At 68.4% G+C, this 57,671-nt stretch carries 42 protein-coding genes and 1 pseudogene (2 of these 43 cut by a window edge); 19 read left to right on the top strand and 24 right to left on the bottom strand.

All coding sequences use genetic code 11. The features are described from left to right. Positions 1–211 carry the 5' end (the start) of a translation elongation factor Ts gene (gene tsf, locus AB4Z48_RS08515; protein ID WP_441613473.1) on the bottom strand. 668 nt of this gene lie to the left of the window's left edge, so only the first 211 of its 879 coding nucleotides appear in the window; its start codon is at positions 209–211; the stop codon falls past the left edge of the window. 256 nt (positions 212–467) lie between these two features. Further along, positions 468–1,211, bottom strand: a complete 744-nt coding sequence (gene rpsB / locus AB4Z48_RS08510; RefSeq protein ID WP_017228767.1) for a 30S ribosomal protein S2 — start codon at positions 1,209–1,211, stop codon at positions 468–470. Between the two features lie 427 nt (positions 1,212–1,638). Between rpsB and map the strand changes: the two are divergent. From map to AB4Z48_RS08495, 3 genes and pseudogenes are all read left to right on the top strand, one after another. Continuing rightward, positions 1,639–2,460: pseudogene (map, locus tag AB4Z48_RS08505) on the top strand (type I methionyl aminopeptidase); the annotation flags it as partial. A 69-nt stretch (positions 2,461–2,529) separates the two neighbouring features. Further along, entirely contained in the window at positions 2,530–5,115 is a 2,586-nt protein-coding gene (locus AB4Z48_RS08500) for a [protein-PII] uridylyltransferase (protein WP_441613576.1), read from the top strand. Positions 5,116–5,138: 23 nt separating this feature from the next. After that, positions 5,139–6,962: a pseudouridine synthase gene (locus tag AB4Z48_RS08495; RefSeq protein WP_441613472.1), complete on the top strand. Its 1,824-nt coding sequence runs from the start codon at positions 5,139–5,141 to the stop codon at positions 6,960–6,962. A 65-nt stretch (positions 6,963–7,027) separates the two neighbouring features. On the opposite strand, the gene AB4Z48_RS08490 is transcribed toward AB4Z48_RS08495, so the two are convergent. Both AB4Z48_RS08490 and AB4Z48_RS08485 read right to left on the bottom strand, forming a co-directional pair. After that, complete coding sequence (locus tag AB4Z48_RS08490) at positions 7,028–7,996, bottom strand: Bug family tripartite tricarboxylate transporter substrate binding protein (RefSeq protein ID WP_441613575.1); 969 nt, start codon at positions 7,994–7,996, stop codon at positions 7,028–7,030. 197 nt (positions 7,997–8,193) lie between these two features. Beyond that, a complete protein-coding gene (locus AB4Z48_RS08485; protein ID WP_441613471.1) occupies positions 8,194–9,330 on the bottom strand; it encodes a hypothetical protein in 1,137 nt (378 codons plus the stop codon). 152 nt (positions 9,331–9,482) lie between these two features. On the opposite strand from AB4Z48_RS08485, the gene AB4Z48_RS08480 reads away from it, so the two are divergent. Then, positions 9,483–10,427 carry a LysR family transcriptional regulator gene (locus AB4Z48_RS08480; RefSeq protein WP_441613470.1) on the top strand — a complete coding sequence of 315 codons (945 nt, stop codon included), beginning with the start codon at positions 9,483–9,485 and terminating at the stop codon, positions 10,425–10,427. Positions 10,428–10,460: 33 nt separating this feature from the next. Here AB4Z48_RS08480 and AB4Z48_RS08475 read toward each other — a convergent pair whose 3' ends face one another. From AB4Z48_RS08475 to smc, 5 genes are all read right to left on the bottom strand, one after another. Continuing rightward, on the bottom strand, positions 10,461–13,148 hold the full coding sequence (locus AB4Z48_RS08475) for a tannase/feruloyl esterase family alpha/beta hydrolase (protein WP_441613469.1): 2,688 nt from the start codon (positions 13,146–13,148) through the stop codon (positions 10,461–10,463). A gap of 376 nt (positions 13,149–13,524) precedes the next feature. Beyond that, on the bottom strand, positions 13,525–14,058 hold the full coding sequence (gene def / locus AB4Z48_RS08470; protein ID WP_441613468.1) for a peptide deformylase: 534 nt from the start codon (positions 14,056–14,058) through the stop codon (positions 13,525–13,527). Beyond that, on the bottom strand, positions 14,055–16,181 hold the full coding sequence (gene ligA / locus AB4Z48_RS08465; protein WP_441613467.1) for an NAD-dependent DNA ligase LigA: 2,127 nt from the start codon (positions 16,179–16,181) through the stop codon (positions 14,055–14,057). The genes def and ligA overlap by 4 nt, the downstream gene beginning before the upstream one ends. A gap of 53 nt (positions 16,182–16,234) precedes the next feature. After that, entirely contained in the window at positions 16,235–17,653 is a 1,419-nt protein-coding gene (locus AB4Z48_RS08460) for a cell division protein ZipA C-terminal FtsZ-binding domain-containing protein (protein WP_441613466.1), read from the bottom strand. Beyond that, complete coding sequence (smc, locus tag AB4Z48_RS08455; protein ID WP_441613465.1) at positions 17,650–21,165, bottom strand: chromosome segregation protein SMC; 3,516 nt, start codon at positions 21,163–21,165, stop codon at positions 17,650–17,652. The genes AB4Z48_RS08460 and smc overlap by 4 nt, the downstream gene beginning before the upstream one ends. 541 nt (positions 21,166–21,706) lie before the next feature. Here smc and AB4Z48_RS08450 point away from each other — a divergent pair. Further along, positions 21,707–22,510: a ferritin-like domain-containing protein gene (locus AB4Z48_RS08450; RefSeq protein WP_441613464.1), complete on the top strand. Its 804-nt coding sequence runs from the start codon at positions 21,707–21,709 to the stop codon at positions 22,508–22,510. A 30-nt stretch (positions 22,511–22,540) separates the two neighbouring features. On the opposite strand, the gene AB4Z48_RS08445 is transcribed toward AB4Z48_RS08450, so the two are convergent. Next, entirely contained in the window at positions 22,541–23,512 is a 972-nt protein-coding gene (locus AB4Z48_RS08445; protein ID WP_441613463.1) for a DMT family transporter, read from the bottom strand. Positions 23,513–23,718: 206 nt separating this feature from the next. Here AB4Z48_RS08445 and dapC point away from each other — a divergent pair, with 206 nt between their 5' ends. From dapC to prmB, 6 genes are all read left to right on the top strand, one after another. Beyond that, positions 23,719–24,936, top strand: coding sequence for a succinyldiaminopimelate transaminase (dapC, locus tag AB4Z48_RS08440; RefSeq protein WP_441613462.1), 1,218 nt, complete (start codon positions 23,719–23,721; stop codon positions 24,934–24,936). A gap of 62 nt (positions 24,937–24,998) precedes the next feature. Continuing rightward, the gene (gene dapD / locus AB4Z48_RS08435; protein WP_441613461.1) at positions 24,999–25,826 is read left to right on the top strand and encodes a 2,3,4,5-tetrahydropyridine-2,6-dicarboxylate N-succinyltransferase; all 828 of its coding nucleotides are present in this window, start codon (positions 24,999–25,001) and stop codon (positions 25,824–25,826) included. Between the two features lie 83 nt (positions 25,827–25,909). After that, positions 25,910–26,284: a hypothetical protein gene (locus tag AB4Z48_RS08430; protein ID WP_441613460.1), complete on the top strand. Its 375-nt coding sequence runs from the start codon at positions 25,910–25,912 to the stop codon at positions 26,282–26,284. A 38-nt stretch (positions 26,285–26,322) separates the two neighbouring features. After that, positions 26,323–26,670, top strand: coding sequence for an arsenate reductase (locus AB4Z48_RS08425; RefSeq protein ID WP_441613459.1), 348 nt, complete (start codon positions 26,323–26,325; stop codon positions 26,668–26,670). A 135-nt stretch (positions 26,671–26,805) separates the two neighbouring features. Next, complete coding sequence (gene dapE, locus AB4Z48_RS08420; RefSeq protein WP_441613458.1) at positions 26,806–27,957, top strand: succinyl-diaminopimelate desuccinylase; 1,152 nt, start codon at positions 26,806–26,808, stop codon at positions 27,955–27,957. A gap of 41 nt (positions 27,958–27,998) precedes the next feature. Continuing rightward, on the top strand, positions 27,999–28,892 hold the full coding sequence (gene prmB / locus AB4Z48_RS08415) for a 50S ribosomal protein L3 N(5)-glutamine methyltransferase (protein WP_441613457.1): 894 nt from the start codon (positions 27,999–28,001) through the stop codon (positions 28,890–28,892). Positions 28,893–28,983: 91 nt separating this feature from the next. On the opposite strand, the gene AB4Z48_RS08410 is transcribed toward prmB, so the two are convergent. Next, positions 28,984–30,726: a tannase/feruloyl esterase family alpha/beta hydrolase gene (locus AB4Z48_RS08410; protein ID WP_441613456.1), complete on the bottom strand. Its 1,743-nt coding sequence runs from the start codon at positions 30,724–30,726 to the stop codon at positions 28,984–28,986. Positions 30,727–30,855: 129 nt separating this feature from the next. On the opposite strand from AB4Z48_RS08410, the gene AB4Z48_RS08405 reads away from it, so the two are divergent. Beyond that, a complete protein-coding gene (locus AB4Z48_RS08405) occupies positions 30,856–31,734 on the top strand; it encodes a LysR family transcriptional regulator (protein ID WP_441613455.1) in 879 nt (292 codons plus the stop codon). Between the two features lie 95 nt (positions 31,735–31,829). On the opposite strand, the gene AB4Z48_RS08400 is transcribed toward AB4Z48_RS08405, so the two are convergent. From AB4Z48_RS08400 to AB4Z48_RS08390, 3 genes are all read right to left on the bottom strand, one after another. After that, positions 31,830–32,819 carry a tripartite tricarboxylate transporter substrate binding protein gene (locus tag AB4Z48_RS08400; RefSeq protein ID WP_441613454.1) on the bottom strand — a complete coding sequence of 330 codons (990 nt, stop codon included), beginning with the start codon at positions 32,817–32,819 and terminating at the stop codon, positions 31,830–31,832. Positions 32,820–32,889: 70 nt separating this feature from the next. Then, positions 32,890–34,044: a CaiB/BaiF CoA transferase family protein gene (locus AB4Z48_RS08395; protein WP_441613453.1), complete on the bottom strand. Its 1,155-nt coding sequence runs from the start codon at positions 34,042–34,044 to the stop codon at positions 32,890–32,892. 9 nt (positions 34,045–34,053) lie between these two features. Next, positions 34,054–35,013: a hydroxymethylglutaryl-CoA lyase gene (locus AB4Z48_RS08390; RefSeq protein ID WP_441613452.1), complete on the bottom strand. Its 960-nt coding sequence runs from the start codon at positions 35,011–35,013 to the stop codon at positions 34,054–34,056. 235 nt (positions 35,014–35,248) lie between these two features. Here AB4Z48_RS08390 and AB4Z48_RS08385 point away from each other — a divergent pair, with 235 nt between their 5' ends. Beyond that, positions 35,249–36,151, top strand: coding sequence for a LysR family transcriptional regulator (locus tag AB4Z48_RS08385; RefSeq protein WP_441613451.1), 903 nt, complete (start codon positions 35,249–35,251; stop codon positions 36,149–36,151). A 117-nt stretch (positions 36,152–36,268) separates the two neighbouring features. After that, positions 36,269–37,012, top strand: a complete 744-nt coding sequence (locus AB4Z48_RS08380; RefSeq protein WP_441613450.1) for a DUF2076 domain-containing protein — start codon at positions 36,269–36,271, stop codon at positions 37,010–37,012. A gap of 76 nt (positions 37,013–37,088) precedes the next feature. Here the strand turns inward: AB4Z48_RS08380 and AB4Z48_RS08375 are convergent, their stop codons facing one another. The 3 genes from AB4Z48_RS08375 to AB4Z48_RS08365 form a co-directional block, all read right to left on the bottom strand. Continuing rightward, on the bottom strand, positions 37,089–42,632 hold the full coding sequence (locus AB4Z48_RS08375) for an AAA domain-containing protein (RefSeq protein WP_441613449.1): 5,544 nt from the start codon (positions 42,630–42,632) through the stop codon (positions 37,089–37,091). Further along, the gene (locus tag AB4Z48_RS08370) at positions 42,629–43,822 is read right to left on the bottom strand and encodes a M48 family metalloprotease (RefSeq protein ID WP_441613448.1); all 1,194 of its coding nucleotides are present in this window, start codon (positions 43,820–43,822) and stop codon (positions 42,629–42,631) included. The genes AB4Z48_RS08375 and AB4Z48_RS08370 overlap by 4 nt, the downstream gene beginning before the upstream one ends. Before the next feature lie 180 nt (positions 43,823–44,002). Beyond that, positions 44,003–44,893, bottom strand: coding sequence for a LysR family transcriptional regulator (locus tag AB4Z48_RS08365; protein WP_441613447.1), 891 nt, complete (start codon positions 44,891–44,893; stop codon positions 44,003–44,005). Between the two features lie 105 nt (positions 44,894–44,998). Here AB4Z48_RS08365 and AB4Z48_RS08360 point away from each other — a divergent pair, with 105 nt between their 5' ends. The 4 genes from AB4Z48_RS08360 (at position 44,999) to AB4Z48_RS08345 (ending at position 50,006) form a co-directional block, all read left to right on the top strand. Beyond that, positions 44,999–46,552 (top strand): AMP-binding protein, encoded by a 1,554-nt coding sequence (locus tag AB4Z48_RS08360; RefSeq protein ID WP_441613446.1) that lies wholly within the window; start codon positions 44,999–45,001, stop codon positions 46,550–46,552. A gap of 58 nt (positions 46,553–46,610) precedes the next feature. Further along, entirely contained in the window at positions 46,611–47,792 is a 1,182-nt protein-coding gene (locus tag AB4Z48_RS08355) for an acyl-CoA dehydrogenase family protein (protein ID WP_441613445.1), read from the top strand. Between the two features lie 79 nt (positions 47,793–47,871). Next, positions 47,872–48,855 carry a tripartite tricarboxylate transporter substrate binding protein gene (locus AB4Z48_RS08350; protein WP_441613444.1) on the top strand — a complete coding sequence of 328 codons (984 nt, stop codon included), beginning with the start codon at positions 47,872–47,874 and terminating at the stop codon, positions 48,853–48,855. A gap of 23 nt (positions 48,856–48,878) precedes the next feature. Continuing rightward, entirely contained in the window at positions 48,879–50,006 is a 1,128-nt protein-coding gene (locus tag AB4Z48_RS08345; RefSeq protein ID WP_441613443.1) for a CaiB/BaiF CoA transferase family protein, read from the top strand. A 149-nt stretch (positions 50,007–50,155) separates the two neighbouring features. On the opposite strand, the gene AB4Z48_RS08340 is transcribed toward AB4Z48_RS08345, so the two are convergent. Further along, positions 50,156–50,467 carry a putative quinol monooxygenase gene (locus AB4Z48_RS08340; protein ID WP_441613442.1) on the bottom strand — a complete coding sequence of 104 codons (312 nt, stop codon included), beginning with the start codon at positions 50,465–50,467 and terminating at the stop codon, positions 50,156–50,158. 109 nt (positions 50,468–50,576) lie between these two features. On the opposite strand from AB4Z48_RS08340, the gene AB4Z48_RS08335 reads away from it, so the two are divergent. Beyond that, complete coding sequence (locus tag AB4Z48_RS08335) at positions 50,577–51,533, top strand: GlxA family transcriptional regulator (RefSeq protein ID WP_441613440.1); 957 nt, start codon at positions 50,577–50,579, stop codon at positions 51,531–51,533. A gap of 175 nt (positions 51,534–51,708) precedes the next feature. Here AB4Z48_RS08335 and AB4Z48_RS08330 read toward each other — a convergent pair whose 3' ends face one another. The 6 genes from AB4Z48_RS08330 to gsiD form a co-directional block, all read right to left on the bottom strand. Then, positions 51,709–52,794, bottom strand: coding sequence for a phytoene/squalene synthase family protein (locus AB4Z48_RS08330; RefSeq protein ID WP_441613439.1), 1,086 nt, complete (start codon positions 52,792–52,794; stop codon positions 51,709–51,711). Between the two features lie 93 nt (positions 52,795–52,887). Further along, positions 52,888–53,967 (bottom strand): M14 family metallopeptidase, encoded by a 1,080-nt coding sequence (locus AB4Z48_RS08325; protein ID WP_441613438.1) that lies wholly within the window; start codon positions 53,965–53,967, stop codon positions 52,888–52,890. A gap of 127 nt (positions 53,968–54,094) precedes the next feature. Beyond that, positions 54,095–54,901 (bottom strand): hypothetical protein, encoded by an 807-nt coding sequence (locus AB4Z48_RS08320; RefSeq protein WP_441613437.1) that lies wholly within the window; start codon positions 54,899–54,901, stop codon positions 54,095–54,097. A 137-nt stretch (positions 54,902–55,038) separates the two neighbouring features. Next, the gene (locus AB4Z48_RS08315; RefSeq protein WP_441613436.1) at positions 55,039–55,851 is read right to left on the bottom strand and encodes a M55 family metallopeptidase; all 813 of its coding nucleotides are present in this window, start codon (positions 55,849–55,851) and stop codon (positions 55,039–55,041) included. 29 nt (positions 55,852–55,880) lie between these two features. Beyond that, positions 55,881–56,990 (bottom strand): DmpA family aminopeptidase, encoded by a 1,110-nt coding sequence (locus AB4Z48_RS08310; RefSeq protein WP_441613435.1) that lies wholly within the window; start codon positions 56,988–56,990, stop codon positions 55,881–55,883. Positions 56,991–57,005: 15 nt separating this feature from the next. Beyond that, a protein-coding gene (gsiD, locus tag AB4Z48_RS08305; RefSeq protein ID WP_441613434.1) for a glutathione ABC transporter permease GsiD crosses the window boundary here: on the bottom strand, positions 57,006–57,671 show its 3' portion. 246 nt of this gene lie beyond the right edge of the window; 666 of the gene's 912 nt are visible here — the last part of the coding sequence; its start codon lies beyond the right edge, outside the window — the gene reads right to left on this strand; the stop codon is at positions 57,006–57,008.

The following is a 57,671-nucleotide window of genomic DNA, read 5'->3' as shown; positions in this document are numbered from 1 at the left end:
CGGTGGTGCCGTCGATGAAGGACACGACCACGCCTTCGGCGGTCACGCGCGAAGCGGCCTTGCTGGCCTTGTTGCCGAGCTTGACGCGCAGCAGCTCTTCAGCCTTTTCCAGGTCGCCGTCGGCCTCGGTCAGGGCCTTCTTGCATTCCATCATCGGCGCGTCGGTCTTCGCGCGCAGCTCTGCCACCATGCTTGCGGTAATTGCCGCCATTTGTCACTCCTTGGTTGGTTCGCACCGGCCTGCCCCGCGTGGGTCTGGCGGGCCCGGGCCGGAGGTATGCTCAACTTCACCCGCGACAGATCATGCCCGTGGCGGATGACAACAATTCAAAAAAAGGGGGCGTAACATCCGCCCCCTTGTCTGCCGGAAAGCCCCGGCTGCGCGCAACACCGGCTCCGGGCCGGTCGGCTAGCGTCGATGGTCAGCTGCTTGGGTGCGCGTGCGGGGATCCTTTCGGCAACAAGCCTCAGGCTTCTTCGACTTCGACGAAATCGTCGCCGCCGCGAGCGGCTTCCACCACGTCCTGCACCGCGTTGGCGCGGCCTTCCAGGATCGCGTCAGCCACGCCGCGCACGTACAGGGCCACGGCCTTGCTCGAGTCGTCGTTGCCGGGGATCACGTAGTCGATGCCTTCGGGCGAGTGGTTGGTATCGACCACGCCGATCACGGGCACGCCCAGCTTGTTGGCTTCGGTCACGGCGATCTTGTGGTAGCCGACGTCCACCACGAAGATCGCGTCAGGCACGCCGCCCATGTCCTTGATGCCGCCGATGGACTTCTGCAGCTTGTCCATTTCGCGCTCGAACATCAGCGCTTCCTTCTTGCTCATGGTTTCCAGCGCGCCGGCTTCCTTGGCGGCTTCCATGTCCTTGAGGCGCTTGATCGAGATCTTGACGGTCTTGAAGTTGGTCAGCATGCCGCCGAGCCAGCGGGCGTCGACGTAGGGCATGCCGGCACGGCCTGCTTCTTCAGCCAGGATTTCGCGCGATTGGCGCTTGGTGCCCACGAACAGCACGGTGCCGCGGTTTGCTGCCAGCTGACGCACGTACTTCAGCGCGTCCTGGAACATCGGCAACGTCTTTTCGAGGTTGATGATGTGAATCTTGTTGCGATGACCGAAGATGAACGGAGCCATCTTGGGGTTCCAGAAGCGGGTCTGGTGGCCAAAGTGGCAACCGGCTTCCAGCATTTCGCGCATGGTAACGGACATGTAATTCTCCAAAAGGGTTAGGTCTGAAATCCGCCCCGACATTCCTCAAAAGGAACACCCCGGATGGACGGACTCGCGATTTCAAATTTCTGGCTACTTCTAGCTACTTCAGGCTTTACGAAGCGGCGCCGAGGACACAGGTCGCAGAAAGCGCCGTGCCAGGGACATTCGAAAGAAAGCCAGCCCAAGATTGTAGCAACAAAAACCCACTTCGCTCAAGGGGCCCGGCATTGCGATGACAGGAAGGCGCGCCGCCGGGCCCGGCAAGCGATGCTCGCCGCACCCTGCTGCCGGCGCGGGCGGACAATCGCCGCCAGGGGCCCGCGCAGCCCATTTTGGCTGCGGTGGGGGCGCGATGGTGCGATAATCTCACCTTTCAGACCCGAATTGAGGCGCAGCCAGTGGCTTCGCCGCCACATTTGCGAGCAGCATGAGCATCCATATCAAGAACGCCGACGATATCGCCCAGATGCGGGTAGCGTGCCGGCTGGCCTCCGAAGTCCTCGATTACATCACGCCCTTCGTCAAGCCCGGCGTGACCACCGGCGAACTCGACCGGCTGTGCCATGCCTACATGCGCGACGTCCAGGGCACGGTGCCCGCGCCGCTGAACTACGCGCCGCCCGGCTATCCGCCCTTCCCCGGCGCCATCTGCACCTCGGTCAACGACGTGATCTGCCACGGCATCCCGGGCGATCGCGTGCTCAAGTCCGGCGACGCGGTCAACCTGGACATCACCGTCATCACCAAGGAAGGCTACTACGGCGACACCAGCCGCATGTTCATCGCCGGCGAGGGCTCGATCCTGGCCAAGCGCCTGGCCCAGGTCACCTTCGAATGCATGTGGAAGGGCATCATGCAGGTGCGCCCGGGTGCCCGCCTCGGCGACATCGGCCATGTGATCCAGGTCCACGCGGAAGGCGCCGGCTACACCGTGGTGCGCGAATACTGCGGCCACGGCATCGGCAAGAATTTCCACGAAGACCCGCAGATCCTGCACTACGGCCGCCCCGGCACCGGCATGGAAATCCAGGCCGGCATGATCTTCACCATCGAGCCGATGGTCAACGCCGGCAAGCGCGACATCCGCACCATGCCCGACCACTGGACCGTCAAGACGCGCGACCGCAGCCTGTCGGCCCAGTGGGAGCACACCATCCTGGTGACCGAGACCGGCTACGACGTGCTCACCGTCTCGGCGGGCACGCCGGCGCCGCCCGCCTTCGTCACCGATTCTGTCGCAGCCTGACGCTAACTGGGCGCCAAAGTTGGCGCCCTTCTTTTTTCAGCCGTCCCTTCGATGTCCCAAGCCCAACCCATGGACGCCACGCCGGAACTCATCCTCGCCACCCGTGTTCGCGATCAGTTGAAGGCCGACAAGCAGGCCGTGTTCGACGAATTCAACACGCACGGCCACGTCGGCCACCTGCTCACGCGCCTGCGGCGCGCGGTGGACACCGCGCTGGTCGAGGCATGGCGCGGCCTGGGCCTGCCGGCGCAGTGCGCGCTGGTGGCGGTGGGCGGCTACGGGCGCGGCGAACTGTTCCCGCACTCGGATGTGGACGTGCTGCTGTTGCTGCCGTCCGAGCCGGACGCGGACACCACCTGCCGCCTGGAAAAGTTCATCGGGCTGTGCTGGGACCTGGGCCTGGAGATCGGCTCTGCCGTGCGCACGGCGGATGACTGCATCCGCGAGTCGCGCCAGGACGTCACCATCCAGACCTCCCTGCTCGAAGCGCGCCTGCTGACCGGCAGCCGCAAGCTGTTCACCGAGTTGCAGACGCGCTACCAGGCCGACCTGGACCCGCGCGCCTTCTTCCAGGCCAAGCTGCTGGAAATACGCCAGCGGCACGCCAAGTACCAGGACACCCCCTACGCGCTCGAACCCAACAGCAAGGAGAGCCCCGGCGGCCTGCGCGACCTGCAGGTGATCCTGTGGATGACCAAGGCCGCGGGCCTGGGCGACAGCTGGAAGGAACTGTTCGAGCGCGGCCTGCTGAGCGAGCGCGAAGCGCAGGAGCTGCAGCGCAACGAGCGCCTGCTCAAGACCATCCGGGCGCGCCTGCACCTGGTGGCCGGACGCCGCCAGGACGTGCTGGTGTTCGACCTGCAGACCGCGCTGGCCGAAGCGTTCGGCTACCGCCAGAACAACAACAAGCGCGCCAGCGAGCAGCTGATGCGGCGGTACTACTGGGCGGCCAAGGCCGTCACCCAGCTCAATATCGTGCTGCTGCTCAATATCGAGGCCATGCTGTTCCCCAGCGAATCCAAGGTGACGCGCGTCATCAACGAGCGCTTCGTCGAACGCCAGGGCATGCTGGAAATCACCAGCGACGATCTCTACGAGCGCGAGCCGCACGCCATCCTGGAAACCTTCCTGGTGTACGAGCGCACGCCAGGGGTCAAGGGCCTGTCGCCGCGCACCCTGCGCGGCCTGTACAACGCGCGCACGGTGATGGATGCGCGCTGGCGCAACGACCCCGAGAACCGCCGCCTGTTCCTGGCCATCGTGCAGGAGCCGCAAGGCATCACCCACGCGCTGCGCCTGATGAACCAGACCAGCGTGCTGGGTCGCTACCTGATCAATTTCCGCCGCATCGTCGGCCAGATGCAGCACGACCTGTTCCACGTCTACACCGTGGACCAGCACATCCTGATGGTGGTGCGCAATATGCGCCGCTTCGCCATCGTCGAGCACACGCACGAATTCCCGTTCTGCAGCCAGCTTATCGCCACCTTCGACCGCCCCTGGGTGCTGTGGGTGGCGGCGCTGTTCCACGACATCGCCAAGGGCCGCGGCGGCGACCACTCCAAGCTCGGCACCAGCGATGCGCGCCGCTTCTGCAAGCAGCACGGCATCGGCCGCGAGGACACCGACCTGATCGCCTGGCTGGTCGAGCACCACCTGACCATGAGCCATGTGGCGCAGAAGCAGGACCTGACCGATGCCGACGTGATCCATGCCTTCGCCCGCGTGGTCGGCAACGAACGCTACCTGACCGCGCTGTACCTGCTGACGGTGGCCGACATCCGCGGCACCAGCCCCAAGGTATGGAATGCGTGGAAGGGCAAGCTGCTCGAAGACCTCTACCGCATCACGCTGCGCGTGCTCGGCGGCGCCCGCGTCGACCCGCACTCGCTGTGGTCGCAGCGCAAGGAAGACACCATCGCGCAGTTGCGCCTGAAGGCCTTCGACCCCGAACTCGGCAAGCCGCTGTGGGCCCAGCTCGACGTGGCCTTCTTCCTGCGCCACGACGCACGCGACATCGCCTGGCTCACGCGCCACCTCTACAACAAGGTCAGCAGCGACGGCCCGGTGGTCAAGGCGCGCGTATCGCCCGCCGGCGAAGGCATGCAGGTGGCGGTCTACGTCAAGGACCAGCCGGACGTGTTCACGCGCATCTGCGGCTACTTCGAACGCAAGAGCTTCTCCATCCAGGAAGCCAAGATCCACACCACCCGGCACGGCTACGCGCTCGACACCTTCCAGGTCACCGATCCCGGCATCGGCGGCGCGGCCAGCGGCAACTACCGCGACATCATCGCGCTGGTCGAGCACGAACTGGCCGAGCGCCTGCAGGCGCATGCCCCGCTGCCGGAACCCTCGCAAGGCAGGCTGTCGCGCCAGTCGCGCAGCTTTCCGATCAAGCCGCGCGTGGACCTGCGCCCCGACGAGCGCGGCCAGTACTACCTGCTGTCGCTCTCGGCCAATGACCGCACCGGCCTGCTGTACGCCATCTCGCGCGTACTGGCCAAGCACCGCATCTCGGTGCATACCGCCCGCATCAACACGCTCGGCGAGCGCGTTGAAGACGTTTTCCTGGTCGACGGCAGCCGCCTCGCCTCGGACAACAAATTGCAGTTACAGCTTGAACAGGACCTGCTGGCGGCGCTGGCCATCTAGGCCGGACGCCCCGCATTGAAGATATGACCGATGACACTTCGCCCAAGCGCAAGACGCTGGGCATCAAGGCCACACCCGCTGGCAATACCCGCAAGCCCGCCGCTACCCGGCCGGTGCGGGTGTCCGACCTGAACCGCCAGCGCGTGCGGGCCGTGGTCGACGGCATCAAGCAGGCACAGGAACGCGCGGGCGGCAGCGACCGCCCGCGCAAGAAACCCGAAGACGGCGCGCAACGCCCGCCGCGCGGCCCGCGCACGGGAGACGGCCAGGACCATCCGCGCCGTTTCGGCGGCCAAGGCGACGATCGTCCGCGCCGTTTCGCCCCCGGCGAAGGCCAGGACCGTCCGCGTCGTTCTGCTCCCGGCGAAGGCCAGGATCGTCCGCGCCGGTTTGCTCCTGGCGAAGGCCAGGATCGTCCCCGCCGCTTCGGCGGTGAAGGCGATGACCGCCAGCGCCGTTTCACCCCCGGCGAAGGCCAGGACCGTCCGCGTCGGTTTGCTCCTGGCGAAGGCCAGGATCGTCCCCGCCGCTTCGGCGGYGAAGGCGATGACCGCCAGCGCCGTTTCACCCCCGGCGAAGGCCAGGACCGTCCGCGTCGTTTTGCTCCTGGCGAAGGCCAGGATCGCCCTCGCCGCTTCGGTGGCGAAGGCGATGATCGCCAGCGCCGTTTCACTCCCGGCGAAGGCCAGGACCGTCCGCGTCGTTTTGCTCCTGGCGAAGGCCAGGATCGTCCCCGCCGCGTCAGTGGCGAAGGCGACGATCGCCAGCGCCGTTTCGGCCCGCGCGAAGGCGATGACCGTCCGCGCCGCTTCGCTCCCGGCGAAGGCCAGGACCGTCCCCGCCGCGTCAGTGGCGAAGGCGACGATCGCCAGCGCCGTTTCGGCCCGCGCGAAGGCGATGACCGTCCGCGCCGCTTCGCTCCCGGCGAAGGCCAGGACCGCCCCCGCCGCCCGTACGATGGTGGCCAGCGCGATAACCGCGGCAGCCGGCCCGAACGTGCGGAGCGCTCCGAGCGCCCGGCGCGTGCCGAGCGTCCCGCGCCCGCGGCGCAGGCACCGCGCGCCGAAGGCGGCGCCGACGGCCTGGTGCGCCTGTCCAAGCGCATGTCCGAACTGGGCCTGTGCTCGCGCCGCGAAGCCGACGAATGGATTCCGCGCGGCTGGGTACTGGTCGACGGCCAGCCCGTGACCGAACTCGGCTCGCGCGTCAGCCCGGACGCCAATATCGAAATCCACCAGGCCGCGCGCTCGGAGCAAGGCGAGCGCGTGACCGTGCTGCTGCACAAGCCGGTGGGCTATGTGTCGGGCCAGGCCGAGGACGGCTATGAGCCGGCCGCGGTGCTGTTCGCGCCGGAAAACCAGTGGGAGCAGGATCCCACCCACAAGCGCTTCGCGCCGTGGCAGCGCAAGAGCCTCGCCCCCGCCGGCCGCCTCGACATCGATTCCACCGGCCTGCTGGTGCTGACGCAGGACGGCCGCGTCGCGCGCCACCTGATCGGCGAGGACTCGACCGTGGAGAAGGAATACCTGGTGCGCGTGCAGTGGGAGTCGCCCGAAGGCCTGGTCGAGCGCAATATCTCGAACGTCTTCCCCGCCGAACTGATCGAGAAGCTGCGCCACGGCCTGTCGCTCGATGGCGAAGCGCTCAAGCCGGCCAAGGTGAGCTGGCAGAACGAGGAGCAGTTGCGCTTCGTGCTCCGCGAGGGCAAGAAACGCCAGATCCGCCGCATGTGCGAACAGGTCGGCCTCCAGGTGGTCGGCCTCAAGCGCGTGCGCATGGGCCGCATCGTGCTGGGCGACCTGCCGGTTGGCCAGTGGCGCTTCCTCGGCCCCTTCGAAAAGTTCTGAGCCCCGCGCCCTGAACTGAATACCGGCGGCCGTCCTGGCCGCCGGCACATCCCCGCAGACGCTCTTCAGCCAAGCCGCGCGCCGACCAGCGCCACGGCTTGCTGCCACACCTCGCGCTGGCGCCTCAGGTAATCCTGCGCGGCCGCGCCCGTCAACGCCACTGGCTCGGCACCATCCGCCTGCAAGCGCTGGCGCAAGGCCGGCGCCGCCATCACGCGGCCGAGGCGCGCGGCCAGCGCCGCGCGCCTCGGTGCCGCCCAGCTCGCCGGCGCAAGCACGCCGTACCAGGCTTGCTGGTCCATGCCGGCAATACCGGACTCGCCGAACGTCGCCACCTGCGGCGCCAGTGCGCTGCGCCGGCTGCCGGTCACGGCCAGCGCGCGCAGCCTGCCCTGGCGCACCAGCGGCAGCGCCGCCTGCAGCGTACTGACCAGCACGCTGACATGCCCGCCCTGCAGGTCGGTCATGGCGCGGGCGCTACCCGGGTAGGGAATATGCGTCATCTGCACGTCCGCCTGCCGGCATAGCAGCTCGCCGACCAGGTGCGCGCTCGACCCGATGCCGAGCGAGGCATAGCCGAGCTGGCCGGGGTGCCTGCGCGCCTCGTCCAGCAGCTCGGGCAGGCGCATGTCGGCGGTCGCGGTCAGCAGCACGTGCGGCGTGCTGGCGACGATGGCCAGCGGCACCAGGCCCGGGGCGAGCGCCTGCGGCGCCAGCAAGGGAGCGATGCTGACCGAGCCTACGGTGCCCAGCAGCAGCGTGGGGCGGTCCGCGGGCGCGCGAGCCGCCTCCTGCAATGCAATCTGCCCGGCTGCGCCGGGACGGTTCTCCACCACCGTGAGGCAGCCGTCCAGGCTGAGACTGTCCGCCACCAGCCGCGCCACGTGGTCCGCACCGCCGCCGGCGCCATAGCCCACCAGCAGGCGGCAGGCCGGCTCGGCGGCGTGCGCGGGATGCCGGTACAGGCCCAGCACGGCCAGCGCCGACAGGCCGGCCAGCGCGCCGAGCTGCCGGCGCCGCGCGGCGGAAGCCACGGACAAGGAGGGAGAAGACGGGCGCGCTGGCGACGGCGCAGTGCCGCGGCGCGGGCCCCTGGAGACATGCATGACGGCAGGAGAAAGGTGCGGCCGGCATCAGATGCCGGTGCCGGCGGGATGCGTCATGCTAGCACCGCCGCACCGCCCTGCCCGCCCGGGCAAACCCGGCGGCCGGGCGGCAGCCGCGCCGTGCTCTACAACTGCGGCGCGCGGCAGGCCGCGCCATTCGCGTTGGCCGATTCCGCCAGCCCGAACGCCGTCCTGGCCCCGCATTGCGAGCCGAGCATGCGTGCCTGGTCGTGGCCCACGCCCACCACCTCGAAGGCCTGGTGCCGCACCGGCGGCCGCTGGCTGCCAAGCCTGCCGCCCAGGTAGTTCTCGTAGCGCAGGTAGCCACGCGCGCGCTCCAGCCGCGTCGGCCCTTCGGCCTCGGCGCCGCAGGCCTTGTCGAGTACGCGGTGGTTGGGGTCGTTGTCGTTAGACCCGACCAGATAGGTCACCTGCCGCTGCAGGTAGCGGCGGAACAGCGCATCGCCGGTCGCGCCGCGCGCATACGGAACCATATCGAGCATGCCATAGCGGTACTTGTCGTAGTCCGCGCAGACGGACGTGTCATAGAGCGCGAAGCCCTTGCCGCTCGGCCGCTCCGGCGTGAAATAGAGATAGGACGAAGGATTCGCCACCACGTAGCGCAGGTCGGTGCCGCTGGCGCGGATGCGCTCGTCGACATTGTTCAGCACCGCATAGCGGTGCACCAGTTGCGCGCCGCCGGAATGGCCCGCCACGGTCACGCGCGTCACGCCGGGAAAGCGGGACTTGTCCGTGACCATGCCGACGAGGTCGTCCAGGACCTGCAGCGAACTGACCGAGAACGGGGCGTTGACGGCATTCTCGCCACCCATCCAGCCCTGCACGCTCCACACCGGCATGTCATCGAAACCCTTGCCCTTGGCCTGGTCCGGCGTCCCGGGGAAATTGGGCGCAAGCAGCAGCACCTCGTCTGGGTTGCGCCCGGTCTGCCTGAGCAGATCCGCGCCGGCCGCGAAGTAGTCGTCGCCGTTGCGTTGCAGCCCGTGCTGCACGAAGATCACCTCGCGGATGCCGCGCAGGTCGCCGTCGAGCGGATGGCTGGCGTAGACCGGGAAATCGTAGGCTTGCGCGCCGGCGCCCAGCCGTACGCGCTGCCAGTGCACGGCGGCGGTCTTGCCCGCCGCCGGCGCGGCGGAAGGGGCGGCTACCGCCGCACTGCCCTGGCCGGGCGCCGCGCAGCCGAACTGGGCTGCCGCCGCCAGCACGCTCAACGCGCACAGCGCGCGCCGCAATGTCTTCATGTCTTGTCTCCTGATGCCGTGGCGCCCCTGCGCCTGTTTTCGACGGCCATGGCCGATCATGCTAGGCCACCGCGGGCCGGATGTAAAATATATGCAAACATACAATGGCATATCTTATAAATATGCCTCGACACCCGCTCGCAAAGACTCGCATGGAACTGAGACACCTCCGCTATTTCCTCACCGTGGCCGAAACCGGCCATATCACGCGTGCCGCCGAGCAACTCGGCATCCAGCAGCCGCCGCTCTCGCAGCAACTCAAGGCGCTGGAAGCCGAACTTGGCGTGATCCTGTTCGAGCGCCAGCCGCGCGGCGTGGTGCTGACCGCGGCCGGACGCGCGTTGCGCGCCGACGTGCTGGATATCTTCGCGCGCCTGGAACAATCCCGCCAGCGCATGCAGCGCATGGCGCGCGGCGAGGAGGGCTCGCTCTCGGTCGGCTTCACCAGTTCGGCCGCGGCCCACAAGCTCACGCCCGAGGTCCTGCGTGCCTGCCGCCGCCAGCACCCCGGCATCGCGCTCAAGCTGAGCGAGAGCAACGCCGCCGAGGTCACCGAGCAGCTCGCCACCGGCTGCCTGGATGTCGCGCTGTTGCGCGCCCCGGTGGAACGCCCCGCCGGCCTGCGCTTCGACCTGCTGCTGGAAGAGGAAATGGTGATCGCGCTGCCGCTGGACCATCCCCTGCTGCGCAAGCGCGGCGGCCCGGCGCAGGGACCGATCTCCCTGCGCGCGCTGGCCGGCGACGATTTCATCCTGGTGCGGCGGCCCGGCGCGCCGGGCATGTACGGCGACCTGCTCAACGTATGCGAGCAGCTCGGCTTCACGCCCCACGTGGGCGCGGAAGTCGAGCGCATGCTGAGCAACCTCAACCTGGTGGCCGCGGGCGCGGGCGTGAGCGTGGTGCCAGCCTCGATGGCCGGCCTCAACCCGCACGGCGTGGCCTACCGTCCGATGCTCGAAGCCGACCGCCTGCGCGCCCCGCTCACGCTGGCCTACCGCGCGAGCGACGACGATCCTGCCTGCGCCGCGCTCGTCGCGCTGACCCACCGCATCGCGGCGCGCCACCGGCGCCGCGCGAAGCCCGCCGCGGGCAGCTGAAGCACCCGCAGCCATTCCCGGCCCGGACATGGGTCAATACAACAGGCCCAGCTCGAAGCTGCCGCTGCGCGTGCCGGACAGCACGCCACCGCTCGCGGTGTACGCCCCGCTCACCCCGCCCGTCGCGCCGATCACACCCAGCACCGGCTGGTTGTAAGCCAGCGCGCCGCTCGCGCTGCCGCGCGTGATGGCAAGGCCCGCCAGGTCGGCGTTGAGCTGCGTGCCGTCGCTCACGCTCACGCGATAGCTGCCGTCCGCGGCCCCCGCTGCCAGCGGCAGGCTGGCCGGCTGCGGCGCGTAGAACTGCATGCCGTAGCTTGTGGCCGATCGCGTCAGCACCAGCGGCACCGGCTTGCCGTTGACCATGCCGCTCACCAGCGAGCCGCTCAGCGTGCCGCCGCCCGCCGTGGGCGATCCACCCACGAAATAGTCGAAGGCATTGCGCGCGCTGTTCCAGCTGATATAGCCCTTGGTAGTCGCGGTGCAGGCCGCGTCGTAGGTGATGAAGCCGCCGGTGACCGGATCCGCGCAGGTCTGCCAGGTCGCCGCCGAGGACCGCAGCCGGGCCGAGCCGTTCACCATGCTGGCCGCGCCGCCCGCCACGGCATACTGGATGCCGTTGACGTTGTAGATGTCGGCCACCGCCTTGTAGTCGCTGCTGACGCTCTGGAAGGCCAGCAGCGGCGCGAAGCCGGCGCCTGCCGCGTTGGCCACGCCGCCCAGCATGACACCGCCGCCGGTGAGCGTGAACAAGGCCCCGTTCTCGCCACTGGCGAAAGTGCAGCCGCCCTGCGCCACCAGCTTGCCGCTGCGCGCGGTGCCGGCGGCACGCTGCAGGCTGGCGTCGACGGTCACGGTGTAGTCCAGCGTGGCCGGATCCAGCCGCACCGTCAGCTCCTCGCCAAGCATATTGCCGCCCTTGTAGTTCGTCACCGCGGACGGCAGGTTCAGGCAAGCCTGCGGCGGCCCGCTGGCGCCCGCGCAGCTGTAGTTGATGGCGGCGTCCATGCTGCCCGATCCCTTGTACTTCGGCCACGACGGGTACTGGCACAGCGGCCGCGCGCGGCCATAGGTCTGGGCATTGGTATCCATCACCGTGCGGGTGCCCGGCGCCACGCCCTGCTCGACCCAGTTCTCCAGCGCGGTCAGCGAGTTCCACGCCGGCAGGAAACTGCCGGTGCCATGGCCCATGCCGGGCACGGTGTAGAAGCGGATGCCCTGGTCCACCGCGGCCTGCCCCATGCGCCCCGTCACTGCCTGGAACCAGGCGATGGTGGAGTTCGGGCTGATCACCTCGTCGGCCAGGCCGTGCAGCAGGATCAGCCGGCCGCCGTGGCCGAGGAAGCCGGACAGGTCCGGATTGGTGGCGTCGGTCAGCGCCGAGACCTGCTGCACGCGCGCGACATGGGCGCCCGGGCTGGCGGGATCGAAGGTCAGCGTGTCGAAGCCGGGCACGCGCGTGACGAAGTACTTCACCCACTGGTCGCCGGTCAGGTAGACGTTGGCGTCCGCCGTGGTGGCCGGATTCCCCGGCACCGGCCGCGTACCCAGGTCACGCGTGGTGAACGGCCCCGCCACCAGCGCACCTTCGAGCAGGTTGTAGCCGCCCGCCACGGTCACGCCGTTGGCGATCGGGTAGCTCAGTTGCAGCGGGTTTTCGATGGTCTTGACGGTGTCGATCTGTGCGTCGGACAGGCAGGTGTCGCCGGTATCGGTGCCGCCCGGGCAACGCAGGCTGGCCAGCACCTGCAGCGATCCCACGCGGCAGCCCTCCACATTGCTGACCACCTGGTCGGCCGCGCCGTCGAGCTTGTCGCAGACGGCCATGGCCGCGCCCTGCACCAGCAACGTCTTGTTGATATTGAGCCAGCCCGCGCCGCCGTTGCGGTAGAGCGCACGGCCCACCGCCACGTTCGACAGGCGCGTGCCGGTGTAGTTGAGCGCAGGCTCGTTGGCGATCACCCCATCGTAATCCGCCGGCCAGCGCTGGATGTAGCTGAGCGCGTCGCGCCCGCCGGTGGAAGTGCCGAGGAAGTAGGCACGATCCGGCGCACGGCCGTAGCGCTGCCTGAGCAGGGCCAGCGCGGCGTCGTGGGTCTTCTTGAGCGTGTCGCCGCCGTAGTTGGCCAGCGCCTCGTCATTGGCGGCGAAGGCACCGTCGGTGATGCTGCCGCTCTGGTGGCCGGAATCGTCGCCCCAGGTGGCGTAGCCGCGCGCCACGGGCGCCGGGTCGTCCGGCAGCGCGAAGCGCACCGTCTCCGTGCCGTCGATCAGCTTGCCGTCGAAGCCCCCGCCGCCGAACTGGATGGCCTTGCCGTTCCAGGCCGTCGGCAGGTTGAGGGCGAAATTGATCCTGGGCGCGCTCGCGTCCACGGGCAGGATCTGCCCGCGTACCGCGCAGTACTCGCCCAGCGTATTGCCGGCCGCGTCGGCGGCTATCAGCACGGCGCTGGCCACCTGCGCGCCGCCGCTGGCCAGCGCCAGGGCCGATGCGGGCAGGCTGGCACTGGCCAGCGCCGTGCAGGCATCCAGCGGCGACAGGGACGGCGCGCCGGGAACCATCGGCGTGCCGGGCGCGTCGCCGCCGGCCGTGCTGCCCGGCACCGTCGACAGCGAGCTTGCGGGATCGTCCCCGCCGCAGCCGGCCAGCAGCAAGCTGGCCGACATGGCGACGATCAACACCGGCCACGCCAGTGCGCGGCCACCACGAACGGTCTTCATCTGGTCTCCTCCAAGGCTCCCGGTTGGAATGGCCCGGGATGTGGAGCGAGACGGTAGCACCGGCGTTGCCGCAGGTAAAATATATGGATATTGCCGTTTCCATATCTGTTAAATATGGATTTGGCATGGGACGGGCTGGCTTTGGCCTTGTGGCTGAAAGGCCGGGCCTGTGTGGGTGTGGGGCTGGAGGCTGGCTCGATGAGCAGCCCATGATGGATGAACTCGCTACGGAGCGCCTGGCAACCCTCGACCGAGGCGGCCGCCACGATGCCGCCCAGGCAGCAATGCCAGCAGAACCACCGGGGCGGCTGCGCTCAAGACGTCCGGCCTTCGATCCTCAAGCGCCCGGGAAGCCATCCTGCCTTCCCGGACAACCTCAATCATCGCTATTGGGTGGCAAATCCGGAAACAACACCTCCGTAAATCCAAACCGCGTAAAGTCCTTCACCCGCATCGGGTACAAGACCCCCTGCAAGTGATCGCACTCATGCTGCACCACGCGCGCATGGAAATCCTCGGCAACGCGCTCGATGGGTGCCCCCATGATGTCGAAACCGGTGTATTTCAGCCGCGTATAGCGCGGCACCACGCCGCGCAGTCCCGGCACGGACAGGCAGCCTTCCCAGCCATCTTCCTGCTCATCGCCAAGCGGCGTCAGCACCGGGTTGATCAGCACGGTCTTGGGCACGGTCGGCGCATCCGGGTAGCGCGGATTGCGGTCGAAGCCGAAGATCACGACCTGCAGGTCCACGCCGATCTGCGGCGCGGCCAGGCCGGCGCCGTTGGCATGGTCCATGGTGTCGAACATGTCGTCGATCAGCGTACGCAGTTCGGGTGTGTTGAAACGCGTGACGGGGCGTGCCACCTGCAGCAGCCGCGGGTCGCCCATCTTGAGAATGTCGCGGATCATGGTTGTTCTCCGGTTCCGGCCTCGGCCAGCAAGGCCAGCATGGCGGCCTCGTCCAGCACGGGCACGCCGAGCGCCTCGGCTTTTTCAAGTTTGCTGCCGGCTTCCGCGCCGGCCACCACATAGTCTGTCTTCTTCGACACCGAGCCGGCCACCTTGGCGCCGGCCGCTTCCAGCCTTTCCTTGGCGTCCTCGCGCGACAGCGTGGGCAGCGTGCCGGTCAGCACGAAGGTCTTGCCGGCCAGCGGCGCCGGCGCGGCGCGGGCGGCCGGCTCGCTCTCCGTCCAGTGCACGCCGGCCGCGCGCAGCTGCTCGATGACTTCCACGTTGTGCGGCTCGGCAAGGAAGCCGGCGATGGATTGCGCGACCACCGGCCCCACGTCGTTGACCTCCAGCAAGGCCGCTTCGTCGGCTGCCATCAGGTTGTCGAGCTTGCCGAAGTGCTTGGCCAGGTCCTTGGCCGTGGCTTCGCCCACGTGGCGGATGCCGAGCGCGAACACGAAGCGGTTGAGCGTGGTCTGGCGCGAAGTCTCGATGGCCGCCACCAGGTTGGTGGCCGACTTGTCGGCCATGCGCTCCAGCGCGGCCAGCTTGGCCACGCCGAGCTTGTACAGGTCGGCCGGCGTATGCACGATGCCGTGGTCCACCAGTTGCTCGACCACCTTGTCGCCGAGGCCTTCGATATCCATGGCGCGGCGCTGCGCGAAATGCAGCAGCGCCTGCTTGCGCTGGGCGGCGCAGATCAGTCCGCCCGTGCAGCGCGCGATCACCTCGCCTTCGAGCTTCTCGATATGCGAACCGCACACCGGGCAGGCCGTGGGCATGACAAAGGCACGCGCATCGGCGGGCCGGCGTTCCGCCACCACCGCCACCACTTCGGGAATCACGTCGCCGGCGCGCCGCACGATCACGGTATCGCCGATATGCACATCCTTGCGGCGGATCTCGTCCTCGTTGTGCAGCGTGGCATTGGTCACGGTGACGCCGCCGACGAACACCGGCGCCAGCCGCGCCACCGGCGTGATGGCACCGGTACGGCCGACCTGCACTTCGATGTCCTCGACCACCGTGGTCATTTCCTGCGCCGGGAACTTGTGCGCCAGCGCGAAGCGCGGCGCGCGCGAGACAAAGCCCAGCCGTTCCTGCTCGGCCAGCACATTGACCTTGTACACCACGCCGTCGATGTCATACGGCAGCGACGCACGGCGTTCGCCCACGCCGCGATAGAAATCCAGCAGCCCCTGCGCGCCGCGCACCACGGCGCGCTCGGCGCAGACCGGCATGCCGAGCGCGGCGAACCAGTCCAGCATGGCACTGTGCGTCTCGGGGCGTGGCCCACCCTGCAGCTCGCCCAGCCCGTAGGCGAAGAACGACAAGGGGCGCCTGGCAGTGATGCGCGGATCGAGCTGGCGCAGGCTGCCGGCCGCGGCATTGCGCGGATTGACGAAGGTCTTTTCCTCGGCCTCGGCCTGCCGGGCGTTGAGCTTGTCGAAATCGCGGCGGTACATGAACACCTCGCCGCGCACTTCCAGCACGGCCGGCAGCGATGCCGCATCGCCGCGCAAGCGCAGCGGAATGGCCTTGATGGTGCGCACGTTGGCGGTCACGTCCTCGCCGGTCTCGCCGTCGCCGCGCGTGGCGGCCTGTACCAGGCGGCCACCCTCGTAGCGCAGCGACATGGCCAGGCCATCGAACTTCAGCTCGGCGGCGTATTCCACCGCTTCGACGGCGCTGAACAGGTCCACGGCGCCTTCGGCCTGCGCGGGGCGCCCCAGGCCCTGCGCGCAGCGACGGTCGAAACCGAGCACGTCGTCGTCCTCGAACGCATTGTTGAGCGACAGCATCGGGATGGCGTGGCGCACCGTGTCGAAAGCCGACAGCGGCTGGCCGCCCACGCGTTGCGTGGGCGACTCCGGCGTCAGCAGGTCGGGATGGGCCGTCTCGATGTCCTGCAGCTCGCGGAACAGCGCGTCGTAGTCCGCATCGGGAATCGACGGCGCGTCGAGCACGTAATACTGGTAGTTATGGCGCTCGAGCTCGGCGCGCAGCCAGTCGGCGCGCGCGGCTGGAGAATCGCCGGCAGGCGCGGGGGCTTGCGCCGCCGCACCGTCTCGTTTGGGACTCATATTGTATTTCCGGATCCGTTGCCGGTCAGGGGCTGAAAATCACAGGCAGAAAATCACAGGCTGAACAAGCGCAGCGCCACCGGCGAGCCGGCAGGCATGCCGCGTGCCTCGAGCTTGTCGTAGAGCGCTTGCAGGTGGCCGAAGATGGCGACGAAGGATGCCTCGCTCAGCGGATGCATATTGTCGTCCACCAATTGTGCGCCCATGCGCTGCGCCAGGCTGTAGCCATACTCGCAGACGGTCTTGAACGGCTTGGTCGCCTGTGCCGCTGACGGTACGTCGAGCAGCAACGTGATCTGGCGGCCGGCCTTGGCGGTGAGATCGTCGCGCAGGAAGTTGGTGTCGCCGAACTGCAGCGTGAACAGGGCGCGCTGCATGCCGTCCGGGCCCGGCTGGTAGCGCGTGAAGCGGGTACCGTCGCGCGACAGCACCAGGCCGTCCTGCGTGGCCACGGTCTGCACGTAGGCAGCCGACCACGGCGCGCCGTCGGAGATCACGTTGACGCCGAGCTGCACGTCGCAGCTGGCGGCAAAGGCGTCCAGTTCGCGGCCATTGGCCACGGTCTCGCTCATGTCGGGCAGCCCGGCCGAGGCGTCGAGCGACTCGGCCAGCGCTTCCACCGCGTTGACGAACTCGGAGAATTCGAGCGCGTTGAGCGCGCCGCCGCGATTGGCCAGCTGCACCGCCACCTGCAGGTCTTCGTACTGGTGGCCGGCGGTGACCGCTTCCCAGGCATTGGACTCGGCGCGCAGCCCTTCCAGGTGCACCTGCTTGGTGCCGGCGCGGCGCAGGCGGCCGGTCAGCGGCAGGATGCGGTCGCCGGACTGCTTGCGCTCCAGGTGCAGCGGCACGATGCAGTCGATCAGCGGATCGATGACGGCCGGCGCGGGCTGGCCGTCGGCCACCAGCGGCTCGGGCTCGCGCGCAGCGGGTTTTGCTTGCTCGCGCGGTGCGGCAGGCGCCTCGGCGGCGGGCACGGTATCGTCCTCCGCCTCGGCGTGCGCGGCGTGCGCATGCTCGTCCGCCGCCCCGGCCTGCGATGCTGCATGGGGGGCCGCTTGCGAGGTCGCAGCGGAAGTGGCCTGGGCTGCCACATCGCCAGGCTCGCGCTGCGCATGCGCGGACGCCGGCGCGGCAGCGATGGCCAGTTCGTCGGCAACGATCTCGTCGGCGTCCGCCGTCGCCGCGGACGCGGCGGCCATGCTCGCCGCCACGGCGGCGGCATCCGGCGGCGACGTCCCCAGCGTGGGTTCGCGCCGCTCGGGCTGGCGGTCTGCCGGGGCCTCGTGCAGCTTGGCGTGGACTTCCGGCGTCACCACCGGATTGACCACCGGCTCGCGCATCGGCGGCAGGTCGTCTTCGGGCTGCAGCGCGCGCGGGCGGCGTGCCTTGCGGATCTGCCACTGGTTATAGGCCACGACCAGCAGCAGCAGGACCACGCCTGCGACGATGAGGGCAGTCTGTAGCGTCATGCTGCCTCCGCCATCGAGATCGCTGCGTCCATGTCCACCGCGACGATACGCGACACGCCCTGCTCCTGCATCGTCACGCCAATCAACTGATGTGCCATTTCCATTGCGATCTTGTTGTGGGAAATGAAGACAAACTGGGTCTTGTCGGACATGCGCGCCACCATATTGGCGTAGCGCTCGGTATTGGCGTCGTCCAGCGGCGCGTCCACCTCGTCGAGCAGGCAGAACGGCGCCGGGTTGAGCTGGAACATGGCGAACACCAGCGCAATCGCCGTGAGCGCCTTCTCGCCGCCCGACAGCAGGTGGATGGTGGAGTTCTTCTTGCCCGGGGGCTGTGCCATCACCTGCACGCCGGCGTCGAGGATTTCGTCGCCGGTCATGATGAGCTTGGCCTGGCCGCCACCGAACAGCGACGGGAACAGCTCGCCGAAGTGGTGGTTGACCTGGTCGAAGGTGCCCTGCAGCATCGCGCGGGTTTCCTGGTCGATCTTGTGGATCGCATCTTCCAGCGTGGTGATGGCGTCGAGCAGGTCGGCCGACTGCGCATCGAGGAAGGTCTTGCGCTCGCGCGCCGCGGCCAGTTCGTCGAGCGCGGCCATGTTGACCGGGCCCAGCGCGTTGATCGCGTTGTTCAGGCGCGTGACTTCGCCCTGCAGGTAGGAAGGCTTGAGGTCCGGCGAGAGCTTTTCGGCCAGCGCGGCTTCATCGACCTCGGCCGTGGTCAGTTGCTCGCTGAACTGCTCCTGGTTCAGGCGCGCGGCCTGTTCCTTGAGCTGGTACTCGGTGATGCGGTCGCGCAGCGGCTGCAGGCTGCGCTCGGCGGCCAGGCGCTGGTCGTCGTACTGGCGCAGTTGCGCCGACAGCGCATCGAGCTCGGTGCGGGCGAGCTGGAGCTTTTCTTCCTTCTCGGCGCGGCGCTCCAGCGCTTCCTGCAGGCCGGTGTGGGCGGTCTGCTCGTTGATGGTCTCCAGCTCGGCGCGCGCGTCTTCCAGCGACTGTTCGAGCCGTTCGGACTGGTCCCCCGCGGTCTGGATATTGCGGCGCAGCTCCTCGATGCGGTTGGCCAGGTTGCGCTCGGCGAACAGCGCTTCCTGCGCGGCGCGCTCGAAATCGCGCAACTGGTGGCGGGCCGACGACAGCTTGCTGTCCAGCGCTTCGAAGGCCATCTGGTGGTCTTCGTGGGTGGCCTGCATCTCGGCCAGCGCGGCGTCGTGCTGCTCGAAGCTGGCCTCGGATTCGGCGCGGATGGCGCGTTGCTCCTCGATCTGCGCGCGGATCTCGTCGAGTTCCTCGCGGATCTGTCCGCTGCGCGCGGCGTAGCGCTCCATCGCCTGCGACAGCTTGAGCACGTCCATCTGCAGCGCGTGCACGCGGCGGGTGGCCTGCTCGCTGCGGCTGCGCGCATCGATCAGCACGGCGCTGGCGTGGGTGTAGGCCGCCTCGGCGCGCACGGCCTGGGACTTGGCCTCGTCCGCCAGCAGCATCTGCGCGCGAGCCTGCTTCTGCAGGTTCTCGATCTCCTGCTCGCGGGCCAGCATGCCGGCCTGCTCGGAATCGGCGGCGTACAGCTGCACCGAACTGCGGCCGACCAGGTGACCCTCGGCCACCACGAAGCTGGCGCCCTCGGGCAGCGTGCCGCGTGCGGCCATGGCCTGGGCCATGTCGGTGGCGGTGTAGATATCGGCCAGCCAGTCCTGCATCACGGCGCGGATGCCGGGCTCGGTGATCTGCACCAGCGCCATCAGCGGGCGCAGGCCGGCCGGGGTTTCCTGCGGGCGCGCGGCCGGCGGCGGCGAATAGAAGGCCAGCTTGGCGGGCGGCGCGTCGGACAGGAAGGACTTGATCCAGTCCAGGTTGGAGACTTCCAGCGCGGCGAGCTTTTCGCGCAGCACGGATTCCAGCGCGTTTTCCCAGCCCGGCTCGATATGGAGCTTCTTCCACAGGCGCGGCAGTTCGGCCAGGCCATGCTTGGCCAGCCAGGGCTGCACCTTGCCTTCGGTCTGCACGCTCTCCTGGAGCTGCCTGAGCGCGGACAGGCGCGCTTCCAGCGAGGAGATCGCGGCAGCCTCGCTCTGCACGCGCGCCTGCGCGGCGCGGCGCTCGCCGTCCAGGCGCGGCACGCTTTCCTCGGCATCGGCCAGGATCGCCTGCGTTTCTTCCTGCACGGCCTCCTGCTCGGCCAGCTCGGCGCGCAGTTCTTCCAGGCGCACTTCGTCGGGGCGGTCGAGACCCTTTTCCTCGCCGGACAGGCGCTCGCGGCGCTGCTCGAGCTGCTGCAGCATCTGGTCGGCGCTGCGCTGCTGCGCGGCTTCGAGCTTGAGGGCCTGCTCGGCCTGCATGATGCTGGCGCGCTGCTCGTTGGAGAGCGTCTGGGCATCGCGCCACTGGGCTTCCAGCGTGGGCAGTTCGTCGGTCTTGTGGGCCACCGCTTCCTGGGCTTCGACCGTGCGGCCTTCGGCCACGGCCAGCTCTTCCTCGGCCTGGGCCAGGCCGTCGGTGGCCTGCTCGGATTTGCCCTGCCACTGCTCGCGCTGCGCGCTCAGCGCGGCGATCTGCGCCTGCACGCGGTTGCGCGACTCCACCACATAGCGGATCTCGGCTTCGAGCTTGCTGACTTCGCCGTTGGCTTCATACAGCGCGCCCTGCGCGCTGTGCATGTTGTCCGAGGCCGCGTAATGCGCAGCGCGCATGGTTTCGAGCTCCGCCTCGACGTGGCGCAGCTGCGCGGTCTGCGCTTCCAGGTCGATCTGGGCCTGCTCGATGGCGCGCTGGTGGCGCTCCTGCTCGGCTTGCGCCTCGTTCTTGCGCAGCAGCCACAGCAGGTGCTGCTTTTCCTCGCCGTCGGCCTGCAGGGTCTTGAAGCGCTGGGCCACTTCGGCCTGGCCTTCGAGCTTCTCCAGGTTGGCGCCGAGCTCGCGCAGGATGTCTTCGACGCGGGTCAGGTTCTCGCGCGTGTCGGACAGGCGGCTTTCGGTCTCGCGGCGGCGCTCCTTGTACTTGGAAACGCCGGCCGCTTCTTCCAGGAAGATCCGCATGTCATCGGGCTTGGCCTCGATGATGCGGGAGATCATGCCCTGGCCGATGATGGCGTAGGCGCGCGGGCCGAGGCCGGTACCCAGGAAGATGTCCTGGATGTCGCGCCGGCGCACCGCCTGGTTGTTGATGTAGTACGAAGAGGTGCCGTCGCGGGTCAGCACCCGCTTGACGGCGATCTCGGCGTACTGGCTCCATTGCCCGGCGGCACGCCCTTCGGGGTTGTCGAACACCAGCTCGACGCTGGCGCGGCCGGCCTGCTTGCGGGCGGTCGAGCCATTGAAGATGACGTCCTGCATGGACTCGCCGCGCAGTTCGGATGCGCGTGACTCGCCCAGCACCCAGCGCACCGCATCGATGATGTTCGATTTGCCGCAGCCGTTGGGACCGACGATGCCGACCAGCTGGCCGGGCACTTGAAAATTGGTGGGATCGACGAAGGACTTGAAGCCCGCCAGCTTGATCGAGGACAGTCGCACGGTTGGTCGTGGGGTATCTAGGGTATTGCAGCGTTCAGGAAAGGCGGGACAGCGCAGAGGCAGTCGGCGCGTGCCGTCTGGGCCTCGCGCCGGGCTCTTGTGCCCGATAGTTGGCGCTAATCATACCATCGCGCCTTCCACGCCCGGGCGCTTTCCGGGCCGCATGGGCGGCCATTTTCCACTGCCCCGTTAAGCCCCGTCCGATTCACTTTGTGCGGTCCGCGCCCTACACTCGGACCAGGCATCGCGCCGCCCGGCGCCTGCCCTCCGTGCGCGGCGGCAACAGGTGGCGGGCAAGTGACAGGGGAGCGGCGGGAAACTTCTAAGGGTTAGTGCTAGTCTCTCCATAGTCAGCGTGATCCCTGATGCCCATTGCAACCAAATCCTGTCGAGCGGGCAGGTGACGCAAAACGGCGTCTCCGGCCCAACGCGGAGTCCGCGCTCCGCGACACTTCTGGGAGTGTTCAGCATGACCGCCTCGATTCTGGCGACCTCAGACGAAAGATTGACCGGCCCCGGCGCCGGTGATGACAGGCAACGCATGCCCTGGTCCATCGGCGAAATCGACTTCGCCGCCATCGATGTGGCCCGCGTGCGTCCGGACCGCGAACTCTTCTACCTGCTGGTGTCCGCCTCTTTCGTCGAAAGTGGCTCCGACACCTACGCGGGCAACCTCGCCAGCTATTACGCCGCCAACCCCGAGGCGTCCGGCTGGCTTTCCGGGCAGTGGGAAGCCGAGGAACTCCAGCATGGCCTGGCGCTGCGGCGCTATGTGGAGCATGTGTGGCCTGGATTCGACTGGGAGCGCGGCTATGCCCGCTTCTTCGACGAATACCGCCATACCTGCTCGGTCGACAAATTCGAACCCTCCGAGGCGCTGGAGATGGCCGCGCGCTGCGTGGTGGAGACCGGTACCGCCGCGCTTTACCGCTCGCTCGAGCAGGCCAGCGACGAACCGGTGCTGCGCAACCTCACGCGCCGCATCGCCAACGACGAAGTGCGCCACTACAAGCACTTCTACCGCTATTTCAATACCTTCAACGATCTCGAACGGCTGGGCCGGCTGCGCGTGCTGGGCGCGCTGGTGCGCCGCCTGCTGGAAATCAAGAACGAGGATGCGGAGATCGCGCTGCGCAATGTGCTGCGCATCGAGCGCGGCGCGGAGGATATCCCGCAGAAGGATGTGCGCCGGCTCAATTCGCGGGTCAGCGCGGTGATCCGCCGCAACCTGCCGGTCGACATGACCGTGAAGATGCTGCTGCGCCCGCTGGACCTGCACGCCGGCGTCGAGCGCGCCATCCGCAAGCCGCTGGTGGCGGTGGTTTCGCGGGCGATGCTGTACTGAGCGCTTGCCGAAGCTGACGCGGCCCGGCGCCTATTGCGGCTGCAAGACGCATTCGCCCGCGTCCTCGCCCTTGCGCCGCGAACGATGCACCAGTCCGGACAAGGCCCCGGCCGCCACGATGCACAAGCCGCCGGCGGCTTCCTTCCAGCTCAGCGTCTCGGTGGCCAGCCACCACGACGACACCGCCGCGATCACGATCTCGAACAGCATCAGCAGCGAGACCCGGTTGGCCGGCAGGCGCTGCAGCCCATACTGCACCACCGAATTGCTCAGCACCAGCGTGGCGGCCAGGCCCAGCACCAGGGCCAGGCCGCCCCAGCCGATCGCCGGCGCCAGCGCCATGCCACCCGGCTCCAGCCACAGCGCGCACGGCAGCCCGACCGCGGTGCACCCCAGGTAGACCATGATCGTGCGCAGGCGCGCGTCCATGTCCGGGTAGAGCTGCCCGGCCCGGCGCGACAAGACGTTGTTGACCGCGAAACCCATGCCGCCCACCAGGCCGGACCATTCCGCCGCCTTGGCCGGCAGCGGCAGGCCGACTTCGGGCGTCCACAGCATCAGGCCCGCGCCCCCCAGCGCCAGCGCCACCAGCATCAGCCCCGCGGCGGACAGCTTCTCGCCCAGGAACAGGCGTGCGAACAGCGCCGTCCACACCGGCGTCAGGTAGAACAGCAGCAGGACCCGCATCACATGGCCGTTGACGCTGCCCCAGACGAAGCCGGCGTTGGTCACCCCCGCGGCCAGCCCGATCGCCACGAACAGCCAGGACCAGCGCAGCCCGCCCAGGTGGCGGGCAAAGGACAGCAGCGCGATTGCCGCCGCCGCCGCGCTCACCAGCGCCGCCGCCGTCATCCCGCCCAGGCCCCAGCCGGCCAGCACGCGGTAGGGAAACCAGGCGATGCCCCAGACCGAGGCACCCAGCAGGATCGACAGCGCGGACTTGAAGCCGTGCGCGTCGGCCGGGGCGGCGGACAAGGCGGATGAGGTAGGCAGATTGCTCATAAAAACGAAAGGAACCGCCGGCGTGGCGGTTGATTTGTGACGACAAAGGAAAATCGATGGTGCGGGAACGGGCGGCCGCCAGCGGCGCCGGCCCCGCGCCAAGTTGCCGGGAAGCCCGCCGAACCCCCGCACAGAGCGCGGGAGAGCCCGGCAATCCTCTATAATGTCCGGCTTTGAGCCTTGGCCCTGGCGGCCCGAACCTGACCGTGAACCCCCGACTCGACCTGCTCCAGCCCTATCCGTTCGAGAAACTGCGGGCGCTGGTGGCCAACGTGAAGCCGAACGCCGCATTGCCCGCGATCAGCTTCGGCATCGGCGAACCCAAGCATCCCACGCCCGAATTCATCAAGCAGGCGCTCACGGACTCGCTGGCGGGGCTGGCGAATTATCCCACAACGGCCGGTTCCGATGCACTACGACAGTGCATAGCGGCGTGGCTCCAGCGCCGCTACAACCTGCCGGCGGTCAATCCCGCCACCGAGGTGCTGCCGGTGACCGGCTCGCGCGAAGCGCTGTTCGCCTTCGCCCAGACTGTGGTCGACGCCAGCCGCCCCGGCGCGCTGGTGCTGTGCCCGAACCCGTTCTACCAGATCTACGAAGGCGCGGCGCTGCTGGCCGGCGCCACGCCGGTGTTCGCCAACAGCGACCCGGCGCGCAATTTCGCCCCGGCGTTCGACCGCATCTCGGCCGAGACCTGGGCCCGCGTGCAGCTGGTCTACGTGTGCTCGCCGGGCAACCCGACCGGCGCCGTGCTGTCGCTGGACGACTGGCGCGAGCTGTTCGCGCTGTCTGACCGCCATGGCTTCGTGATCGCCTCCGACGAGTGCTATTCCGAAATCTATTTCAAGGAAGGCGAGCCGCCGCTGGGCGCGCTCGAAGCCGCGCGCAAGCTGGGCCGCGCCGAAGGCGCCCACCCGTTCGAGCGCCTGGTGATGTTCTCCAGCCTGTCCAAGCGCTCCAACGTGCCGGGCCTGCGCTCGGGCTTCGTCGCCGGCGACGCCGCCCTGCTCAAGAAATTCCTGCTATACCGTACCTATCACGGCGGCGCCATGAACCCCGCCGTGCAGGCCGCCAGCGTGGCGGCCTGGAACGACGAGGCCCACGTGCGCGACAACCGTGCCGCCTACGTGCGCAAGTTCGCCGAGGTCACCCCGATGCTGGCCGAGGTGCTCGACGTGGCGCTGCCCGACGCGGGCTTCTACCTGTGGGCCGACGTCTCGCGCACCGGCCTGACGGATACCGCGTTCGCCACCCGCCTGCTGGCCGAGCAGAACGTCACGGTGCTGCCCGGCAGCTACCTGGCGCGCGAGGCCGACGGCATCAACCCCGGCGCCAACCGCGTGCGCATGGCGCTGGTCGCCACGCCCGAGGAATGCCTGGAAGGCGCGCGCCGCATCGTCGCCTTCTGCAAGTCGCTCGGCTGAACGCCGAACGCGGCTGCCCCGAATTTTGTTGTAGACAACGATCAACCACTGAAAACACGCATATGACGCAAGCACTGCAAGCCCTGATCGACCAGGCATGGGAAGACCGCGCCAGCCTCTCGCCCAAGTCGGCCCCCAACGACATCCGCGAAGCCGTGGCCACCGTGATCGGCCAGCTCGACACCGGCGCCCTGCGCGTGGCCGAGAAGCAAGGCCGCGACTGGATCGTCAACCAGTGGATCAAGAAGGCCGTGCTGCTGTCGTTCCGCCTGGAAGACAACGCGCCGATGAGCGCCGGCGGCTTCGCCCAGTTCTATGACAAGGTACCGACCAAGTTCGCCGGCTGGACCGCCGACGACTTCGCCAAGGGTGGCTTCCGCGTGGTGCCGCCCGCCGTGGCCCGCCGCGGCTCGTTCATCGCGAAGAACGCGGTGCTGATGCCCTCCTACGTCAACATCGGCGCCTACGTCGACGAAGGCACCATGGTCGACACCTGGGCCACCGTCGGTTCGTGCGCGCAGATCGGCAAGAACGTCCACCTGTCCGGCGGCGTCGGCATCGGCGGCGTGCTCGAGCCGCTGCAGGCCAACCCGGTCATCATCGAAGACAACTGCTTCATCGGCGCCCGCTCGGAAGTCGTGGAAGGCGTGATCGTCGAAGAGAACTCGGTGATCTCGATGGGCGTGTATCTGGGCCAGTCCACCAAGATCTATGACCGCGAAACCGGCGAGATCCACTACGGCCGCGTGCCGGCGGGCTCGGTGGTGGTGGCGGGCAACCTGCCCTCCAAGGACGGCAAGTACAGCCTGTACTGCGCCGTGATCGTCAAGAAGGTGGACGCGCAGACCCGCGCCAAGACCAGCCTGAACGACCTGCTGCGCGGCGACTGATCGCGCCTAGCGCGGAGCTTGCGCGGGCGCCTGCCCGCGCAGGCTCCGCCGTCAGACCGATGCACCCCTTGCGCAAGCGACTCATGGCCCTGGATCCCGCGACCGTCAGCACCGTGCTGTCCCTTCTGCCAACCATTCTCGAGCAGGCCAACAAGACCATCGAGAAGATCAAGAAAGGCCGGCGCAAGGATGGTTCGCCCGAGCATGCCGGGCCCGAATCCCTCGAGGCGCGCGATGGCTCCGTCGCCGCCCGCATCGCCGAGCTCGAAGCCGCCGCCGTGCAGCAGGCCGAAGCCGTCAAGATGCTGGCCGAGCAGCACGCCATCACCATCGAGGCCCTGCGCAAGGAAGCCGCGCGCCTGGACCGCCGCCTGCGCCTGATGACCAGCGTGGCCATGGCCGGCGTGGCGCTGGGCCTGGGCGGGCTCGTCATCGCACTGAACCTGTTGTTCCGTTAATGCTGTTCCGCTAAGCCATCCAAGGCGCACCGCACATCATGACCGTCCTGCTCTACGGCATCCCCAACTGCGACACCGTCAAGAAAGCCCGCACCTGGCTGGACGCCAACGGCGTGGCCTACGACTTCCACGACTTCAAGAAGCAAGGCGTGGACGAAACGCTGCTGCGCGGCTGGCTCAGGCACGTGCCGCTGGCCACGCTGCTCAACCGCAAGGGCACCACCTACCGCGCGCTGTCGGATGCCGACAAGGCGCGCGCCGAGAACGAAGCCGGCGCCATCGCACTGATGCAGCAAAGCCCTTCGCTGATCAAGCGGCCGGTGCTCGATCACGGCGGGAAGATTTCCGTCGGGTTCTCGGCAGACAACTACGCCGGCCTGTTTTAAGCGGCTATCGCAGGGCTGGCGGCCGATTGTTCGCCGTCAGCTCCGGGGTACGCCGGCCAGCATCGACAAAGGCGTAGACTCCACGCCCGACACCCCTATTCCGAACCTCGGCCCCGACGCCGCAGACTCGCCATCATGAACCCCACCCTCGCCCTTACCGAAGACCTGATCCGCCGCCGCTCCGTCACGCCCGCCGACGAAGGCTGCCAGGCCGTGCTCGAAACCCGCCTCAAGGCCATCGGCTTCGAATGCGAGTGGATCGTCAGCGGCCCGGACGACTTCCGCGTCACCAACCTGTGGGCCGTCAAGCGCGGCACGCAGGGCAAGGCCGGCAAGCTGCTGGCCTTCGCCGGCCACACCGACGTGGTGCCCACCGGCCCGCTCGAGCAATGGGGCTCCGACCCGTTCCAGCCCAGCCACCGCGACGGCAAGCTCTACGGCCGCGGCGCCGCGGACATGAAGACCTCCATCGCCGGCTTCGTCGTGGCGACCGAAGAGTTCGTGCAGCAGCACCCCGCCCACGCCGGCTCCATCGCCTTCCTCATCACCAGCGATGAAGAAGGCCCCGCGCACGACGGCACCATCAAGGTGGTGGAAGCGCTCAAGGCGCGCGGCGAGCGCCTGGACTACTGCGTGATCGGCGAGCCCACCTCGGTCGACACCCTTGGCGACATGGTCAAGAACGGCCGCCGCGGCTCGCTCTCGGGCAAGCTCACCATCAAGGGCGTGCAGGGCCATATCGCCTACCCGCACCTGGCGAAGAACCCGATCCACCTGGCCGCGCCCGCGCTGGCCGAGCTGGTGAACGAGCGCTGGGACGAAGGCAACGAATACTTCCCCGCCACCACCTGGCAGATGTCCAACATCCACGGCGGCACCGGTGCCACCAACGTGATCCCGGGCCATATCACCGTCGACTTCAACTTCCGCTTCTCCACCGCCAGCACCCCCGAAGGCCTCAAGGCGCGCGTGCACGCCATCCTCGAGCGCCACCAGCTCGACTACGAGCTGGCCTGGACCCTGGGCGGCGAACCCTTCCTGACCGCGCGCGGCGAACTCTCGGAAGCGCTCAGCGGCGCGATCGAGGCGGAGACCGGCGTCAAGACCGAGCTCTCCACCACCGGCGGCACCTCCGACGGCCGCTTCATCGCCAGGATCTGCCCGCAGGTCATCGAGTTCGGCCCGCCCAACGCCAGCATCCACAAGATCGACGAGCACGTCGAAGTGCGCTTCATCGAGCCGCTCAAGAACGTCTACCGCGGCGTGCTCGATCGCCTGATCGCCTGATCGCCTGACCTGACTGACCTGAATACCTGGACCACCGCACCATGGCTACGCCCTCCCCCCTGCAAACCGTACGCGACCTGCTGCGCCTGGCCGTCTCGCGCTTCACCAAGGCCAGGTTGTCGTTCGGCCACGGCAGCGCCAACGCCTACGACGAAGCCGCCTACCTGGTCCTGCACACGCTCAACCTGCCGCTCGACACGCTCGATCCCTTTCTCGACGCGCGCCTGCTGCCCGAGGAAGTCGAGGCCGTGCTGCAAGTCATCGAGCGCCGCGTCACCGAACGCGTGCCCGCCGCCTACATCACCAACGAAGCCTTCATGCACGGCCTGCGCTTCTACGTGGACTCCCGCGTGATCGTGCCGCGCAGCTTCATCGGTGAGCTGCTCCAGGAAGGACTCGAGCCGTGGGTGGGCGATATCGCCGATATCGGCCCGGTGCTGGAGCTCTGCACCGGCTCCGGCTGCCTGCCCATCATTGCCGCCCACGTCTGGCCCGAAGCCCGCATCGACGCGGTCGACATTTCGCCCGACGCGCTGGAAGTCGCCCGCCGCAACGTGGCCGACTACAAGATGGAAAACCGCATCAGCCTGTACGAGGGCGACCTCTACGCCCCGCTGCCCGCAGGCGCCAGGTACGACGTCATCCTCACCAACCCGCCCTACGTCAACGAGACTTCCATGCAGGCGCTGCCGGCCGAGTACCACGCCGAGCCGCGCATCGCGCTGGCGGGTGGGGACGACGGCATGGACGTGGTGCGCCGGATCATCGCCGGCGCCAAGGCGCGGCTGAACCCGGGTGGCGTGCTGGTGGTGGAAATCGGCAATGAGCATGCCAATGTGGAAGCGGCTTTCCCCAACCTCGAACTGATCTGGCTGCCGGTCAGCGCGGGCGAGGAGCAGGTCTTCCTGGTGACCTACGAAGGACTGCCGGGTTAAGCCGGCGCGCAGCGGCGGGAAGCCTTCCTGCCGCCGCGCCTGCCGTCATCGAGGCCGGGCGCAGACTTCGCGCCCGGCCTTCTTTCATGCCTCAGAGCGGCGCAGCGCACGTGAAGTTGCGCTCGTCGTCGATGCTGCCGCTGCCCTTGTAGCGTGCCACCTGCGGATAGGCGCACAGCGGCCGCGTCCTTCCTGCATTGCCCTTCACCGCCGCGCTGCTCGCCAGCCCCCCCACCTTGTCGGTGGCATCGGCCTTGAGCGCGACGATGCGCGCGGGCGCCTGGCCCTTCTCCACCCAGTCCTCCAGCGCGCCGATGGCGTCGAACGCATTGGGGCCGATGCCGCTGCGGCAATGTCCCATGCCCGGCGCCAGGAACAGGCGCGCGAAGGCCGGCGTGTCGCTGACGGTTTTCCCGACCGCCTCGTAGTACTGGATGGTGTCGTAGGCATTGCCGATCGGGTCCGCCAGGCCGTGGTACAGGATCAGCTTGCCGCCGCGCTTGCGGAATGCGCCAAGATCGGGATCAGTGGCATCCACCGTGGCGCCGATGCGCGCCTTCACGATGGCGACGTCACGGTCCCAGTCGAACGAGCGCCAGTCCCAATTGGCATCCTTGAATACCCAATCCTTGAAGAACTCGGTGCGGAACGCCTGCGGTCCTTCGATCGCATAGCCCCAGCCGCCGAGGTAGCCGAACTCGCTGCCCACCGGCCAGCCCGGGTAGATCTGCGCCCTGGTGCGCGGGTTCTGCGCACCGGCGTACAGGCGCCTGAGCGTATCTACCTGCGCCCCGGTCAGGCATTGCGCGCCGTCGGCGTCGTCCTTGCACTGCAGGACCTTGGGATCGAAGCGGCACTGGCGCGGATCGCCGATCAGCCCGTCGGCGAGGCCATCCTGCGCGTCGCAGGCGCTGATCGCCGCCTGGTTGATCAGCGGCAGCTTCGACGGCGGGATATAGCCGGCCTTGGTCTTGAGGTTCTGGGTCGCTCCCCACAGGAAGCCCTGGTTCAACGCGGTCCGGTTGTTGCCGGGCGCGCCCGCGATGATGCCGTCGAAGTCGTCGGGGTAGCGCTGCGCGGCCATCAGGCCCTGCCCGCCGCCGGTCGAGCAGCCGAAGTAGTAGGCGTGGGAAGCGTCGCGACGCTCGAATGTCCTGACGATGGCGCGCGACGCCGCCGCCGCGGCATGGACCGAGCGATAGGCCCAGTCCGCGATCTTCTCCGGGTGGCCCACGCCCCAGTTCAGGTTCTCGTTGCGGTACCCGGCGGCGTCCACATGGCCGCTGTCGCTCGAGATCACCGCGTAGCCCCGCCGGATGGCCGGCTCGAGTTCGTCGTAGCGGATCGAGCCGACGTAGCCGCCGTTGCCGACCACCAGCGTCTTGCCGTTCCACGCCTCGGCGGGCGGCATCCAGAGCTCGAACCCGATGTCGGAGTCCGGCGTGGGCCTGAGCTGGCCGGCCACCCGGCAGAACGCCGGGAGATTGTCGATCTTGTGGCCGTTCGGCAGGGCCAGCGCTCCGGCGGCCTGCATCGCGGCGGACGTCATCTTCACGTCCGGCAGGCCGATATCCGCCAGCGATTCGCAGGCGTTCGCGGCGCGCGCGCCATGGGAAAAGAAAAGCGTGGCCGCCAGCAGCGCTGCGGCCGGGCTCCACTGTTTAAGCAATCTGGGGTTCACCATCATCGGGGGGCTGTCTCGCTCTAGCTCGTTGTCGTTCTGGCTGTCGGTCTGCGCAAGCTGGGAGCGCCGTTCTCGTGCGGCCGGCCCGGGCCGGTCCGGGGACTTGGGGGACGCGGGCGGCGTGGACGGCTTGTGCTCCAGCCATCCCATTCTTGACGAATCGAAGATAAAAGAAAAATGAATTTCTTTTTACCAACAATAAAGTAACGCTTTACCATTGGCGCCTCACCCAGTCCCCGTGCGTGCTTCCAGCGCCATCCCCAGCCACCGGTCATTCCCATGAACACAATCCGCATGCTGAAGACCTTCGTCGCGGTTGCCGACTTCGGCTCGTTTGCCGCGGCTGCCGAGCGCGTCGCCCTCACGCCGGCGGCGGTAGGCTCGCAAATGAAGGCGCTGGAAGACGAATGCAAACGGCCGCTGTTCGACCGCTCCAGGCGCGGCGTCACCTTCACGCCCGCGGGCGTGGCGCTGATCGCGCGGGCACGCCGGCTGGTGAAGGACTACGAAAGCATGCTCGCCGACCAGGTTGGCGAAAGCGAGATTGCCGGCACCGTGACCATCGGCGCGATCGTCTCCGCAATGGGCGCGCTGGCCACCAGCGTGGTCGAGCTGAAGTCGCAGTATCCCGCGCTGGATATCCGCATCATGAATGGCCGTCAGCTCGAACTGCAGGCCAAGGTGCTGGAAGGCGAACTGGACGCCGCCATCCTGATCGAAATGCCCAGGCCCGAGACACGGGAAGCCACCTGGACGCATCTGTACGACGAGCCGCTGATGCTGATTGCCAGCGCCAGGGCCGCACCGCCCGGAGCGGACGCCGTCGCCCTGCTGCGCACGCAGCCTTTCATCCGCTTCGACCGCGCCGCGACCACCGGCATCAAGATCGACCAGCTCCTGCGCCGGTGCGACGTGCAGCCGAACGAAATCGTCGAGATGAATTCGCTGCCCGCCATCGTGGAACTGGTGCGGCAGAACGCGGGCGTCTCGATCGTGCCGGTGCTGCACAACTTCGCGTGGCGCAGCGACGCGGCGCTACGCCTGTTGCCGATTCCGGGAAAGCAGCTCGAGCGCCGCGTCGGCATGCTGGAGAGCACCGGCCGGCTCTATATCACTTCGATCATCCGCGAGCATTTCGTCCGCAAGCATTGCGGCTGACGCGTGGCCAGCCCCGCGCGGGCATTCGATCCGTGCCGAAGCCCATGGGCAAGGGCGCCGGATACGGAGCGCGAGCCGGCTCCCGCCCCGGTTCGTCACTCGCTGGTCACGTTGGCCCTCTTGACCAATGCCGCATAACGCGCCGCTTCGCTCTGGAAGAACTTGGCGGCCGCTTCCGGGGTGCCCGGATTGATCGTATTGCCCTGCTTCTTCATCGCATCCAGAACCTCCGGGCTGGTGAATGCCTTTGCAAACAGCGCCTGGATGCGCCTGGCCTCGGCGGGCGGCAGGCCTGCCGGGCCCACGACGGCAAACCATCCCTCGACGGCATAGTCCGGCAGGCCTTGTTCAGCGATGGTGGGGATCTCGGGCGCCGCGGGCGAACGCGTTGCGCCGCAGAGACCGATCGCGCGCAGCATGCCGCTCTTCAGGTGCGGTGCGACGGCATTGAGCGCCACCACGCCCATCTCCACCTGGCCGGCGATCAGGTCGGTGATCATCGGCCCGGTACCCTTGTAGGGAACGTGGCGGGCCTTGACGTGCGCCTCCTCGAGGAACATTTCGGCGGCGAGCTGGATGATGGTGCCATTGCCTGACGATGCATAGTTGAATGCATCCGGCCTGGCCTTCAACAGCGCAACGAGTTCCTGGACGTTCTTCGCCGGAACCTTGGGATTGACCACCAGCACCAGCGGCGTCGAGCCGATCACGCTGATCGGCGTGAAGTCCTTGATCGCATCGAACGGCATCTTCTTGTAGACGCTGGGGTTGATGACGTGGTTGTTGGAAACGAGTCCCAGCGTGCTGCCGTCGGGCGGGGCCTTGGCCACCGCGGCTGCGCCGGCTATGCCGCCCGCGCCGGGAATGTTCTCGATCACCACGGGCTGTCCGAGGTTCCTGCCCAGCGAGGGGCCGGCAGCGCGGGCGATGGCGTCCACGCCCGAGCCGGCGCTGATCGGCAGGATCAGGCGCACCGGCCGGCCGGTGCCTTCGGCCGCCGCCGGAGCGGCCGGGACGGCGAGCGCGAACGCCAGCGCCGGGATAGCGATGCCGAGTACTGCCCTGCGTGAAAGAAAGGGGGCCATGCTTGTCTCCAGATATTTTTCTGTTCTGATCCGTGCGGCTGCGGGAGCCGTCCGGCAAGGCGGAAGGATTTCAGCCAGGCGTGTGCGCACGCAGGGCGGAAAGGATTTCCTCGTTGTGCTCGCCGATGCCCGGCAAGGGCATGCGCACGCCCGGGCGCCGGCCATCCATCATGAGTGGCAACAGCACGACGTCGGTGGTGCCGCCATCCTCGGTCTGCATCGGCGCCAGTCCCCCGCTCGCCTTGAGGTGCGGATCGTCGAGAAGCTGTTCCGGACGCACGATGGGCGCATAGGGAATGCCGGCGGCTTCAAGCCTGGGCGTGAGTTCGTCCACGCGATGATGCTTGAGAATCTCGCCAAGCCGTGCCAGCAAGGCCGGCCGCACGGCCACGCGCATGGCGTTGGTGGCGAATGCAGGGTCGGCGGCGAGATCGGGCCGTTGCAGCACCTCGCACAGGTTGTTGAACTGCTTGTCGCTCACGGCGCCGATGAACAGCTGCTCGTCTGCGGCCAGCGTGAAGACATCGTAGACGCTCCATGCGGACACGCGGGACGGCATCGGCGGCGGCGGCTCGCCGGTCATCGAAAACTGCTGCATATGCTGGGACGACAGGAACACGCAATTCTCGAACAAGGCGCTCTGCACTTCCTGCCCCTTGCCGGTGCGCTCGCGCTCGCGCAGGGCGGCCAGCACGCCGATGGCGCCGAACATGCCACCCATGATGTCGTTGACCGAGGTGCCGGCGCGCAACGGGCGGCCCTTTGGCCCGGTCATGTAGGAAAGACCGCCCATCATCTGCACGACCTCGTCCAGGGCCAGCCGGTTCTCATAGGGACCGGGAAGAAAGCCCTTGTGGGAGACGTAGATCAGCCCGGGATACTTCGCCGAAAGCGTCGCATGGTCCAGCCCGCATTTGGCCATCAGGCCCGGGCGGAAATTCTCCAGCAGCACATCGCACTGGCCGGCCAGTTCTGCCGCCGTGGCCTGCCCCTGCGGGGTGGTGATATCGATGACGACGCTTTTCTTGTTGCGGTTGAACGAGCGGAAGAAACCGATACCCAGCCCGGGAAGGTTGCGCGTCTTGTCGCCGCCCGGCGGCTCGACCTTGATGACTTCGGCGCCGAGATCGGCCAGGATCATGCCGCAGGTCGGGCCCATCACCATATGGGTGAACTCGAGGACGCGGATGCCGGCAAGCGGCAAGGGGGAATGTTCAGTAGGCATGGGTCGCTCTCAGGCGGTCACGGCATCGGCAAGCGACGCGGAAAAGGTCTTGGGCAGGCCGGCGCGCCACAGGGTGCCGTGCAGGGTTTCACCGTCCAGCCAGCCGGCCACGCGCGCGCGCAGCGCAAGCAGCTTGCCGATATCGGCGCCGGTCGCGAATCCCATGCTCGCGAGCATGAAAGCCAGGTCTTCGGTGGCGACATTGCCGCTGGCGCCGGGGGCGTGCGGACAGCCGCCGATCCCGGCAAGGCAGGCATCAAAGCGCGTGACCCCGGCTTGCAGGGCGGCACAGACGTTGGCCAGGCCGAGGCCGCGCGTATCGTGGAAATGGCCGCACCAGAAGCGCTCGCCGGCAATGGCCCGGGCGCGCTCGAACAGGCTTCGCACCATGGCGGGATCGGCATAGCCGACCGTGTCCGCCAGGCTGACGCGGTCGGCGCCCGCATCCAGCAAGGCCTGCATCAGGCGCAGTACTTCTTCCGGGTCCACGCGGCCCTGTATCGTGCAGCCGAAGGCCGTGCCGACGCCACCTTCGATCAGCGTCCGGGAGCCGGCCGCGTCGCGCGCGGCGCGGATCCGGCCCACCTCGGCCACCACTTCGTCGGGCGTCTTGCGCAGGTTGGCCAGGCTATGCGCATGGCTGGCGGAAAGCGGCACCAGCATCAGGTCCGCGCCGCTGGCGATGGCGTTCTCGGCGCCGCGCAGGTTCGGCACCAGTACCGAGACGAACAATCCCGGCATGGACCTGGCGAAGTCCACCAGTTCCGCGGTATCGGCCAGTTGCGGCAGCAGCCTGGCCGGCACGAACGAGCCGACCTCGATCTCGCGCTGGCCAGCGGCGTAGGCAGCCTGGATCCATTCGCGCTTGGCGGAGGTAGGCAGGATGGTAGCGATGCTTTGAAGGCCGTCGCGCAGCCCCACCTCGCGGATCACCGCCTGGCGGGATGTGCTGTTGGTCGGTGTCGTCATGCGGTCTGTCTCCACAGGTGGCTCCGGGGTTCCGGCTCGATAGGCGAACTGTATGCCGTTCCCGACGAGGCCAGAAGCGGTATTGGAGCAGCACTAACGTTCCGGATCGGAATGTCTCCGCCTGAAAACGTCGGGATCAGCCATTCCACAACGCCGCAGGGATTCCCGAGCTGAGCAATGATGATGAGAATTTCGCGTAAGATTTCCACATCGGAAACTCTGGCAAGGCCTGCGGATGCGTGACCTGGACCTCACCTCGCTGCGCCTGTTCGCCGCCGTTTGCGAGACGCGCAATATGGCGCGCGCCGGCGAGCAGCAGCACATCGTGGCGTCGGCCATCAGCAAGCGGCTGGCGCAACTCGAAGACACCGTGGGCGTCACACTGTTCGAGCGGCGCCGGCGCGGCGTGATCCCGACCGCGGCCGGGGAGATCCTGCTCGAGCACGCGCGCGCCATGCTGGCGGCGGCCGATCGCGTGGAGCGCGACATGGCCGACCACGGCAAGGGCATCAAGGGCCAGGTCCGGCTGCTGGCCACCGTGTCGTGCATGGCCGAATCCCTGCCCGACGATATCGCGGGCTTCCTGCAGGTACCGGCGCACCGGGATATCCGCGTCACCATGGAAGAAAGCCTCAGCCGCGACATCGTCAGGTCCCTGCGCGAAGGCTCGGCATCGCTGGGGATCTGCTGGGATGCCGCGGACCTAGAAGGATTCCAGACCCGGCCCTACCGCACCGATGCCCTGGCGGCGATCGTCCATCCCTCGCATCCGCTGGCCAGCCGCGCGGATTGCACTTTCGCGCAGACGCTTGACTACGACCACATCGGCATGCCGGGGCAGACTGCGGTGCACACCATGCTGGCGCGCGCCGCGGCCATCATCGGCAAGCCGATGGCGTACCGGGTGGTGGTGTCCTCCTTCGATGCCACGCTTCGCTGCGTCCGCGCGAACCTTGGCCTTACCATCGTGCCGCGCGAGGTGGTCGAACCCGTTTCGGCCAGCTTTGGCGTGCAGGTGATCCCGCTCACCGATGCGTGGGCGCAGCGGCGTTTTGCGATCTGCTTTCGCGACGAGGCGAGCCTGTCGCCGGCGGCACGATTGCTGGTGGACTTCCTGATAGCAAGAGCCGCATCCTGACAGGGGCCCGCCAGCCTGGCAAAACCCCGCAATCACGCCGGGGCCGGTCTTTTAAGTCTCGCTTAAGTCTCGGCCCCTAGACTGACAACACTCAAGACAACCCGGACAGGTGGTGCCATGACCCCCCAAGAGATGCAGGCGCTGGAAGGCTTCCTGGCGCAGTTGACCCAGGCCCGAGCAGGCGCAAAGGACCCCCAGGCAGAGGCGCTCATCGCCGATGCCGTCGCCAGGCAACCGGATGCCGCGTACCTGCTGGTACAGCGCGCCATCCTGCTTGACCATGCGCTGATCGCGGCAAAGGCCCAGATCTCTACGCTGCAGGCGCAGTTGCAGATGGCGCAGGCCAGCGGCTCCAGCCGCTTCCTCGCCCAGGAGAACGCCTGGGGAAGCAGCGCCAATGCCGTCAACAATTTCGGCAATGTCGGCAATGTCGGCAATGTCGATCCGGCCGCGGCGCGCCCGGTGATGCCGGCCCCGTCGGGCATGCCTGTCTCCGTATCGCCACCGGCCCAGCCGGTACAGGTGCAGGCACAGCCTCCCCGGCCCGGCTTTCTGGGCGGCGGCCTGGGAAGCACGCTGGGCGGCATCGCAACCACGGCCGCCGGCGTAGCCGGAGGCGCGTTCCTGTTCCAGGGCATCGAGAACCTGTTCCATCGCAATAGCGGGAACGGGAGCGGGAGCGGCTTTCTCGGGCAGCCCGCCGCGGGCGCGCTGCCGGCCGAGTCGACCGTGGTCAACAACTACTACGGGAATGACGACCGCTCGTCGGGCGATGCCCTTGATGCGGGGCTGAGTCGCGGCCTGCCGGATGACGGCGCGGGCAGTGACGACTTCCTGGACGACGACATATTCAATGCCTGACGCGCCCGTCCCGGCGTGAGCGGGGCCGGCGGCTCATGGCCATGCCTCGCATGGCCATGGGCCGCGGCGCCGGGCCCTACTCTTCCTCGTAGCCCTTTCTCAGTTTCTCGTCGACCAGCTTGTCCATTTCACGCCGGGCCCTCTCGTGCGTGTCGAACACCTTCAGGACAGACTGGCCATTCGTGCCGATACGGCCATAGCTCACCGTCATTTCCATTGCGCTCACCGAGATGCGCCAGAACTTCCTCGAGCTGCCTTGCTCGAAGCGAAACCGACGGACCAGGGACGTAGCGGATGCGCCGGGTCCGGCAGCCTCGCCAGGCAGCGCCGGCGAGACCCGGGCGGGATCCGGCGCGCCTGCGCCACCGGGGGACGGCGGGCCGTCGTCCGCTTCGGCATCCGGCGGCGCCTCTTCTTCCTCCCCGACAGTGCCGGCGAGACTGGCCTCGATGCGCGACAGCACGGCTTCCGGATCGCGTATCCAGTCCTTGCCCGGTATGTCGATCACGCGCCAGCCGAAATTGCGCAGGATGGTCGGCCGGAACACGTAGCGCTCCCGCGCGTCGGGCACCTCGGCATCGGGCGCGTCCAGCAGGATCGCCAGCGCATAGTGCCCGCCGGTCGCATCGGCAATGGCCAGGTCGCACCGGAAGCGCGATCGCCCCACATGCTCATGCACGTCGTGCCCGCGCGCGCGCAGCGCCGCCGCGATGGCGCGGCGAACCGGATCCTCCGGGGCCGCCCGGGTAAAAGCGCCCTTGGCGCCGGGATTGAGCCCGCCCAGCACCAGCTGCGAGCGCTCCGACTCGCCATGCGCGCTGGCGTGGGCGAACTGCAGGAACGCGCGCAGCGCCGCGGCGCCATCGTTATGCACGTTGGTGATCGCCTCGGCATGGATGGTCGAGACCACGGCCATGCGGTGGCGGGCCCGGCTGAAGATGACATTGAGCCGTTTCTCGCCGCCGCGCTGGTTGATCGGGCCGAAGTTCATCAGCATCTTCCCGTCCGGCCCCGGGGCATAGCAGATGCTCAGGATGATGATGTCGCGCTCGTCGCCCTGTACGTTTTCCAGGTTCTTCACGAACAGGCCGTTGAACTGGTCCTCGTCCTCGCGCACATATTCACGCTCCAGCCGCATCGCGAAATCCGCATCCTCCAGCGCCAGCACTTCCAGCGCTGCCTCGATTTCGCCCTGCTGGGCTTCCGAGAAGGCCACGATGCCGATGCTCAGGCCAGTCCCGCGCCGCAGGAGCTCGCGCACCATGGCGGCGATGTAGCGTGCTTCCGGCACATTGCGCCGCTGCGCGTAGACGCCGTCGTCGATACGATGAAAACTGACCGGGCGCGCCATCACATGGTCCACGCCGGCAATGACCGGGTCCCCGGCATCGAAGCGGGCATCGGCCGGCGCCTGGCCGGCCTGCTCCAGCATGCGGTCGGGAATGGTGACCAGGCGCCCCTCGTAGAAAGCCGCATTGGAGAAGCTGATCAGCGTTTCGTGCCGGCTGCGATAGTGCCAGGCCAAAAGGGTCGCGGGCAGGTTGCGCGCCGCCTGGTTCAGCAGGCTGTCGGCATCCAGGCTGATGGCGATCCGCTCGCCCTCTTCCTGGACGATGATCTCGTCCGCGTCCTCCGCGCCGGCAGCCGAGAAGAAGCTGGTCGGGGGCAGCTGCATCTCGTCGCCCACGACAACCACCTGCGACGCGCGGCTCAGCGCCGGCACGGCTTCCTCGGTGGGGATCTGGCTTGCCTCGTCGAAGATCACCACGTCGAACAGATCCGGCGAGAGCGGCAGCGTATCCGACACCGAGAGCGGGCTCATCAGCCAGATCGGCTTCAGGTCGTTGATCACCAGGCCGGTTTCGTCGTCGGACAGGTCGCGGATGGAGCGGTAGCGCATGCTCTTGCCGAACTCGTGCTCCAGCTCCCGGCGGCCGGTGGCATAGCGTTTCTTGAATTCCTTTCCGGCCGGATCGAGCTGGGTGGCCGACAGCGACGACTGCCGCACGTGCTCGCTGAACTGGCGATGCAAGGTCGCCCGCACCTGGCGTGCGTTCTGCTCGAGCACGCTCTTCTCGCCGTGGGCCACGCCGCGCGCCGCCGCAGCCAGTGCCGCGCCGTCGAAGCGGGCCAGCTCCGGCGCTTGCCGCTCCAGGCGTTTGAGCGCCTCGTCGGCCACCAGCGCCTCCAGCTCGGCCGGTGCGTAAGGCAGGGTCTGCAGCGCCCCGGCGTATGCCGCGCCGGCGGCGTGCGTGGCGCGCAAGAGCGGCAGCAGGTCCGGCAGTTCCTCCAGATCTTCGCGCAGGTCGCGCAACAGCTCGGCCAGGTCGTCCAGGGTGGCCGCATCGGCAACGGCGAGGCCCGCGCGCACGCGCTGGGCCAGCTTTTCCAGGGCTTGCTGCATCGATGCTTCGGCCTGCGCGGCCACGACCGGGTCGACGGCATTGCGCAAGTGCCCGGCCAGGCGACGGCTGATGCCGGACGAGGCGACGCGTTGCCGCAGCTCGTCCAGCGCCTGCAGGAACGATGGCATGGAGGGTACGCCGTAGCGGGCATGGAAGGCAGCGTCCGCCTGCGCGAGCGCCGCGGCGGCGGCCTGCTCCGCCGCCAGTGCTGCGAGCACCTTGGCATAGCCGGGGTGGATCGCATGGCGCGAGAAATCATAGCGGCGCTTGAGCTCCGCGCGCAGCCGCCACCACGCCGGCTGCAGCCAGCGCATCAGGGAGCCCTCGTGCCTGCGGACCAGGTCCAGCGCCGAAGCCGTGTCGTCCGGGCTCAGCTTGTCGCGCCACTGCGTGGTCGCGGTGGCAGCCTGGGCAAGCGCCGCGGTCTTCTGCTCGAGCTGCGCGCGCGCGCCTGCCAGCTCCGTGGCCGCCGGCGAGCCTGCATCCAGCAGGACCAGGTGGCCGGCCAGGTGATGGTCGAGCAGCCATCGGCTTTCCTGCGCAATGGCCAATGCATCCGTCAGCGAGGTGCCGCCGTCCGCCAGGCGGGCGGTATCGTCGAGCACCGCATCCAGCTGGTCGAACAGGGCTTCGCACTCATCCACCAGTTGCCTGGCCCGCCCGAAGGCGCGCTCATCATCGAGCAATCCGCGCGCAAGCCGGGCAAACGGATGCTCGGCCAGGCTGCGTACGCCAAAGCGCTCCACCAGGCTGCGATGCAGGCGCTGGGCCAGGTCCCGGTGCTTGGTCCAGGTGGCCATGGACGGCAGCAGCTCGCGCTGCGCCTGGTCGGGCGCGGCCGGGGCCGGCGGCAATTCGGCCAGGCGGCGCACCAGCGACCGGATCGTGGTGCCCAGCGACGCTGGCAGGTCCGCCATCGCTTGTTCGAAACGTTCGATGCGCGCCTGCTGCCGTTCCAGCGTGGCCAGGGTCTCGTTGCGCTGGTCCCGCAGCCGTTCGCTGTCGTGCGGCTGCGCGATCCAGCGCTCGTAGCAGGCGCGCAGATCGGTGACGAATGCCTTCTTGTCGGTCTGCGAATCGTGGATCAGGCAACACAGCTCGCCCAGCCCGCTCTGTTTCAGGCGATGGAAGACCACATCCAGCGCGGCGCGCTTTTCGCAGACGAACAGGACACGCAGCCCGCGCCCCGCGTAGTCCGCAATCAGGTTCGTGATGGTCTGCGACTTGCCCGTGCCGGGCGGCCCCTGGATGATGAAGCTGCGCTGGCTGCGGGCCAGGCTGACGGCGGCGTTCTGCGTCGCGTCGGAAGGCACCACGTTCCACTGGTCGCGGATGGCGATCGGCGCCACCGCCCCGGTGTCGACTTCCCGCGGCTCGATCGAGAACACCCGGTCGAATGCCGGATTGCTGGCTTGCTCCTCCAGCAACTGCGAATAATCGCGCACCAGCGACATCTTCCGATAGTTGAAGTTCGCCAGCGTCACCTGGGTCAGGTCCAGGTCCCACGCATAGCGGTGCCCCTCGGACTCCTGCAGCGCGTAGCCGACCTGTTCGGTTTCTGCTGCCTCTGCTGCCCCTGCGGCCTCTTCCGCCGGCGGCGCTTCCGCCATGCGGGCATGGCGCGGCCCCGCCACCGGCATGGCGCCGGCCTGGAAACGCTGCGGCAAGGGGCTCGGCCGCACCAGCGACTCGAACAGCGCCTGCCCCAGCGGACGGTAGTCCTGCGGGTCATAGCTGTAGTCGGGCAGGCTGGCCAGCCCCGCGCGCGGCGCGCGGCTTGCGCCGCGCCGGCGCTGGAACTGCTGCATGCGCTGCATGGCTTTCTGGCGCACCAGCCTGATGGCTGGCTTTTCCAGCAGGCGCAGCTCCACCGAGGGCTCCGACTGCCGGATCTGGGCCAGGATGTCCGCGTGCACCTGCGCGATCGTGGTCTTCTGCAGGTCGACGGTGGCGGGCAGCCGGATATCGTAGAGCTGGCGCAGGTAGTGTCGCAGGACCGGGTTGAACTCTGCCTCGGCGTCCTCGCACTGGATCACGTACTGGTCGCGCACGCCCTTCCTGCGGGTGAGCTCGACCGGCATCCACAACAGCGGCGTGGTGATGCGTTCTTCAGGCGCCTCCTTGAGGTTGTGCCAGCGCAGGAACGCCACCACCAGCCGCAGATTGCCGAAGCCGTACTCGGCGCGGTCGCGCCGGGTTTCCTGGATCAGGCGGTCGAGCGCTACCGGCAGGTAGGGCTGGTCCTCGAAGCGCAGCCAGTGATGCAGGTTCACCGCGCTGCCGGAGGCAACGTCGGCGGCGAAGGGGCCGCCCCAGGTGCAGATATGCTCCGCCCGGATGCTCTCGACCTGGAGCATCATCGGCACGCTCGCCACGGTGAGGTTCACGGTGGCCACGCCGGGCCGGAAATGCAGCAGGCGGTTGCGGCGCGAGAGATCGAAGAGGCGATCGCGCAGATGCGACAGGACCGCGGTGCGGCGCGGCGCCAGGCCCGTCGCCCCGGCCAGCGCGCGCTCGATGTCCAGCGCGGCCGGCTGGTCGCGCCACGCCTGGAGCCTGCGCGCCAGGCCCGACAGGTCGGTGGCGCGCTCGTGGCGGTTAAGCGCCGTCATCTCCACGATGACGCTGGCCACCACCGGATTGAGCCGGTCGTTGAGCTGGAACAGGTTGCGCCGGTGCGCGGCGAACCGCTCCACATCGTGCGCATCGTCGAAGTCCAGGCCGCACGCCAGGCATGCCAGCATCAGCCCCAGGCGGAAGATGTCGGTGATCTCGTCGTGGTGGCCGACCATGATCTCCCAGCTCGCCAGGCCCGGCAGGTAGACCGGACGCGAAATGGGCGCTTCGAGGTCCGGCTGCACATCGAGATCGGCAATCTTCTCGCCGGTGCCGGCGTCCGAGGACTTGCGCAACTCCCCGACGATATTGAGCGCCGAGCCGGGCTGCGGCTGCACGCGATGCACGGCGCCGATGTCCATCCTCGGCCGCTCGCCGCCCGGCTGCCGCAGCTGCAGCGCGCCGGACTCGCCCAGGACGACCGAACCCGCGTCCAGCGTCGCCACCCTGCCTTCGGCATGGAGCCTCGCGACCTCCCCGAACAAGGGAAGCACCAGCACCAGCACATCGTCCGTGGTCAGGGCGGCGCCGTCCTGCGCATCCACCAGGGACCGGAACGAGCTGGGCTCGCCTGTTGCTGCATCTGCCACGTCATTCATGCGTCTGTTGCCTTCGCCAGTTGCTTGTTCAGCCTGTCCAGGTCGCGCTTGCCGAAACGGGCATCGCGCTTGAGGTTGAGCTGCAGTGCCTCGAGGGTGCCCAGCGTGCGCGCGGTCCGCGCGGCATGCAGCAGCGCGGCATCGCGGATATCCGGATCCACCAGGGCGACGTCGAGCATCAGCGCATTCAGGTAGTGGCGCACGCTGTCATCCACCTGCGCGCTCTCGAAGGCGGACAATGCCGCCGGCGCCTCGGTGGCCGACCAGTCGGGGAACAGCGCGCGCACCTGGTTGGCCACCGCCTCGGTACGCAATGCGCCATCGGCCAGGAAGTGAGTGAGAAAGCCCCGCGTGAGCGCCGCCAGCCTGAGCTGGCCCGGCAGGTCGAGCCTGTCCAGCGCCAGCGGCCCCTGCAGCCTGCGCTCCAGCCATGCGTTCAGGTCCCCCGCGCCCTGCCACCACAGGTCGAGCGCCCGCGCCCGGATAAAGGTCTCCGGATGCGTTGCCGCCGCGGTCGCGCCGGCGTCGGCGGCGTCGACCTCGCTGGCCTGCCGCAGATACGCGGCGGCATCGGCGCTGGCAATGCCGGTGTGTACCTTGACCAGCGTGGACACGGCCGGGGCGACCGCGCCCGCCGCCACCGCACCGCCACGATCGGCGAACAGCTCGGTATGCAGGTAGTAGCGCCGCGCGGTCTCGTGGTGGCTCGCCGCGGAGGCCGCGGCCGCCATCGCATCGTTGAGGATGCGCTCGGCGGTGTGGAAGGCGCCCTCGTCGCATGACCAGAGCAGGTAGTGGGACAGTTCATGGCCGAACAGGGCCAGCAATTCTTCCTGCGTCAGGTGTTCGAGCACCGGCCCTTGCAGGATCACATGGACTTCGCCCGGCACGAACAACAGCGAGGCATTCATCTGCTGCCCGCCCGACTGGTAGATGCTGGCCGGCGCGGAGATCCCGAGCCGCTGCATCACCAGGCCGAGCGCTGCGTGCACCTCCGGATGCGCCGCGGCATCGAGACGGTAGGTATCGCGCAACAGGTGCGCACGGACCTCGGCCACATGCTCGTCCCGCACCTTGAAGGAACTCGCCCACGCCCACACATCGGGCTCCTGGCTTTTCAGGTAGTCAACCACGGCCAGGTGATAGGGAAGCGGGACCAGTGCACTGGCGTCCGGCAAAGCTGAATCCATCCCGTCGATTTCCTTATAGCCAAGTCTGGCGCGGCCTGCCGCATCGTCATTCAACGGCAAGGGGCCTGCGCCTCAAGCCACGAAGATACCCGATCCGCTGCCATGACAAAAGCGGGGCCGGCGCCGCTGCCCGCCGCGGTCTGCCCCGCGCCATCATCAACACGGTCATCAGCACCCCCATCAACGGCTGCGCTCCGCCAGCAAGGCGCTCATCCGCTGCGCAAGCGGCGAGACATAAGCGCCAGCCCGGGTGATCACGCCCACGCGCCGGCGCAGGTCCAGTTCCTCGACGCCCACGTCCAGCGCATGCAGTCCGTTCAGCATGGCCTCGTCCCCCCCGCCCGATATGCTCAGCATGCGCGTGCCGCGCATCAGGTGGAACAGCGACGCGCTGCCGAAGTCCGTTTCGATCCGCAGGTTCGGCCCGGCGAGTCCGCGCTCGCGGAAGGCCGCGTCGACCAGCTGCCGCAATACGATATGCGGCTCCGGCAGCAGCCACTCCTCGCGGGCCAGGTCCGCCAGCGTCAGCTTGCGGCGGCGCTGCAGCGGGTGGGCTTCGTCGGCCACCACGACGAGCCGGTCGTCGAACAGTTCCTGTACCGCGAACTCGCTCGCGCGCTGCATGGGTACCGGCGCGACGGCCAGGTCCAGTTCGCCTGCGATGAGAAGGTCCATCAGCTCCCGCGCAAGACGGCGGCGCAGGCGCAGCTTCGCCACCGGCCGTTCCCTGACGAGTTGCCGGCAGGCTTCCAGCACGAGCGCATTGGGCATGGAGGGCGAATAGCCCAGGCGCAGGATGCCCTGCTCGCCCGTGCGTACCCCCTGCATTTCCTTGATCGCATCGTCGTACTCCAGGCGGATCCGGCGCGCGCGCTCCATGAATTGCACGCCGGCCTGCGTCGGGACCATGCCGTTGGCGGTGCGCTCGAACAGGGGCAGGCCGATCTGCGCCTCCACCCGCTGCACGGCCTTGCTCAGGGCCGGCTGGCTGATGCCCAGCGTTTCCGCGGCGCGCCCGATGCCGCCGTGGGCACTGACGGCCAGCACGTACTCCAGATCCCTTGTCTCCATCTCGGCATTCCAGTTGGTTATGACTTTATAGCCAACGCAGCATTGTAGTGATGCCTCTCATCTTACAGACTGTGCTCAAGAACTACTACGACTACGGAGACACCGATGAGCTTCGCTTTCTTCCTTCGCCGTGCCGCACGGTATTGGGGCGACAACGCCGCCGTGCTGTACCAGGACCGCGTGCTGACCTACCGCCAGCTCGACGAGCGCTCGACCCGCCTGGCCAACGCGCTGCTGGGCCTTGGCCTGGCCCGGGGCGACCGTGTGGCGGTCCAGTCGCGCAACCGCACCGAACTGGTCGAGATCGAATGCGCCTTGTACAAGGCCGGACTCGTCAAGGCGGCACTGAACCCGCGCTTCACCGCGGCCGAGGCATCCGACGTCGTGGAGAACTGCACGCCGCGCGTTCTGCTCGCCGGACCGGGCTACACAGGCTACTCGCCCGCCACGGCGGGCTTCGGCTCGGTCGAGACCTTCATTTCGATCGGCGGCCACGCCGCCGGCTATGGCGACTACGAGTCGCTCCTGGCCGCCGGCGGCACGACCGCACCGGAGATCGCGCCGGCCCCTGGCGACCTCGCCGTGCTGCATTTTTCCTCCGGCTCCACCGGCAAGATCAAGGYCGCCATGCAGAGCTACGGCAACCGCCTGGCGGCGCTGCGCAAGATGCTGCTCGGCATGGACAAGCCGGCGCGGCCGGGCGACCGCCTGGCTTTGATCGGGCCGGTCACCCATGCCTCGGGCATGCTGATGCAGCCCTACCTGTATGCCGGCGCGACGCTGGTGCTGTTCGACAAGTTCGAGCCCGCGCATTTCCTTGCCGAGGTCGCCAGGCTGCGCATCACCCATGTGTTCATGGTGCCGGCCATGATCAATATGCTGCTGGCGGAGCCGACGCTGGCCAGCGCCGATCTGGGCAGCCTCAAGACGCTGGCCTATGGCGCGGCGCCCATGGCGCCGGCGCGTATCCGCGAAGCGTGGGAGCGCATCGGCCCGGTCCTGTCGCAGGGCTACGGCGCCAGCGAATCCACCTCCGGCGTGACGCGGCTGTCGACCGCCGACCATGCGGATGCGCTGGCGCGCCGCCCGCAGCGGCTGGCCTCCTGCGGGCGCGCGCTCGGGGAAACGGAGGTGCGGGTCGTCGACGACCACGGCCAGGAAGTGGCCGGTGACGAGATCGGTGAGCTGATCATCCGTGGCGAAGACGTCTTCCAGGGCTACTGGGGCGAGCCGGAGCTGAGCCGCGAAACCCTGGTCGACGGCTGGCTGCGCACCGGCGACCTCGCCCGCGTCGACGAGGAAGGCTATATCTACCTGGTCGACCGCAAGAAAGACATGATCATCTCCGGCGGCTTCAACGTGTACCCGACCGAGGTCGAGGCGGCCCTGTACCTGCACCCGGACGTGCTGGAAGCCTGCGTGATCAGCGTACCCGACGACACCTGGGGCGAGAGCGTCAAGGCGGTGGTGACGCTCAGGCCCGGCCGGCAGGCAAGCGCGGCCGACCTCATCGCCCATTGCCGCGCGCGCATCGCCGACTACAAGTCGCCGCGCTCCGTCGACTTCGTTGGCGAGCTGCCCAAGAACGCCAGCGGCAAGCTGGCCCGCAAGCTGGTGCGTGAACAGTACTGGCAGGGTGTCGCCCGCCGCGTCAATTAGCCAACCGGTCAACCAGTCAATTCGTCAACCAGTCAATGCGACATCCAAGGAGAACGGCATGTTCGATAACCTGAGCAACCCCGTGCTGGCCGAGACCCGCGCCGGCATCCGCCGCTATATCGAAGAGGAATTGCTGCCGCTCGAGAAGGAACTCGGGCTCGGCTCCGAAGACGCCTGGCCGAAGGAGGTGCTGCGCGGCGTCTGGCGCCGCTCCAGCGAGCTGGGACTCTATGCGGCCTGCCTGCCCGCCGAACTGGGCGGCAAGGGCCTGAACATCGCCGAGCAGTGCGCGCTCAAGGCGGACCTCGCCGTCAGCGGCGCCGTGCTGGCACCGCATGTGCTGGGAGACCTGGGCGGCCCGCCGCGCGTGGGCAATATGCTCAAGTACGCGACGCCCGCGCAACTGGCGCGCTACTTCCAGCCGGTGATCCGCGGCGAGAAATCAACCTGCTTCGCGCTCACCGAGCCGCATTCGGGTTCGGACGCGCAGAGCATCACCACGAGCGCCGTCGCCGATGGCGACGAGCTGGTCATCAACGGCCACAAGCACTACATCAGCGGCGCGCCGTTTGCCGATTTCGCCATCGTCATGTGCGTCACCGACGCGGCCGCCTCGCCGCCGGCGATCACCGCCGTGCTGGTCGACCTGGACCTGCCCGGCGTCACGGTCAATACCGACTACGTGCCGATGTCGGGCCAGCATATCGACGCCGATATCCGCTTCGAGAACGTGCGGGTGCCGCGCGCCAACATCTTCGGCGGCGAGGGCAACGGCTTCAAGCTCGGCATGTCGCGCATCAATGTCAACCGGCTGCTGCACTGCCCCACCATGCTGGGGCTGGCGACCAAGGTCTATGCATCGTCGGTGGAGTACGCCGGCAGGCGCCGCCAGTTCGGCGGGCCCATCGCGCGATTCCAGGCGATCCAGCACATGCTGGCCGACATGGCGGCCGCGCTGTGGGCCTGCGAAAGCATGATCGCGCAGACCGCCATGCTGGCCGATGGCGGCGCCGACCTGCGCATGAAGGCTGCGGCGTGCAAGCTGTTTGTCTCGGAGCGCTGCTTCGAGGTGGCCGACAAGGCGGTGCAGATCCACGGCAACGTAGGCGTGACGCGCGGCCACCCGGTCGAGCAGGCCTACCGCAAGCTGCGCATGTTCCGGATCTTTACCGGCACCAGCGAGATCCAGCGCAACACCATCGCCCGCGCGATCCTCGAACCCATGCAGGCGAAGGCTTGAGCGGGCCCGCTGCCCGGCAAGACCGCTGTTTGACAAAGACCGGCGCAGGAATACTGCGCAAGTTGCACGGAGACCACCCATGAACCGCCGATCCTGGCTTGCCACCGCAAGCGCGGCTGCCCTGAGCACCATCTGGACGCCGGCGCGATCCGCCGCGCCCTACCCCAGCCGCCCCATCCGGCTGATCGTACCGTTCCTGGCGGGCAGCGCGCCCGACAATATCGCGCGGACCCTGTCGGTGGAGCTCGGCTCGCAACTGGGCCAGCCGCTGGTCGTCGAGAACATGCCCGGCGCCGGCGGCGTGATCGGCGCGCTGGCATTGAAGCGCGCCGCCGCGGACGGGTACACGCTGGGCATTCTGGCGAATTCGCACGTCATCAACGTGCATATGTACCGCAGCATGCCCTATGACCCCGCGCGCGACTTCACGTCGATCGCCGCGCTTTCCGGCGGCCCGACCGCGCTCGTGGTGCCCGCCGATGCGCCCTACAAGACGGCCGCCGAGCTGTTCGCGGCAATGAAGCGCGCCCCCGGCAAGCTCAACTACGGTTCGGGCGGCAAGGGGAGCATCGCGCATCTGGCGGTCGAGGCGCTGCTGCACCAGACCGGCACCGAGGCGGTCCATATCCCGTACAAGGGCGCCACCGAGATCATCACCGCCATGCTCGGCGGCCAGACCCAATTCGGCATGCCGGTACTGAGCACGGCCACGCAGTATCTGCGCAACGGGCAGATCCGCGCGCTGGCGGTCTCGTCGGCCGCGCGCTCGGTGTATTTCCCGGCGATACCCACGCTCGCCGAGGCCTTGCCGCCCGGCGTGGTCATCGACAACTGGAGCGGCCTGTTCGCGCCTGCGCATTTCCCCGCCGAGCTGACCCAGCGGCTGTTCACGGCCGTCACCGCATTGCAGGCCGGCGGGCGCCTCGACGCACAGCTCAAGGCCAACGCGGGGGAGCTGCGCCGCAGCGCTTCGCCCGCCCAGTTCAACGGCATGGTGACTGCCGATACCACCCGCTACGGCAAGCTGATCCAGTCGATCGGCATGAGCGGCGATCTCAGCTGAAGCACATGGGAGCAAACCAGATCATGAAACCAGAGTGGTCCTGCCTGAAGGACGTCAAGATCGTCGATATCAGCCAGCTGCTGCCGGGCCCCCACGCCACCAGCCTGCTCATGCAGCTTGGCGCCGACGTCATCAAGGTCGAGCAGCCTGGCGTGGGCGATACCTCCCGCCAGCTCGGCCCTGCCGTGTATGCCCAGTTCAACCGCGGCAAGCGCTCCCACGCGCTCGACCTGAAATCCGCCGGAGGGCGCGCCGCGTTCCTGGAGCTGGTGCGCAATGCGGATGCCGTAGTGGAAGGATTCCGCCCCGGCGTGATGCAACGGCTCGGCCTGGGCTATGACGCCCTCGCCGAAGTCAATCCGGCCATCGTGCTGTGCTCCATCTCGGGATTCGGCCAGACCGGGCCCTACGCGGACCACGCCGGCCACGACCTGAACTACCTCGCGCTGGCCGGCTACTGGTCGGTGCCGGTGCAGGTCGAGGACAAGGTGTCCCGGCCGCGCGCCCGCATCTCCGACTACGCCGCCTCCGGCTACGCGGCGCTGGCCCTGGCCGTGGCCGTGATGAGCGCGCGGCAGCATGGGCGCGGGCAGCATCTGGATGTGTCCATCCACGACGCCGTCCTGTCCTGGACAGCCCATGGCGCATGGGCGGCACGCGACTACGAGGCACAGCCCCACGCATCGCCGACCGTCATGCCCGAGAACGACATCTTCGCCACACGCGATGGCCGCCATCTCGCCATGGGCATTCTCGAGAACAAGTTCTGGCTGAACCTGTGCGACGCACTCGGCGCGGCGTTTCCGGCCCTGCTCGACAGCCGTTTCGCTTCGCGCCCCGGGCGCCAGCAGCACAAGCAGGAAGTGCATGGATTGCTCGCCGGCATCTTCCTGGCCAGGACCCTGGCAGAGTGGACCGAAGTGTTCGGCTCGCTCGATATTCCCTTCTCCCCCGCACTGGGCGCGCGCGAGTTGTTTGCCGACCCCCACGTGCAGGCGCGCAATATGATCCGCCCCCTGCCAGGGGAAGACGCCATCACGCTGGGCTTCCCGGTCAGGTTCTCGCTGGGCTTGCCGGCCAGCGACGATCGCGTGGCGGCGCTGGGCGAGCACAACGCCGCGCACGGCGGCGAGGGCACACCACAGGCCTAGGGTTGCGCTGCGGGAGCGGCGGGTGCTTCAAGAACGGCTGCAACCGCCCTCCGGTGGCTTTGTCGCGGTGTTGCCCGGATCGTGCAAGGCAACGGTCATGCCCCCGGCCGGACCGGCGCAGCGCGACGCCGCTCCGGCCACGCTGGCGGTCAGCTTGCCGCGGCCCGGTTCTTCAGTCCCAGCACGTCGATGGGCTCGATGGAGGGGGCCTTGGCCAGCAGCGTATCGGCGTTCGCCATCAGGGCCTGGGCGATGGGTCCGTCCAAGTGCGCCTGGCGGGCCTCTTCGGTTTCGAAGGCATCGAAGATGCCGAAGGTCGTGGGCGACAGCCGCAGGGCAAACCAGATCGGCGTGGCCGCTTCCTGGTTGGCCATCGAGAGGCCGGCCGCGAGAAAATCGGCGACCGCCTGCTCCTTGCCCGGCCTGGCTTCGAGGCGGACGAAAAATGCATGCTTGATCATCTTGGTACTCCTGTCGGTGGATGGGTAGTGCCGCGCGGTGATGCCACTTTACAAGCTTGCGTTGCGCGCCAATACTGTCTCGATTGACAACTTTGATATCGATCCTGCCATGCGGATTGCCGTTCTCGTGCTGGAAGGCGTGTTCGATACCGGACTTGCCACCGTGCTCGACGCCCTGACCACCGCCAACCAGCTGGCGCAGGCGACCGGTGTGCAGACGCCGGGATTCGACATCACCCTGGTCGGCGTGCGCCCCACCGTGCACAGCGGACTCGGGATGCAGGTGCCGGTGCGGCCCGCCGCCGAGGCGCCCGCGCCGGACTGGGTGATCGTGCCTGCGCTGGGCGCCAAGATGCCCGATGCGCTGGTGCCCGCGCTCGGCCGTGACGACGTGGCCGACGCGCTGGCCTTGCTGCGCACCTGGGCGAGCGGCGGCGCGCGCATGGCCGCGGCATGTATCGGCACCTTCGTGCTGGCGGAAAGCGGATTGCTGGACGGACACGAGGCGACCACCACCTGGTGGCTGACACCGCTGTTCCGACAGCGCTACCCCGCCGTGCGCCTGGACGCCCATCGCATCGTGGTGCCGAGCGGCGCCGTGCTGACCGCCGGCGCGGCGCTGAGCCATGTCGATCTGGCGTTGTGGCTGATCCGGCAGAACAGCCCCGAGCTGGCGGCGCTGGTGGCCAGCTACCTGGTGGTGGATTCGCGCACGTCACAGTCCGCCTACATCATCGCCGACCACCTCGCGCACGCCGATCCGCTGGTGGAGCGCTTCGACCGCTGGGTGCGCGAGCGGCTCGATACGGCGATCATCCTCGACGAGGCGGCCGGTGCGCTGGCCATCAGCAAGCGCACCCTGTCGCGGCGCCTGTTCGACGTGCTGGGCAAGACCCCGGTCGAGTACATCCAGGACCTGCGCATCGAGCGCGCGGTACACCTGCTGAAAACGAGCAAGCACAGCGTGGACCGCGTCGCCGAGCAGGTGGGCTACGCCAGCGGTGTCACGCTGCGGACGCTGCTGCGCCGGCGGCTGGGCAAGGGCATCCGGGAGTTGCGGGCATAAGCGGCCAGCGCCGGCGTGCGCCGTACCTCCCGCGATGGATCTCGAAACCAGAAAACTGCCTTGCGGGCGGCGCCTCTTATCCGGCGCGTGGCGGCTGCCTACACTCCAGCCATCGCAAACAGCGTCAGCAAGGAGTGCTCACCATGTCGATCCGCAAGCTCGCCATCGTTCGATTTCAGGATGGCGCAGTGAGCGACGCAGGCTGGCGGGCCAGCGCCATGCGCGCCTCCACCCGCTTCATCAGGTGCTCCACCCACCCGCGCACCAGCGTATCCGACGCGACCGCCGGCAGCGAGCCGGCGATCACCCGGTACACCTTCTTGCGCCCGATCTTGGAGACCTTCGCCGGGTCCAGCCACTCGGGGTTGTCGACCAGCAGCAGCAACGTCTCAAGACCGATGACGATCGGCCAGATGCAAGCCAGCCGCAGGCGGACCGCCGACCCGGGAATCGCGAGCGTGTAGTCGAGCGCCGCGCGGTAGTGCTGCAGCGTCAGTTGCAGCAGATCAAACAGTAGCGGCCGCGCGCGCAGGGAATTGCCCGCCTGCAGCAGATCCTGCGGACTCAGGCCGTGCCGCTCCAGCGCCACCGCCGGGAGATAGCAGCGGCCGATGCGCAGGTCCTTGCCGCAGTCCCGCAGGACATTGGTCATCTGCAGTGCCTTGCCGAAGCGCACGCCCCGCTCGAGCATGGTCCCGGATTCACCCTTGAGGACGCCCGGCATGTGGGCGTAGGTCATCGTGGTCCAGAACTCGCCGACGCATCCGGCGACCAGGTAGGTGTACCGGTCCAGCTCCTCCATCTCCCGCAGTGCGACGATGCGGCCGGAGGATTCGTCAGGGAAGGTGCGCAGGTCGAATTCCATGCCGGAAGTCAGGGTCGACACGATTCCGCGCACGGCCTGCCGGTCCGACTCGCCGAGCTGGGGCAGGATCGCCAGCGCGGGACCGAGCGATTCGAGCAGGAGCTTCTCGTCGGACTGCTGCTGTTGGCCGGCGACCTCCTCCGTCATGCGGCGCATGAGCGCCGGATCGCCGGCGGCGCCGTTGACCTGGTCGCGAAAGGACAGCAGCAGGGCCAGCCGTTGCGCCGGCGGGATCAGCGATGTGTCTGCAATCGTGTCGGCGGCGCGCGCCAGCAGGTACGCCAGGCCGATGGGATCGCGCATCCCGGCCGGGAGAATGCGCAGCGTGAGATAGAAGGAACGCGATACGCCCTTCAGCAGCGGGCCCAGAAGAAAGGCCCGGGTTGGATTTGGCATGGACGGGGATGCGGCGGTGCCGGCAGATTTGGCTCCGCCGAATTGTATACGGCAAGCGCGCACCAACGGCGCACGCTTGCCGCTGGCGCGCCCCTACCAGCCGGCCAGGGCCTTGACGGCAGCCTCGCGCACCTGTTCCACCACGCCTTCGCGCCAGTCGTCGGCGTCGCCGTAGAAGGCGTGCCACATTGCCTGGCGGATCAGGTTGCGCTGGCCTTCGTCCGCTTCCGGATGCACGTGCAGCCAGTGGTCGCCGCGCAGCGCATCGAGGACTTCGCTCACCGGCAGGGTGCCGAATTCCAGGGCGATGCCGTTGTAGTCGAGCGCCGGCAGGGTCTGCGGCACGGCGAGCCACGCCATGCCGTTGAGATTGGGCGAAGCCGACGTGCCGTCGTAGATGGAGGTGACGTTGCTGCCCCAGATGCCACGCGCCTTCGCCAGCGGCTCGGCCTTGTCCGGCCCCATGTAGATGGGTTCGCCGTAGCCCCAGGGCCCCAGGCCGGTATGGATGTCGAGCCAGCGCAGCGCCTCGCGGCCGGCGCCAAAGCGCGCCAGGACGCGGCGCAGGGTGTAGTTGCTCCAGGTGGCCTTGCTGCCGCCGAAGAACAGGCCCTCCGGCGCGTGATACTGGCCCGCGCTCACGGCGGCCTGGTACCAGGGCAGGCCCTTCTCGGCCACGGTCTTCATCAGCGCGGCCTGGTCGCTCTCGGACGGCGGCCAGTGCCCGGGCAGCAGCATCGGTGCCACCTCGGCATAGGGCGCGTTCTCGGGCAGCGGCCCGGTGAAATCCATGAAATTGCGGTTGAGGTCGACGTTGTCCTCGTTGACACGCCGCATATGCGAGAAACCGTAGGGATTGACGGCGTGCACCATCAGCAACGCCACGCCGGCATCGGCGAAATCCCGGAGCAGGTCCGCATCGCCGAGCAGCGCGACCTGCGCGCCGGAGCCGCAATACCCCTCCACGCCGTGCATGCCCGAAGTGACCATGAGGAAGCGCCGGGCCTCGGCATCGCCCACCCAGGCGACATCCATGGCGAGCTCCTCGTCCGCGCAGCCACGCTTGGTGGGATGCGGGAAATCCGTCAGCGCGGCGCCGGCCGAGCGGGCGACCTCGCGGAATTTCTGCCTGGCTTCGGCATAACTGCGGGAAAAGCTGGTATGCAGGGACATGACAGCGGATTTCGCGCCTGGCGAGAAGTGTGGGGGGTGCCGCTATTAAACGCCAACTCGGCGGCTATTGCCATCAGGGCAGGCATCCCGGGCCATGCGCGAGGCCGCGGCCAGCCCGGCTGGCGGGCTAGCCCTTGTCCGCGCGGGCCTTGTCCGGTCGAGCCTTGTCCTGGCCGGCCTCGCGCAACAGCGGCGAGCGGAAGGCGTGCGGATGCAATTCGATGCCCGCCGCGGCAATCTGTGCTGCCGACAGCACCAGGTGGCGCGCCAGCCAGTCATGGATGCTGCGCAGGAAGCGCTGCTGCTCCAGGCGGTTGGATTCGCGGATCACGCGCTCGAGCTTGACGTGCGCGGTGTACACATCCAGCAGGTTCACGCTCTTGAGCTTGGGCGGCGTGGTAGCGCTGCGCTCGATGGCGAGGATGCGCCTGACCTGGGCCTCGGGCAGCTCGCCGGCCTCCAGGTAGGCCTGGTAGACCTCCTCCAGTGCCGGGAAGCGCACCGTAGGCTGCACGCGGGGCACGCCGGCCACCTTTTCCATGCGCAGCACGAGATAGCGGAGGGCCTCCGCGCGGCGCCTGGCGGCGTCGGCGGCAGCGTCACGCTTGCCACCGGGGCGGCGCGCCCGGGCCGCGACCGGAGCGGTCAGCTCGAATTCATCCGCCGACGGCGGCGTCGCCGCGGGCACCGGCGAGCCGGCGTCGCGCTCGGTGTAGTCGGGCACCAGGTCGAGCAAGCCCGGCTCGGCCAGCACGGCGCGCGCGCAGTCCTCGCCAAACGGGTGCTCGTGCCCCTGCGCGTCGCGCAGGATATACGCCTGCCCGTTGCCGAAGCCGTGATGCCGGGCGCGCCCCACATGCTGGTGGCAACGCGTGGCCGGGTCGACGAAATCCTTGCGTACGGGGGTCCAGCTTTCGCTGTTGACTGCGGTCATGAATCAGCGCTTGCCTGCCGGCGCGCGGCGCGGTGGAATGTTGCGTAACGGCCCGGCTGGTCGCACCTGGCTCCGGGACCTGGCCATGCGGCCAGGCCGCCATTGTCCACCATCGCGCCCCGCCGGGCCAGCGCGCCCTACTTCAACATGAACGACATCGCCGACAGGCAGTTGAGCATGCGCACCGCCGCCTGTACCGAGGCGGCTTCGAACACCAGCGTCACGCCGTCCACGCGTTCGAGCGTGGGCCACTGGCAAAAGAGGTCGGCGTAGGCCGGGCTCTGCGTCTGCAGGCGGCATTGCACCGGGCCGGGAATGCGCAGTGGCCGGCCGCCGGCTTCGCGCACCGACTGCTGGACCGCCGCAGCGATGGCTTCGCGCGACGCCCCGGGCGACAGCGTGTTGCCGCTGCCGTGGCCGCCGGCTTCCTTGGTGCGCACGTAGCGTACCCAGGGCATCAGGGGACGCGTTTCCTCGACGAAGACATCGTCGCCGCTGGCCATCAGCACGGGTACGCCGAACTCGCCGGCCAGCGCGCCGTACAAACCGGCCTCGCCCATTTCCTGGCCGGCCAGCCAGATGCGGGCGAAGGCACTGCTGTTGATGGTGTGGGCCAGGATGCCGCGGCTCTGGGCGCGGCCGTGGTAGCCGATCATGCACACGCCGTCGCAGCCCTGCACGCCGGCCATCATGCCGAGATAGCGCGGCTTGCCGAGCACCAGGCGGGCGCGCGGGTCGAGCTGGTCGGGCAGCAGGTTGCGAAAGCCCCCGTGCGAGTCGTTGACCAGTACCTCGGTGGCGCCACCGGCAAAGGCGCCCTGCACCGCGGCGTTGGCCTCGGCGGTCATCCACGCGCGGGCGCGTTCGTATTCGCCATTGCCGGCGCGGACCTGCTCGGCGTGGAAGACGCCGGCGACGCCTTCGATATCGGTGGAGATCAGGATCTTCATCGCGGTCTGGTGCGGTTCTGTGCGGATAATCAGTTGGTGGGTGTCGCCGCATGGCGCTGCAGCCATTGCGGCAATTCGGGCATCAGTTCGCGCAGCGCGGTGCGGCGGTGGCCGTCGCGCCCGGTCACGCTTTCGGCCTGCCACAGCGCGCCCAGGATGGCCTGCTCGACGCTGTCGGCAGCGGCCTGGAACAAGGCATCGAGCCGGGTTTCATGCAGCATGGCCAGTGCCGGCATGGGCGCGTGCGCCTGCTGCGGCACGGTGTAGGCCGTGGAAAATGCCAGCGCGATGTCGCCGGAGCCGTGGCCGAACACCGAGCCGGTGCGTGCCAGCCCGGCACCGGCGCGCAGCGACAGGCGGCGCAGCTGGCGCGCGTCGAGCGGGGCATCGGTGGCGACGATCATGATGATGGAGCCCTTCTCGGGCCCGCCTTGCGTCTTCACTCCGGCCTGCGCCTGCAGCCGCGCGGCCAGCACGCCGCCAAGGCGCGCGCCGGCCACCGTGAAGTTGGGCAGGATGCCGAAGTTGGACTGCACCAGCGCGCCAACATGATATTGCTCCACCTGGCGCGAGGCCGAGCCGATGCCGCCCTTGAGCCCGAACGAGGACATGCCCCGCCCCGCCCCGACCGCGCCCTGCGCGAACTCCACCGCGGCCGCGGCGCAGGCCTGCGCGTAGTGCGCCTCCTGCACGGCCATGGCCTGGATATCGTTCAGGTAGCCGTCGTTGCACTCGAACACCAGCGGATTGACCGTGGGCCAGGCGCGGCCGATCTCCGGGTTGGCGGCGATGGCCTGGCGGATCTGCGCCTGCGCCAGCGCGCCCACCGCGAAGGTATTGCTCAGCGCGATGGGGGTTTCCAGCACGCCGAGCTCCTCCACCTGCACCAGTCCCACGCTCTTGCCGAAGCCGTTGAGCACGGTGGCGGCGGCCGGCACCTTGTCGGCGAACAGGTTGCCGGCGTGCGGCAGCACCACGGTGACGCCGGTCTGGCAGGCGCCCTGCGCCAGCGTGCAGTGGCCCACCGCCACGCCGGGCACGTCGGCGATGGTGCCGCGCGCGCCGGCGGGCAGCGTGCCGATATGTACCAGGTCCGGGACCGGGCCGGGGATCAGGTCCGGGATCAGGTCGGTGGCCATGCCGCGCTCCTGCCTTTAGCGGCGGTCGATCTTCGGATCGAGCGCGTCGCGCAGGCCGTCGCCCAGCAGGTTGAACGCCAGCACGGTCAGGAAGATGGCCAGGCTGGGGAAGATCGCCACGTGCGGCGCGGTGACCATGTCGGCGCGCGCCTCGTTGAGCATGGCGCCCCATTCCGGCGTGGGCGGCTGCGCGCCCAGCCCGAGGAAGGACAGGCTGGCGGCGGTGATGATCGAGGTGCCGATGCGCATCGAGAAATACACCACGATGGACGAGATGGTGCCCGGCAGGATGTGCCGCATCAGGATGGTCCAGTCGGAGGCGCCGATGCTGCGCGCGGCCTCCACATAGGTCAGGCGCTTGAGCATCAGCGTATTGCCGCGCACCAGGCGAGCGAAGGCCGGGATGCTGAACACCGCCACGGCGAAGATCACGTTGGTCATGCCGTTGCCGAGGATGGCGACGATGCCGATGGCCAGCAGGATGCCGGGGAAGGCGAACAGCACGTCCGAGACGCGGCTCACGATGCGGTCCCACCAGCCTTCGTAGTAGCCGGCCAGCAGTCCCAGCACGGTGCCGACGATGGCGCCGATGATGACGGAGAAGAAGCCCGCGGCAAGCGAGATGCGGGCGCCGGCCAGGATGCGGCTGAAGATGTCGCGTCCGAGCGAATCCACGCCGAA

The sequence above is a fragment of the Cupriavidus sp. 2TAF22 genome, from assembly GCF_052115045.1.
Classification (GTDB): Bacteria; Pseudomonadota; Gammaproteobacteria; order Burkholderiales; family Burkholderiaceae; genus Cupriavidus.
Note: the sequence above shows the minus strand (reverse complement) of the source record. Positions and strands in the feature narration are given on the sequence as shown.

Excerpts from the sequence above, each read along its gene's own strand:
- AB4Z48_RS08350 (WP_441613444.1), top strand. The coding sequence starts at position 47,872 with ATGAACCGCCGATCCTGGCTTGCCACCGCAAGCGCGGCTGCCCTGAGC.
- AB4Z48_RS08365 (WP_441613447.1), bottom strand. The coding sequence starts at position 44,893 with ATGGAGACAAGGGATCTGGAGTACGTGCTGGCCGTCAGTGCCCACGGC.
- AB4Z48_RS08370 (WP_441613448.1), bottom strand. The coding sequence starts at position 43,822 with ATGGATTCAGCTTTGCCGGACGCCAGTGCACTGGTCCCGCTTCCCTAT.
- AB4Z48_RS08340 (WP_441613442.1), bottom strand. The coding sequence starts at position 50,467 with ATGATCAAGCATGCATTTTTCGTCCGCCTCGAAGCCAGGCCGGGCAAG.
- dapE (WP_441613458.1), top strand. The coding sequence starts at position 26,806 with ATGAACCCCACCCTCGCCCTTACCGAAGACCTGATCCGCCGCCGCTCC.
- AB4Z48_RS08345 (WP_441613443.1), top strand. The coding sequence starts at position 48,879 with ATGAAACCAGAGTGGTCCTGCCTGAAGGACGTCAAGATCGTCGATATC.
- AB4Z48_RS08425 (WP_441613459.1), top strand. The coding sequence starts at position 26,323 with ATGACCGTCCTGCTCTACGGCATCCCCAACTGCGACACCGTCAAGAAA.
- AB4Z48_RS08375 (WP_441613449.1), bottom strand. The coding sequence starts at position 42,632 with ATGAATGACGTGGCAGATGCAGCAACAGGCGAGCCCAGCTCGTTCCGG.
- AB4Z48_RS08315 (WP_441613436.1), bottom strand. The coding sequence starts at position 55,851 with ATGAAGATCCTGATCTCCACCGATATCGAAGGCGTCGCCGGCGTCTTC.
- AB4Z48_RS08335 (WP_441613440.1), top strand. The coding sequence starts at position 50,577 with ATGCGGATTGCCGTTCTCGTGCTGGAAGGCGTGTTCGATACCGGACTT.
- AB4Z48_RS08320 (WP_441613437.1), bottom strand. The coding sequence starts at position 54,901 with ATGACCGCAGTCAACAGCGAAAGCTGGACCCCCGTACGCAAGGATTTC.
- AB4Z48_RS08475 (WP_441613469.1), bottom strand. The coding sequence starts at position 13,148 with ATGAAGACCGTTCGTGGTGGCCGCGCACTGGCGTGGCCGGTGTTGATC.
- AB4Z48_RS08450 (WP_441613464.1), top strand. The coding sequence starts at position 21,707 with ATGCCCTGGTCCATCGGCGAAATCGACTTCGCCGCCATCGATGTGGCC.
- AB4Z48_RS08400 (WP_441613454.1), bottom strand. The coding sequence starts at position 32,819 with ATGGCCCCCTTTCTTTCACGCAGGGCAGTACTCGGCATCGCTATCCCG.
- AB4Z48_RS08500 (WP_441613576.1), top strand. The coding sequence starts at position 2,530 with ATGGACGCCACGCCGGAACTCATCCTCGCCACCCGTGTTCGCGATCAG.
- AB4Z48_RS08395 (WP_441613453.1), bottom strand. The coding sequence starts at position 34,044 with ATGCCTACTGAACATTCCCCCTTGCCGCTTGCCGGCATCCGCGTCCTC.
- AB4Z48_RS08460 (WP_441613466.1), bottom strand. The coding sequence starts at position 17,653 with ATGACGCTACAGACTGCCCTCATCGTCGCAGGCGTGGTCCTGCTGCTG.
- AB4Z48_RS08480 (WP_441613470.1), top strand. The coding sequence starts at position 9,483 with ATGGAACTGAGACACCTCCGCTATTTCCTCACCGTGGCCGAAACCGGC.
- AB4Z48_RS08430 (WP_441613460.1), top strand. The coding sequence starts at position 25,910 with ATGGCCCTGGATCCCGCGACCGTCAGCACCGTGCTGTCCCTTCTGCCA.
- AB4Z48_RS08385 (WP_441613451.1), top strand. The coding sequence starts at position 35,249 with ATGCGTGACCTGGACCTCACCTCGCTGCGCCTGTTCGCCGCCGTTTGC.
- AB4Z48_RS08390 (WP_441613452.1), bottom strand. The coding sequence starts at position 35,013 with ATGACGACACCGACCAACAGCACATCCCGCCAGGCGGTGATCCGCGAG.
- AB4Z48_RS08405 (WP_441613455.1), top strand. The coding sequence starts at position 30,856 with ATGAACACAATCCGCATGCTGAAGACCTTCGTCGCGGTTGCCGACTTC.
- def (WP_441613468.1), bottom strand. The coding sequence starts at position 14,058 with ATGATCCGCGACATTCTCAAGATGGGCGACCCGCGGCTGCTGCAGGTG.
- ligA (WP_441613467.1), bottom strand. The coding sequence starts at position 16,181 with ATGAGTCCCAAACGAGACGGTGCGGCGGCGCAAGCCCCCGCGCCTGCC.
- AB4Z48_RS08310 (WP_441613435.1), bottom strand. The coding sequence starts at position 56,990 with ATGGCCACCGACCTGATCCCGGACCTGATCCCCGGCCCGGTCCCGGAC.
- AB4Z48_RS08485 (WP_441613471.1), bottom strand. The coding sequence starts at position 9,330 with ATGAAGACATTGCGGCGCGCGCTGTGCGCGTTGAGCGTGCTGGCGGCG.
- prmB (WP_441613457.1), top strand. The coding sequence starts at position 27,999 with ATGGCTACGCCCTCCCCCCTGCAAACCGTACGCGACCTGCTGCGCCTG.
- AB4Z48_RS08330 (WP_441613439.1), bottom strand. The coding sequence starts at position 52,794 with ATGCCAAATCCAACCCGGGCCTTTCTTCTGGGCCCGCTGCTGAAGGGC.
- AB4Z48_RS08410 (WP_441613456.1), bottom strand. The coding sequence starts at position 30,726 with ATGGGATGGCTGGAGCACAAGCCGTCCACGCCGCCCGCGTCCCCCAAG.
- AB4Z48_RS08355 (WP_441613445.1), top strand. The coding sequence starts at position 46,611 with ATGTTCGATAACCTGAGCAACCCCGTGCTGGCCGAGACCCGCGCCGGC.
- AB4Z48_RS08445 (WP_441613463.1), bottom strand. The coding sequence starts at position 23,512 with ATGAGCAATCTGCCTACCTCATCCGCCTTGTCCGCCGCCCCGGCCGAC.
- AB4Z48_RS08380 (WP_441613450.1), top strand. The coding sequence starts at position 36,269 with ATGACCCCCCAAGAGATGCAGGCGCTGGAAGGCTTCCTGGCGCAGTTG.
- rpsB (WP_017228767.1), bottom strand. The coding sequence starts at position 1,211 with ATGTCCGTTACCATGCGCGAAATGCTGGAAGCCGGTTGCCACTTTGGC.
- dapD (WP_441613461.1), top strand. The coding sequence starts at position 24,999 with ATGACGCAAGCACTGCAAGCCCTGATCGACCAGGCATGGGAAGACCGC.
- AB4Z48_RS08325 (WP_441613438.1), bottom strand. The coding sequence starts at position 53,967 with ATGTCCCTGCATACCAGCTTTTCCCGCAGTTATGCCGAAGCCAGGCAG.